The following is a 57,671-nucleotide window of genomic DNA, read 5'->3' on the forward strand; positions in this document are numbered from 1 at the left end:
CCGCTCAGCCGTTAAGTACGCTGGCCAAAATGGCTGGGAAATCACAACATCGGCATCTGGCAATTCCTTCTCAAACTCCGAATTTAGACCCTCTTTATCTGAGGTCACGACTAATTGATGACCGTGAGACTCAAGGTATTTTCGCAATCCCAATTCACCCGATACACTTCCCAATAATTCACCAGGGGTAAAATCAATCCCCTCTGGACTTGGAACCGTTGATCCATCTGGATAATGCGTAATTGCTGGAATTGAATCTCGCGCGTACTTTGGTGGGTAACCATCAATCGGATCTGGATACAAGATAGCTAAAACTTTTGCCATAATACGAACCGTCCTTTCTTACTGCGATCAACCCTCTTGTAATTAAATATAGCATTTAGGTAAGCGGTTTCAATAATTTGCATTTATTTTTTTATTCACAAATTTGATAAGAGCGGGTCGCAAAGATTGCTTCTTCTAAAAATAAACCATCCTCAGAAGTCTGAGCAAAAGAGGTTATTTGTGATAATAATAACCAGTAGTATCCCAATGCTGTGGTAAATGACTTAAATGTGCCCAAGTTTTTAAGGCTAATTTACCGTTATGATGAACCCGTTTAAGACGATAGATCACACTACGATTTGACTCTCCTAAATCCCAATAACCTGACCTAACATAACTCACCGTTAATTTTTTACCAGCAATTCTGAGTGGGTATGGGTGACGCACGCCAGTTTCAATAACATCTTGAGTTAATGAACGTTTGGTAATTTTAAGTTCCTGTTGAATATCCCACTGCCCGGTTTTAGGTGACAGCCATTTACCGCGTAAGGAAACCGGGGTGATATGACTGACAGCTGATACAGACTGCGAAGTCCCGGTAATTCCCAATCCAAATCCCCCAATCACCAAACCAACTAAACTTAGATACTTAACTTTCACTGCTAAATGCCCTCCTGTTGAATATCCTTTGATTTTCATGAATTTACCCCTCTTTAATGTTGAATGTAATGTTGATGATTCCACCAAATTGAATGACCCTTTTTAGTCAACGTGAAGTTCTCGGTTCCTGGCGTGCCACCAGATGCGGCCGGCGCATATGCCCAACTTCGGAAATGATAGGTATAATGACTGGTCTTATAATACTTCAAGTGAATCATCGTCAACATTGGCATTCCTTGATCCTGATCCGTCATTTTCTTTGAGTAAATATTTAAGATACCCCAAGTAGGCACTGTTTGTCGGTGTAAATGATACGTGTAGTGGCCTCGAAGATGTCTCGGAATCCCATGATGCCAAGTATGGGCGAACACAGGTTGAGCTGTTGTCACAGCCCCTAAGCTCAATGATAATAAACTGGTTAAAAGTATTGTTCTGATTTTCATATAGATTCCCCTTTATCGGCCAATGAAATATTCATAGTTTTTATGAGTATAACTATAATCGTGCTTAATCTTATGATGAAAATAAACCGTAAAATCAAACATTGTTATATATGTTTTTAAGACGTGATATTTATGACCAAAGAGACTTTTCTGTGACGACCAGACAAAACCAATGCGTTTGTATGTCGGTAACAGATATCCTCGGTTCAAATCATAAACAGTATTAGTGCCCCTGTGAGCGTGTTTGTATATACGAATCGATAATTTATGCGATCCACTTCTATGTGGTGTGTACACCCGATAATCCGAAATATAACCACCGGCTAATTGATTATAAGTGACTACGGAGTGAGCTCGGATTTTCTTAACCAAATAAGTTTTGTCGTATTTATCCCAAGCATACCAATTACCCCGGATACTCTTAGCAGTCGTTGCGGAATTAGCTGATGCTGGTCGGGCGTTAATAGTATTAATACCCAACCCGACAGTTAGCATTAATCCGGTTAAAATAATTAGCTTCCAAATATTTTTCATCGTCAATCACCCCTTCGCCTTAATACTGGCCGTTGGCAAAGCACCACCCCATAGGATTCCCGTATATGTCAACAAAACATGTCGTTTATGGCCAAAGATATTTTTCGTTGTCATTCGATAGTAAGTGGGATGCATGGTAGCATATTTAGAAGTGCTTAACTGCCACCAAAAAGCATATTTACCATGACCATAATAATAATTCTCATTATGAACGGGTGTTTTATCCTGAATATCGGATGACCGAGTCGCAAATTTATAGGTAATCTTATGATACTTACCGTGCGACTTTTGATAATAATACGTCGTTTTAGCCGTAAAATGGGTTTTTCCATAAGACTGACTACCATCTGACGAATAATCTTTCCAAGTGCCCCGCCAGCTTTTCGGCACTGATGATAATTGCGTAGCCGCGGAAACGTTAGTGGCCATTAAGCCACCACTGGCTAACCCCAGGCCCACCAACAGGGTCATTAATAATTTCTTCTTTTTCATATATGTAAACCTCTCCACAAATAATGTTCAATCGCCCCCGATTGACAAATTAATTATACCGCTATTAGCAAGTTGCCAGAATAAGTTTTTTCATCGCAACATCTTTGTCTCTGTTCTTCCTTATTGCCTTTGATTTTCTCGTTTATGACCAATTCACGCTAATTTTAATTTCCAATTAGCTGAATCGATGGTTTGATCATCATTGAAAATTAACGTTCAAGGGTCAGTTTCTCGTGATACGAAGTTCGTGAGTTGATTCTAAGATTGTAAAACAAAAAACTCAGCCACTTAATGACTGAGTTGACGAATTAAAGTTAATAATAATACGTTACGAAAGTAGGATGTTTTTGATTACTAAGTTATAGCTCCATGACTTCAAAACAACTTGGCCATTATATTAAACTTGTTTCAAATTCCAAATACCGTCCGAAGCATACTGGCCAATTGCCCAATAACCAGCTTTATAAGGTGGGTTATAATAATACCAAAACAGTAGAAATGAGGAATCAAAATGACACCAGCCCTGGAAAAAGTAATTTATCCAATTTATGCGACCGTTAAATCGACGAAGCTCAATGGTCATAACCTATACGACCGACACATTCAATTACCTGAAATTAATGACTGTTATCGATATTTATTACCTTTTAATATTGACCACGAAAATGTTGAGGACTGGCGAGGCTTATCAACCAAAACTTTAATTGTGTTAATGATGAATCCCAGTATTGCTAATGACCACTATGGTGATCCAACCACCCTGAAACTATTAAAAGAATATTATCTACAAAATGTTGAAAATCAGCCAAAGCTATATCAATTCTATGAACACATTGATTTAATCAACATCTTCCCCTATGTTAACAGTCAAACAACCAAGGTTAAAGAATGGTTGAATGACTCTAACCGAACTACAACCGCAACCACAAATTACTTAAAGGCTAACCAGAATATCATTCAAATTTTACTTCAACAAATAACTAAACAAGGAAAATATGATTTGTTAGTTGCGACTGGTAACCTTAATGATTATTTTGGAAAAAAAGGAACAGTCCAATATGTCAACGTAATGAATATCTTTAATGAAGAACACAATAAGCATTATTTAGACAAGATATTATATAAGCGCATCAACGGCACCGGATATGCCTGTCATCTATCGATTCCTGGTGATAAAACATTCGAATTAACTCGTTCGCCAAAACCTTTTGCTGAATTATTTGATGAAAGCTACCAACTTCACATTTAACTCAGTTTATCATTGGAACCCGCTTACGCGGAACTCAATGGAAAATCAAAAGCAATATGGAAGTAGTCGAGAATAGAAGAAATTGGATAAACATACCCCCATGGTTTGTATAATTCTCCGCCTACTTTCAGGAACTTGTTCCTCGGACACACATTTATTGTGGGGCGGGTGACATAAGGAACAGCCGATCAACTACTCATGGTTATTTTGGATCAAAAAACACCGCTCTGGCAAGCGTCGAAAATGATTTATATTTTTAGTTAATTTAAGATTTAAGCATTGGAGCCAATATATAAGTGTTTCTGAAAAGAGTTTTGAGATGCCCATCTCATGGGTAAGATAGCCCCGTTTGGATAAATTTCAAAATTAATCTGGCTGGTATGATTCAAGAGTTATATAATTAAACTATTATATACTGACATCTCCAGCTAAGAGTGGTTTGCTTTATCCTTCAAAATTTAAAGTTGCTTTTTGCCCACTTAAGCGCCGTAAACGCCCCCATCACAATCAACAGACCGCCCAAAACCGGTTTAACGTACTTGGTAAATTTTGTCGGATCTAATCGGTTGAACAAAATAGGCGTCAGAAATGATCCCATGGCCGCGCCGATCATAATCCAAACGCCAACGCCCCAGTCGACATTGCCAGCTTGTAAATGAAAACAGATGTCAACAGTGGTTAAAATTCCCAGATAATAAGCAGCCTCACCACCTAGCGTGATGACGATCGTACCAATAATAAAGCCGGCTAGGATCAGCTAGACGATAGCTATTTTTAACCTTCCATAGTTAGCTTAGTGCCAAGTAATTGGATACCAACCAGCCAAATAAAAGCCAAAGATCGTTGTCACAATAAAAACACCAATAAGCGTCCAATAAAGCCCTTTGGCGTCGGCCTTTCGATTCTTGCGGGCAAAACTCATTTCAAGCAAGGCAATGACCGCCAAGCCAAGCAACAGCTTCAGGATGCCACTCACCGGTGCCCGTGGGATTCGGTACCAGGCTAAGAAGCCGCCGGAGAGTAACATTGGAATATAGATGACTCGGGTGATCATCATGAAAATCGTTGCTAATTTGTCTTTAAATGCAAAAGCCAGAATGACCGCAATGACTAATAAAATCCACGAAATTAAATGCATACTTAACCAAAACAAAATATGGCCTCCCCGTTAATTTAGTTTACACAAAACCTATTATAGTCTTTCTCAATGGGTTTATAATCATACATTAGACATGAGGAGTTGGTTCAATGAATGATCAATTAAAAATCATTCCCTTTAAGCACGCGACCTCGGCTCATTATAAATTACTACTCGATGCGGACCCCTCCAAGAAATTGGTCGACAACTATTTAAAGCGATCATTCAACTTTGAGGCTAAAATTGGCCAGCGATTAGTCGGCGTCATCATCTTAATTGAAACTCGACCTGAAACAATCGAAATTGTGAACTTGGCCGTTGATCCTAGTGACCAAAAACAGGGAATCGGCCATCGTTTGATTCAATTTGCAACTCATTGGGCAATCGATCAAGCTTATAAAGTGATAGAAATTGGCACAGGTAGTACTGGTTTTGGTCAGTTATATTTATACCAAAAAAGCGGTTTTCGCCCTTATGCAGTTGATCAAGATTTCTTCGTTAGGAATTATTCTGAACCCATTATTGAAAATAATTTAGTGCTAAAGGACATGATTCGCCTTAGAAAATTCTTATGAAGATTTCACAACTTCACAAACACAATCATTCCCACCACTGCCGGCTTGTGCTAAATTAAAGAAGGAAGCATGAACGTGCCCTTTAAGGATATGCGCAAGACAGAAGCTTGCACCTAAATCACCTTGTCAAAAAAGCCAGGCTCGGGATTGCCGGGCAAAGGTGACTTAGGTTCCAACGGCCGTGAAACGCCTAGCCTACCCGGCAGCTTCTAAACAGTTTGTTTCACTCACTAATTGATGAGGTGATTAAAAATGAATGAAAAGCAAAAAGCCCAGAACGCCAAGCGTGCCAATGTTTTGTGGATCATGTTGACGATTATGGTTCTTGTGGTAATAGCCGGTATTGTTGGCATTATCATGAAAAGCCGACAAACTAATCAATATAAAGAAATGATTCGCCAATCCGTCACCGCTTATAACAAAACCGCTCCAGCAACGGAACAGTTATCGGCGACTAGTCGCACCAAAGTCTATCGTGTTCGCAAATCCGGTGACCAAAAGTATTTTGTTCAGCTAAGCGGTACCACCCCCAAATTTATTTTTCAAAAGAACCAAGGCAAGTGGGTTTCCGTTAAATCTAACAAGGCCGCTAATAATATTTTGAAATACCGGATTGTCTATACATCAAATCAGTCTGCAATTGATAACAGCAAATAATGACCGATTCATTTATTGAAGTCAATTTCATTTTCTAAAGCCATTGATTACCGATAATTCGGCGTTCAAACACCGATACCACGTTTAGCCAAACGCGGTATTTTTTTAAATAACACTATTCCTAGATGATTATTCAACCAGTCATAAAGCCGTTCAAAATAATTGCTAAAGCGTTTACAAATCGATAGAATAAAGCTGTTAAGATAACTGATTGGTACTTATTAGGAAAGGAAAATGTTATTATGGCTGATTTACTAAAAGGCAAAATTGCGATTGTCACTGGCGCGGGTTCTGGTATGGGGCGTCAAATTTCGGAATTATTTGTTAAAGAAGGTGCCAAAGTGATGCTGGCTGATATTAATCCTGACGGGCTAAAACAAACCGCGGCTGAAATTGACGCAAAAGGTGATGCAACCAGCACCGTGATCACTAACGTTGCCAAAGAAGCTGACATCGTTAATATGGTTAAGCAAACCATTGATACGTATTCCAAAGTCGACATTTTGGTAAATAATGCCGGGATCGTCGATAATATCAAGACAGTTGAAAACATGACGGATGACGTGTGGGATCGGGTACTAGCAATTAATCTAACTGGTCCATTTAAAGCCGCTCGAGAAGTCATCAAGTACATGCTTCAGCAAAAAGACGGTGGCAATATCATTAATATGGCTTCCGTTGGCGGGTTGTTTGGTTCCCGGGGTGGCGTTGCTTATACTGCTACCAAACACGGTATCATTGGTTTGACCAAGAATATTGCGGCAACTTACGGCATTTATCATCATATCCGTTCAAACGCGATTGCGCCAGGCAATATCGCTACAAACATCCAAAAGACCATCAACGATCCTGATGAGTTAGGAATGAAAGCCATGAGTGCCATTGGCGGCATGACCGCCCCAGGTGGCAAGCCGGAACAAATTGCTCAGGTGGCCTTATTCTTAGCTTCTGATCAATCCAAATTTGTGAATGGCGCGGTAATTACCGCTGATGGCGGCTGGACTGCTATGTAACATCATTTTGCCAAAGCATTTTTAATAAGCTTCCAAAATTTGTCTTGATCAGGTTTTGGAAGCTTATTGAGTTTGTTAGGATATTGATATTATTGAAAGTGATCTAATAAACGAGACACCAACAAGTCGCAGCACTACTCTGACTGACCATCCTGCCAAAAAGATTAGTGGAACGCGAATAACTTACCAGTAGAATTGTCATCTAGGCAAGGAGTATGATAAGAGTGAAACACAATTAAGCAAAGGAGTCTTCACATTGAAATCAACCATATTTATTAAACCTGGTAAAGTTGAAGTTCAAAACATTGAAAAACCAACACTAAAAAAAGCTGATGACGTCATTATTCACGTACTGCGAGCCTGTGTCTGTGGTTCTGATTTGTGGGCTTATCGTGATTTGGAACCCAAAGATCCCAATTCAGAGAATAGCGGCCACGAAGCCATCGGAATCGTTGAAGCGGTTGGCAAAGATATCACGACCGTTAAACCTGGCGACTTTGTCATTGCCCCATTCACCCACGGCTGCGGCCATTGTGCTGCTTGTCGAGCAGGCTATGAAGGCAGCTGTCAAAGCCACGAGGACAACTTTAGTTCCGGTTATCAAGCCGAATACATTCGTTATCAACACGCTGAATGGTCATTAGTGAAAATTCCTGGCAAACCCGAAGACTATAGTGACGGCATGCTTAATTCATTGCTCTCATTAGCTGATGTAATGGCAACTGGGTATCACGCCGCTCGCGTAGCTAACGTTAAAGTTGGCGATACTGTTGTCGTCGTTGGTGACGGCGCGGTTGGTTTGTGTGGTGTCATTGCTGCTCAAATGCGTGGTGCTAAACGGATCATTGCGATGAGCAGACACGAGGATCGTCAAAAGTTAGCGGCTGAATTTGGCGCCACTGATATTGTGCCGGAACGTGGCGACCAAGCCGTTGCCAAGGTTATGGAATTAACCAACGGGGCCGGTGCCGATGCCGTGCTTGAGTGTGTCGGTAGTGAATTGTCTACTGAGACCGCCATGCGTGTTGCCCGTCCCGGTGCAATTGTCGGTCGAGTTGGCTTGCCGCATACACCCAAAACTGATTTAACCAGTCCATTTTATCGCAATTTAGCAATCGCCGGCGGCCCAGCTTCGGTCACTACCTACGACAAGTCGGTCTTACTCAAAGCCGTTTTAGATGGTGACATTCACCCTGGTAAGGTCTTTACCCAACGATTTGACCTTGATGACATTGATGACGCTTATCAAGCAATGACAAAGCGTGAAGCGATTAAGTCCTTAGTGGTGGTTAGCTAAGCGTATCACCAAATCAATCTACAAATAAAAAAACACAGTAGGCAGAATGGGGATCAACATCCCTTTATTCTTACCTGCTGTGTTTTTGTTACGCCCAAATGATTAGAAGGGCTCCCTTAGAAACCTACCTTTCACAGTAACTAACCTCACTTTACTTATCCGAACTCGTCAACAATTCATCAATTTTATCGTAGAATTTCTTCGCGTGAACTTCTGTAACTAAGTCAATTGGTCGACCACTATCCGTTTCAAAAGTTCTGCCTGCACTGGCGCCACTGGTTAGTACATCGCCGCGAATCGCTTTTGATTCAATCATGTCAGGATATTGGCTGGCAACGGTTGTCAAAACATCCCATAAATAGTATGTCGAATTGGCTTCATATGATGACACCAGTGCGTAACCTTGCCCAATTAAATCCATCATCGGATAGCGGCGCAGTGATGCCCAATGCTGTTGGACATCGGCGTTTAGCGGCACTTGGTTAGTACTTTCTAAGCCAACCATTTGGATATCGATATCGGCATCCCAAACAGTTTTGACCGCTTCAGGATCCCAGTAGGCATTCCACTCAGCAGACCCATCGTGCTTTGGTTCAAGCACATTGCCTTCGGTTCGCATAGTTCCGCCCATCCAGTATAGCCGCTCAATTTGATCGGTAATTGTTGGATCAGCTTCGAGTGCGCGTGCCAAATCGGTTAATGGCCCAGTCATCACCAAATCAGTCTTACCATCGGCTGCTTTGAGCTTTTCAATCATATCTAAGTGAGCCGGTTTATCGGCAAGTGGCACCTCAACTGGTCCATGCTCATTAAGTAATGGAAAAGCGTCAAAAGAAAACGAACTTAATCGCCACTCCTTTGGAAATTGGTGAACTGCTCGCGAATTTGATGCAGCAACCGAAACTTTAGCACCCCGACCAAAGCGAGCGATAATCTTTTGTGAAGCTGGTACTGAACCTTCAATGAATCCATCGGCATCAATTACCGAAACCCCAGTTAAGTGAACTTCTGGCATCTGTAATAGTAAAAGTAGCGAGACCAGATCATCCACGTTACCATCGTGATTAAAATAAACATTTTTCAAGGTAGTATCCTCCTATGATTAAAAGTGAGCGAAGCCAGGCGCTTAGAAAGCGGAGCGTAAGTCTCCTCTAACATAAATTCCCGGGCTTGGAATTTGTGTTAGAGGTGCTTACGTGTAGCTTTCTGCCTGGCGTAGCTGTCCTACCAGGCGCTTAGAAAGCGACAGATAGGCTAGGCGTTTCACAACCGTCAAAACAAACCTTTCGCCCAGCATCATTATCCTATCCTTAATCATACCGGAATCCATAGTTAACGTCCATAATGGATAATAGCTCTAAGTTAAATTTTGTGGTATTATCGAATCGAAATATAACAGTTGTATTATCTTAAGGGGTGAGAACGAATTGGATACTCAACATCGTCAGTCTTTAATTAAAGTTGTGAACCACGCAAACATTGATGCACTTCGTAGGTTGATTATTAAGCGAGCAGAATACGACCCCAGTTTTCTCCAAGACGTTACCGCCCAATTTGGTGAATTAGATACCCAGACTGAACTTGCCGCTACGAAAAAGACCCTTCAAGAGATTATCAAGATTAACAAGCACCACGGGATTTTGGACGACGTCGGCTGCGATAATGTCTGCGAAGCATTAGACGATATGGTCGACAATTATATGCGCCGACTGGAGCAAGGCTATGTCAGCCACGCAATGGATGGCCTTTTGCTGGTGATTGCGGTAGCTGGCAGACTCTTTAACACTGCTGATAGTAGTGTTGGTCCACTAACGGCAACGTTTAATAACGCCCTGGATGCTATTCGCCGGCTCAGCTTAAAGGCTAGTAAACACCAACTGAGCGATGATCAAAAAAATGAGCTAATCAAAAAAATTGTCAGTGTCTTTCGTCTGAAACGTTTTGATGATTGGCCGGCAAACCGGTATCACCTCATTCTTGTGAGTTTGCCACTCATTACGAGTAAAACTATCCGAATTGTTAAAAACGCCTCAACTGCCGTCACCAACCGCGCTGAGGAAGGTTATGACCAAACACAGTCAAGAACCTATGACAAAATTTTAAATGCCAATTTACTTTACTACATGGGCAAAAAGGATCAGGCTAAACGTTACTTGGATCGCTATATGAACTCGCCAGAGATTCGCGAACAGCGGATCCGCCTTGCTCTGCATGATAAGGAGTTTAAGATGGCCGAAAGGTTGTGCCTAGACGCCTCCCAGCAAGACCCCGGCTGGCGACGCATCTGGGAGCAGTACCTTATCAAAATTTACAATGGCACCGACCAGCGGCAAAAACAGGAGGAAATTTTGAAACGTGAGCTATTCAGGGGTACCCTGTCCGCCTATGAACCGCTCAAACAACTCATCCAAGAAGACGGTTTTTGGGATGTTGAAGGGCCCAAATTAATTGCCCAAGTTGAAAAGACACTGCCACCAGTCGATTACGCTGAAATATTAGCTGAAGAGCACAAATATGCTGAATTGCTACAAGTGGTTAGGCACAACCCAAAGATTGTCACTACCTATGGCAAAACGCTATATGCCCGTTTTCCAAAACAAATTGATACGTTGTACTATCACCAAATTATTTTAAATAACCACGCTGTAAGTCGAAAGGCCGACCAGCGGCTTGCTCACCAAATCCAAGACTATGCCGCTTATGGAAAAAAGCAACTTGCCATTGCTTGGATCGATCAGCTTCTTGCCGCCCATCCTAAACGAGCTGCCTTAGCGGAAGCTTTAACCCCGTTAGAAATGGCTTTGAAGCATCAATGATAAATGGCGGCCAGCGGCACACTCATTTATTCAGTTCCTACAAAAACCCGTTTGCCGATACAAAAAACAAGCCTCATCGACGAAATGGCTTTGATAAAGTTTGCCAGTGAGTCGTCGACAAGAGCTTGCCAAGTGACCGTTCCTAATTTGGGTTCAGTTGAGAACCAGTTATTATTTTGGTTAGACGCTCTTAATAATTAACGGCGCCGATGTTTGACCACGGTGAAGAAATGCAGGATGCAAGCTAATAAGACATAAAAAATCAAAACAAACGAAACATACCGCAGCCAAAATGCTTGAGCAGGAACCAACTTAAAGCCCAACTGAATCCCCATGGTGAGCAGGGCCATGAACGCAATCATAAAAAATAATTCAATATACCGTTTCAATGTATTGTCATCTCGCTTTTTCACAGAATTCAGACGTTGACCCCACTTTAGGCACGTCTGTTTTTTATTTTCCGGCAGTTCGACAAGCCCCCAGGTATTTGTGAGGACCAGTTCATGGAGTTTGATGACTCCAGCTGCAGTCATCACTTTATCAATGGTTCGAAAGCTTTGGTCGGTTACCCCCGTCACCCAATTTTCAAAGGTACCGGTGTAACAATCGGTAATGCTTAAATAATGTTTGTTTTTGAATCGATCTGGATGAGTCCCCCCAGTATGATCAAAGCGAACCAGGCGCTGGCGCATACAGTCAAAAAAGTCTTTCATTTGACCAGCCAAGCCACCCCAATAAGTTGGGGCAGCAATCACCCAAACGTCACTTTCAAGCATCTTTTGTTCCAATTCATCTAACACCGGATCCTTTTGATCACCTCGATCCGGCTTGAACGGATAATCTTCTAAATAAATCGTTTCAGCTTCATTTGGCTTTTGAACGCCAGCCATCACGGCAGCAAGCATTTTTGCTGTCACCCCATCATTTCGATGAGCCCCCAAGATCCCAAGTATTTTCAATAGATAATCCCCCTTAAAATAGTGAGCAAAGCAATTAGGAACTGGCATATAACTTTCTTCAACCCAAAATTTCCGAGTTAGAATTTTTGGCTGAGGTGCTTACGCGCAGTTTTCTGCTTTGTGCACTAAAATGACACAACAATAAACTGCAAATTCAAAACTGTAATAATTGCTGTTAACAGATAACCAATCACGGTTGTCGTCCAGTTGTTGGCATGCTTTTTCATTAAATCAGGGCTACTTGTCAAAGCAATCATCGGAAATAAAGTGAACGGCAGCGCAATCGACAACGCGATTTGTGCAAAGACAATCATATTTTCAAACGTCTGATCGTTAAAGCCAACAATAAACCCAATCATCAAGATTGGAATCAGGGTCACAAACCGGGTTAGCAGCCGTCGTTCCCACAATGGCAATCGAATATGTAGATAGCCTTCCATCACAATCTGCCCAGCCAGTGTGCTGGTAATCGATGAAATCAGCCCCGTAATCAACAGCGCAAAAGCAAACAAAGTGCTCATTAGTGAGCTTGCTAAATTGCCAACCACCGTAGAACTTTGTAAGCCGTTATACACGTCTTGAAAGGCCGAAAAATTCGTATGTTGATTAAAAAATAGGGTGCCACCGAGAATCAATAGCAACGCATTGATTAAAAATGCCGCCACCAGATGAACGTTTGAGTCCCAATTACCAAAGCGCAAAGCCTCATTCACTTGTCTAGGATCATGATAATCGTAACGCCGACTTTGTGCCAGTGATGAATGCAAATAAACGTTGTGTGGCATAATCGTCGCCCCGATAATTCCCAAGCTCATCACTAACTTACCATGATTGGTAATAATTGAAGGCGTTGGTAAAAGCCCTTTACAGATTTTTAAGATTGGCGGGTTAGCTCGAAAGACCTCCATGCCAAAAATAACGCCGACTGCCAGAATAGCAGCTAAAACAATAAACTCAATCCGGCGAATACCAAATCTCAGGAATAATAGCACTATCAAAACGTCAAGAATCGTGAGAAAAATGCCAAATGCAAGTGGCAGTCCGAACAACAGGTTAAGGGCAATTGAGGTCCCCACCACACCGGTCATATCCGTCGCCATCATGGCCAGCTCATTAATCAGCCACAGCCCATAACGAACTGGCCGTGACACCCTTTCGGCAATTGCTTGAGCCAAATCAAGGCGTGATACCACTCCCAATTTAATCGCTAGGCGCTGCATAAACATAGCAACTAGAATTGAAATCAACAAAACAGACAACAATTCATAGCGATACTGGCTGCCGCCCGCTAAAGAAGTTAACCAATTGCCAGGATCCATATAGCCAACCGCAACCAAGGCACCCGGGCCGCTGTAAGCCAGGAACTTTTGGAGAAATGAGGTTTCATAAACACTGGGGACCTTGACGCTGCGGTTAATTTCATCAAGGCTCTTATTTTGCTGGTCGCTCATCTGCATGCCCCCCAGTTAACTGCTAATTTTTGCCGGCTCAACTCAGCAATAAATTCACAAAAATCATCGCTAGCATTCATTGGCGGCACGGCATCAAAGACCTTGCCGCCGCTGGAGCGAAAGGTCTGGTAATTTTGGACGTCATTTTCTTCAAGGGTCTCCAAACAATCTTCCACAAAGGAAGGTGTGACGATGAGCACATTTCGTTTACCCATTGCTGCTAATTCCATTAAAGTGTTTTTTAAATAAGGCTTTAACCACGGCATTGGACCAAACTTAGATTGAAAAACGGTCATAATTTTATTTCTGGGAACTTGTTGGAGATACTTTGCGGTCGCCTCGGTAGTTGCTTTACATTCTTTTTCATAAGGATCACCGTTATGAATCATCGACATTGGAATCCCATGATAGCTGAAAATAACCGCATCATAATCACCCTTTACATAGCATTCATCAACTTGGCGCGCCAATAGTTTTTGATAAGTTGGCTGATCATAAAAGTTCTTAATAATCCGCGCTGGCACACCAGTCACCTTAACCTTTTCAATAATTGTATCGTGCGTACTTTGCGTATAGTTGGGAAATAGTGGCAAGACTAAAATCTGTCGATCACCCTTTTGATGCATCGATTTAAGCTTTTCGGCAATCGTTGGGCCACCATAGTTCATCGCATATTGGACATCCCAAGTGGTTAAACGTTGTTGAACTTTTTGTGTCATCATTTTTGTATAAACCGTCAGAGGCGAGCCAGCTTGTGTCCACATGTGCTGATAAAACGTGGCTGACCGCCATGTCCGCATCGGCAAAATAATCCCCCGCAGTAATGGCTGCCAAAACCATTTAGGTAAGGTGACAACGTTTTGATCACTCAAAAATTCCTTCAAATATGCCTTCACATCTTTTGGCCGTGGAGATGCCGGTGATCCCAGATTGACCAGTAATAATCCGTTTTGCGACATGCTAACCCCCCTTTTTTGTGGTTTGGCGTAAGTGCTTTTGTAGGACAGCTGTGCAAAGCAGAAACCTCCATGTAAGCACCTCAGCCAAAAATTCCAAGCCCGGGAATTTCCTGCAAAGGAGACTTACACTCCGACGGCCGTGAAACGCCTAGCCTACCTGGCGATCCCTAACCACTTTGCTCCGCTCACTTTATTTTAAAGTTTTTAAGTTTGAAAAACAATTCGTTGGAAAACAATTTGACCTTAACAATGAAATCGGTTCGCTTATTGAGTACAATAGACACTAGGAAGGACGTGATTAACCCGTGAACAATGCCAAAGAATACTTGGACTTCTTTAACCAAGAATACGAAGATCCAAGTAAGCACAGCAATTACAGCACGAATAGCAACTTCCGTTTTGATACCCGGGCTGATGCGCTTGAAATTAAAAATATGCTTCTTGAAAAAAGCCCCAGTGCCAAGCAATATCTGTTGAGCGTTGAGTACATTAATCCAAACCGCTCAATGCAGGTTGGCTGGTACATTACCGTTAGAAAATTGGCTGACCAATCCAATCGCTCAACCGAACACCCTGATAAGGGTACCAAACCGGATAATGCTCAGCGTCCAACCGATCATCATTCTGATAAATGAATTTACTGGAGGTCATGTCTATGTCTGCAAAAGTGCCTGAAATCACAATGAACGACGGCTTTAAAATGCCAGAAATCGAATTAGGAACTTACCAAATTCGCGGTGGCAATGGGCTGCAGCAAGTTCTCGCCGCTATTAACGATGGGTATCGCGGCCTTGATACCGCCACCAATTACGATAATGAAGGAATGGTTGGTGAAGCCATTCGCCGATCAGGATTGCCCAGAGCCGACTTCTTTGTCACTTCAAAGCTTCCAGGCAAATATCATCAATATCATGAAGCGACTAAAGCCATCCAAGAAAGTCTTTACCGGCTGGGATTAGACTATTTTGATCTTTACTTGATTCACTGGCCGCTGCCTAAACGTGATCATTATGTTGAAGCTTTTCAAGCAATGATCGATGCTCAAGAACGTGGCTTAATTCGTTCGGTCGGCGTTTCGAATTTTGAACCGGAACACTTGGACCGCTTGATTCATGAAACTGGCGTTACCCCGGCCGTCAACCAAATCGAAGTTCATCCCTACTGGAACAACGAGCGAATGCTTCAAGCTGATCAAAAGCGCGGCATTGTGACTGAAGCTTGGAGTCCATTAGGCCGAGGTAGTGCAGCTCTTAAAGAACCAATTATTCAAGAGTTAGCTGAAAAGTATCATAAAAATACCGGCCAAATCATTCTCCGCTGGCACAATCAGCGCGGTATTGTCCCGATTCCAAGATCAGCTAACTTAAATCATCAACACGACAACCTTAATATCTTCGATTTTAAATTGACCGCCGATGAAATTCAGTCAATCAACAGTTTGACCAAACCAGATGGCCGAGTTGATGGTCAAGATCCTAATGAGTATGAGGAATTTGAATAGGGGATTAATCTTAGGACAGCTCCGCAAAGCAGAAACCTCCGTGTAAGCACCTCAGCCAAAAATTCCAAGCCCGGGAATTTCTGGCTGAGGAGCCTTACACTCCGGTTTCTAGGCGCTTTGCTCCGCTCACTATAGTAGGACAGCTGTGCCAGGCAGAAAGCTACACGTAAGCACCTCTAACAAAAATTCCAGAACCGGGAATTTCTGTTAGAGGAGACTTACGCTCCGACGGCCGTGAAACGCCTAGCCTACTTGGCGCTTTCAAAACGCTTGGCTCCGCTCACTTTATATTTAGAGGCGATAATTATGGAAACACAAAAAATGATTAGTTCACGTAAGGCCGTTCGCGAATACCACGGCCAGATTACCGATTATCAACTGCACGAAATTTTAACTGCTGCTAACGCGGCTCCGGTCGCAATGGGTCAATATGACAATTACCAATTAACCGTGATTCAAGACCCCAAGACATTGGCGAAGATGAGTGGCATTTATGATGCCCCCACCGTTATTGTTTTGTCGGCCAAAGAGCCAGATGCTGGCAAAGACATCTCGGCTGGCGCAATCGTTCATAACATGGAACTGGCAGCAGAAGATCAGGGCTTAGGGGCTAACTATAATATGGCCGGCCTTGGGTCCATTCCAAATGGCGTTATTCCAAACGGCTTTACCCCAATATTTGCATTGACCATTGGCCAAACTAACGAGAAATTTACCCCAAGAGAGGTCCCACTAGATCGAATTCACACCAACTTTGTGAAGTAAATAGTCGACAACCCAACCGACTAGTAGTTAAATTCATTTGTTTTTCACTAACTAACCCCCACCTGATCGGCAAAGAATTGCCAATCCAGATGGGGGTTAGTTAGTGATTTTTGTCTTCAAATGAGCGATGGACCGAGTTTGATAATGCAACTTCTGGTTAGTTCCACTTTAAAGCTAGGTTAATCAGTTGATTCTTAGATACCGCACCACTTTTTCAATTAAGCTCCGGCGTGTCCTGTTGACATCGACATTGTCGCCATCATCCCGCTATTCTTTATTCGTTCAGCCGCCTCAAAATTATCTGTGATAATGCCCGCGACGTGATTGGCTAACAATTTAGCCTGACGCTTGGGATCATCGACAGTCCAAATCCGCTCTTCAATGTTGCCCAATGGCTGGTAATGACTCAAATGCAAGCCTGCTAAGTGTTCTTTTAGGATTAATTCCTTGGCGTGGCGAATGACATGATTGGACAACAGACAATATTGCTGATTTGGATCAATTCGGTTAGCAATTTCTAACGATTCTAAGTTAAACGACGAGTAAATAACTGGGTACTCAAGATCATATTGCCGAACCATCTCCAAGACAATTTGTTCGATGTGAGGGTAATGAATCTTATTCGTTTTAAACTCCAGATTCAGATGAACTGGCTGTTGATTGGCAACCGTCAATAAATCTCTTAACGTTGGGATTTTTTGGCCATCCTTTAATCGATACTGCCGCAATTCTTCTAAGGTATAGTCGCGAATCCTGCCAGTACCATTAGTTGTTCGGTTAATCCGTTCATCATGCATAATCACCGGGACGTTATCCTTGGTTAGATGAACGTCAAATTCCAACCCTTCAACACCATGATCAATTGCGTAAATAAAACCATCAAGTGAATTTTCCATAAAGCGCTCCGGGTAACCACGATGCCCAAAAATCAATGTGTTGGTTGTCATTTAGCTTAACTTCCTTTCAATTCTCTCTTGTCTAGCGACCGTTGGCTTTATTCGTTGTTTGGAGATTGGCATTCATCGCTTTATCGGCAGTTGTCAGGGCACTATTAATATTACCGCCGTTATATACCGTCTCCATTGCGGTTTCTTCTAATTCTCTTGTTAGTTGCATCCCCTCCATCAAAATACCTGAGTTGGCATTATTTGGTTTGGCACTCGCAAGCTGCTCACCAGGAACTCGGGCTGCCGGGATCTTTTTATAAAGATCCTGGAGGACTTTTTCCTTTTGTGAGTTCTTATTAAGTGCCAAGTAGCCGGTTGCGACCTGCCAATTAGCCTGGTTCTTAGCATTTTCGGCGTACTTGATGAATTCAAAAGCACCCTTTTGAACTTTTTCGGGCTTATCATTTGAAATCCAAAGCGCAGCACCGCCAATACCGACCCCATTGGCTTTGGTGCCATCGGGATGTGGGAAGTAGCTGATTCCCAGCTCGTTCTTATTGCCCGTGGTCAACTGGCCAATGTAGGCAGAGGATTGAACGAAAATCCCTAACTTGCCGGCTAAGAAAGCCGCAATTTCATTAGTTTCGGCACTGGCACCGGAACCATAATTGACAAAGTCGCCAGATTTAATGTTTGTCCGAATCCACTTTAAAAACTTAACCGTGTTGGGATTGTTGACACTAATCTTGGTGGGGTTGCCAGTATGGCCATCCCCATGATTAATCAATGACGTCTTATCATTGGCAAGCGCTTCTTCTAATAGCCAACCATAAATCTCCATCGTCATCCCCTTAACTTGGTGATGTGACTTTTCATACAATTGTTTGGCAATCCGCGTAATTTCACTATAACTTGGTGACTTAGACGGCGGCGTAATCCCGTATTTCTTCAACAACGTTGCGTTATAGTACAAGACAGGCTGTGACGTGTTGAATGGCAATGCTAACTGCTGGCCCTTATTTGAGTAAAATGAACGGGCAACCGGTGAAATATCGCTGGTATCATAGTGTTCCTCGTCAATGAACTTTTGAACCGGCGTAGTGTACTTGCTATGCATCATTTGCGCCGTTGAAATATCAAACGACTGGAATAACGCTGGCGAAGCACTCGTGCCGTGACTTTGAATAATTTTTTGAACCGCTTCATCATAGGAGCCCTCGTACTGGGGAATCACCTCATACTTATCTTGAGATTGATTAAAGCTTTTCACCATTTTATCCAATGCCTGTTCGGCTGGGCCGCCCATTTCATGCCAAAAAACAATTGGTGTGCGCCCGGCTTTAGCAGTTGTTTCATGATGGGAGGCGTTAACGAATACGACCCCAATGGCAATGACGATGACCCCCAAGATTGGCAAAAAGTGCTTTTTTAGAAAAGTTCCGAACTTTGCTATCATTTAACTGCACCTTCATTCGCACCAGATTTAAAGTAATGTTGGCCAACGAAAAGGACGACCAGCGTTGGAATCACCACAATTGCTGCCGTGGCCTGAATCATGCCCCAATCGTTAAAAGTTTCTTCTGACTGTAGTTGGCGCAACCCATTTTGAACCGGCCGATAAGCATTACTAAAGGTGGTCAGCATCGGCCACAAGTACTGGTTCCAAGCCCCTAAGAAACTATATGCCCCCAAAGTAATCAGTGGAATTCGATTGTACGGCATCACAATTTTCCAATAAAACTGCAGATGACCCAACCCCTCGATATCAGCAGCTTCCTTCAATTCAACTGGCATTTGCTTAAATGATTGACGTAACATAAAAATCCCAAAGGCAGATGTCAGAAACGGTACCACCAAAGCAGAATAACTGTTCAATAAGCCCATTGCTTTAACGGTTGAAAAGTTAGGGATAATTTCAGCTTCAAATGGCAACATCATTGTCGCTAATACCAGGACGAACAAAGCACGTTTATACTTGAAGTCCAAGAATACAAATGCGTAAGCACTCATTGAACAAAATAGCAATTGGGCAAACATCGTCACCGTTGAAATGACTAAACTATTTCCCAAATAATGAAGGATCGGTGTTTGGGTAAAGGCATCAATATAATTTTGAAATGATAAATCCGTGCTCAAAAAGTTTCCCTTGGCAATCTGCATCGTTGGCAAGAAACTCGTCCAAAGACCGATAAAAAACGGTGCCAAGACAATTAGCGCCAAGATGGTCAATAAAACATAACTGCCAAAGTTTTTGCCGAATTTTGGTTTTGCCACAACGTCCATTAGTAATTCACCCGCTTTTCCAAAACCTTAAACTGCAACAGCGTAAACAATGCAATAATCACGGTTAAAATTAGCGACTCCGCACTTGCCTGGGAAAAGTTGCCGCTATAAAAGGCATCCTTATAAATTCGATAGACCAGCATATTAGTGGCATTAGTCGGTCCCCCTTTGGTCATCAAATCAATTAAGCCAAAACTTTTGAAACCCTCGATCAACGTGACGATTGAAACAAAGAATAGGGTTGGCGAAATTGATGGGATCGTAATGTGAAAGAACTGAAAACGAGAAGAGGCACCTTCAATACTGGCAGCTTCGTAAAGTGTCCTAGGAACTGATTGGATTGCCCCAAAGAGGATCAGAAACGTGAAGCCTAAATTCATCCAAACAGTCGTGATGATAACGGCAATCATTGCCCAAGTTGAATTGGTCAGCCATGGGATGACTGGTAAATGCAGCCAAGTACTCATTAACGCTAAAAAGCCGGTCGATGGGTTAAAAATAAACAACCAAAAGATTGCAGCGACCGAAACAGATACGCCCATCGTAGCCGAAAATAATGTTCGAAAGATGCCAATTCCAGCTAATTGTTTGCTTGCCAAGTTGGCAAGCAACAGCCCTAAAACAATCGTGGCGGCTGTGACTCCCAATACATAAACCATCGTAACTAACAAGCTATTTAAGTAATCAGCTGACGTCAATAAGTTAACGTAATTTTGAAGGCCGACAAAGACAGTGGGCTTGCCAACAGTATTAGTCAAAAATAGGCTTAGATATAACGTTCTAAACATGGGGTAGAAAATAAAGACCCCTAGAATTAGCAGCGATGGTCCCAGAAACAACCAAGCATAATATTTATCCTTAGCATTAAGTGAAAACGTCTTTTCAGACGCTTCGATTTTTGCTTGGGTATCGGCAGAATGAACGCCCGCCGTTGGGTTTGATGCAGGTGACTTAAGCATGAACATAGGCCTCCTTTGAAAGATCAATTCGTTTGCCATCAGGATCAAAGAACATGAGATTGGCATTTGCCGTCACTCTAATGGGTTCATAGCTTCTAAAATCAGCTTTGCCGGGTAATACAACATGGATGTCACTACCGCTATTAAGCGTGGCATAAACGATCGTTTCATCCCCCAAAAACTCAGTATTTTTAACCACCGCGTTTGACTCAACTCCGTCTGCACGTTTAACTTGCATATCATCCGGCCGAATGCCAATTTGAAGATTTGCTGATGGGGCTTCTTCGTCCAAAACAATTTGTAGGTCAGAAGAAACGTTGACAATATGACTATTTTCTTCGGAACGTTTGGCAGGCAAAATGTTAATTTGGGGAGTGCCAAAGAATTTGGCCACAAAGGCGTTCCTTGGATTTTGATAGATATCGCTAGGGGTGCCGATTTGTTGAACATGGCGATCATTTAAGACCATGATGTGATCAGCCATGGTCATCGCTTCAACTTGATCATGTGTAACATAGATAAGTGTTAGCCCCAATTTGCGCTGCAGAGCATAAATTTCTTGGCGCATTTTGATTCGTAATTGGGCATCCAAGTTAGACAGTGGCTCATCCATCAAGCAAATCTTCGCATCGCTGGCAACCGCTCTAGCCAAGGCAACCCGCTGGCGCTGGCCGCCGGACAATTCCCGGGGCTTACGTTTTGCCAGCTTCGTCAAGTTCACCATCTTCAACGCCTCTTTAACCCGGGCATTAATATCATCCGTGGCAAGCTTGCGGGCTTTGAGCCCAAAAGCCACGTTATCCCAAACACTTAAAAACGGAAACAGAGCATAGTTTTGAAAGACCATTGTCAACTTTCGCGCCTTTGGTGGCAAATCATTGACCACCGTATCATCAATTTTAATTTCGCCGGCCGTAATGGGGGTTAGGCCAGCGATCATCCGCAACAGCGTACTTTTCCCGCAGCCGGAGGGACCGACAATGACGAAGAATTCGCCAGTTTCAATCTTTGCTGACACATTTTTTAAGACTGCCGTTTGGCTATCGTAATCTTTTCGAACATCGTTTAACGTAATTGACAAAATTCTCACCTCAACTTCTTTTATTTCGCTACAAATCCATTGTGAGGGTTGAATGTAAAAGTGACGTTTAGGCGATGTAAAAGTGACGTAAATTTTTGATAATGATTATGTTTTAGTTATCGTTTCCTCACAAAAATAAGCTGGTAAGTCTCCAGACAGATCGTCTGAATGCTTACCAGCTTATTTTTGTAATTAATCGACTACGTTTTCTGGCTTCCCAGCTAAATAGGCTTTCAAATTATGAACCGCGATGCCCATTAAGCGATCACGAATTGCCGTTGCCGCCCACGCAATGTGCGGCGTTAAAAAGGTGTTCTTGGCGGTGATTAACGGATTATCATCATTAATTGGTTCTTTTGAAGCAACATCAGCGCCCAACGCCTTAATTTTGCCATCGTTCAGTGCCTCAGCCACGTCGGCCTCGTTCAATAATCCGCCTCGCGCGGTATTAATTAAGATAACCCCGTCCTTCATCTTTGCAATTGATTGTTGATTAATGATCTCTTCCGTTTCAGGTGTCTGAGGTGTATGCAGCGTAATGATATCAGCTTGAGCATACAATTGTTCCAAAGTCACCTGCTTAGCCCAATTTTCATCAACCTTTTTGACGTGATGGTTATAAAAGATGACCGCCATGCCAAATGAATGGGCAATCTGGGCAACCGCTTGACCAATTCGGCCAAATCCAATAATCCCCAGCACCTTACCAGTTAATGAAATCAACGGCGTCTTCCAAAACGTAAAGTCTTTGGCGCTTGTCCATTCACCATTTCTAACAGCGGCACTATGTAACCCCACTTGGTTAGTAATTTCTAGGAGCAAGGCAAAGGTATGTTGAGCAACTGCATCGGTGCCATAGCTTGGAATATTGGTAACGATGACGTTGTTATCTTTGGCGGCATTCGTATCAACAACGTTATAGCCAGTCGCCAAAACACCAATGTACTGTAATTTGGGGGCTTGGTCAATCACCCGCTTGTCCAATCGGGTTTTATTGGTAAGAACAATTTCAGCATCACCAATTCGCTCCAAGATTTCCGCATCGTCGTCTGCAGTCCGATCGTAATTAGTAAAGTCGCCGAACTGTTTAAAGCCCGCCCAACTTAAATCACCAGGGTTCAATGCATAGCCGTCTAAATCTACAATTTTCATTTGTTGGCCTCCATGATTTATTTAGTCATATAGTACCGCAAACATTTGTTAGTTTCACTGATCATTTTTCATAGTCAGTCGGGAACACTTACGAAACGTGTTATAATTATCACTGTTAAGAAGTACCATTAATCGGAAAAAGGTGAAAAGCCTTTACAGCCCCTTAGCTACTGTAAGATAAACGAAGCGGTCAAATCTCACTGGATCAATCTGGGAAGAGGATCGTCGAGGACGATATCAAGTCAGGAGACGTTAATGGTGCCGATTGCAAAGTGTCTTAGGGTCGGCTTTGTCAATTAATATCTCATGTCAGGTACCTGATTTATTTCAAATCGGTACCCGTATTTAAGCTGTTAATGATTAATTCGGCCCACTAGAAGACTAGTTGGGCTTTTTTTATGGGGTTAAATCGTACAAGGAGGGTTTTCATGGAAAAGAAACATTTTGTTTACTGGCTAGCACTCATCATGGGTGTCTTCTTATTTATCGCCGGCGGTCACAATTCTGTTAAAGCTGATCTAACGACCGATGTGGACCAGGCAATCACAACCGGCGTTACGACTATTGCCAACAAGGAAAACACAATTGACGCTTGGGATGCAACAGCATTAGCAATGAGTGAAAACGGCATTTCTGATACGCAAATTCAAGCTGCCTACCATACCATCACTACTAATAATGACTACCTAAGCGGCGGTGACGAAGGCCTCAACGGCGTTTCGAACGTTGCCGCAATTAATGGCTTAAAGGCAATTGGCAAGGATCCCACTAACGTAGCGAATAAGAATCTCGTCACGCAAGTCATTAACGACGCCAATGATCCGGCAAGTCCTTATTCGCTTGTTAACGATCCTGAAGCTTTAAGCACTGACAATTATGGTCAAGCAAGCGAAGCCGCTAAAACAACTTTGATTGCCAAATTAATTGCCAACCAGGATCCCAAAACCGGGATATGGAACCAATTTGATAAGGTGGATTATACTGGCCGAGCAATTTTGGCACTAGCTATGAATCCCAATCAACCAGGGGCTTCGACCGCAATGCAAAAAGCCATTACTGGCGTCATTGATAACTTCTACCAAAAAAACGGTGGCTTTGCTGATAAGAGTGGTACATTTGGCGCCGAAAACGCCTATAACGACGCCACAATGACTGACGCGCTTGCCGCTGCGGGGGTTGACGTTTATTCACCCTTAAATGATCAGGCTGATTACAAATCACCTGTTCAGCGATTGCTTGACCAAAATGTCACTGCCGCTAATCAGTCGGCAATGTTAATTCAACAGGCAACCTATACGTTTGAACAAGCTCGATTTACCAAGGACGGCGGTCAAGGCTCAATCTTTTCATATGCCCAAAACCAACCATTCAAACCCGGAGAACTTGCCCGCCTCAATACCGCGGCAACCAATAAAAAACAGGCTATTAATAATGATTCTCAAGCAACTGCTGATTCGAAGTCGGCAGCCATTCAAACAGTCAACCAAATCTTAGCAACTTATATTGGTAAGATTAATGCTGATACGACTAATAGTGCCGCTACTGCTGATCGCCAGGCCGGAATTTCTGCCATTAATGCAGTTGTCGTTCCGCAGCCAACGACTAATAATACACCAACGGGAACGATCACCAGCACCACCTCTAATGCCATTAGCGCTACAAGTTCGTCGACGCCTTCAGCTTCAAAAGCGGCCACCTCAGTCAGTCAACCGACCGCCACACCAGTCAAAAAGCCGGTTAGTGCCAAGGGAACGGTTGTCTATGCTTTAACCACCGTCAAACTTTACAAAAGCACTCACTTTACCAAGGCCGCTCTGATCAAAACATATCCAAAGAGGACCCGTGTCAATCGCCCAATGTTCTTGGTGATCGGTCAGGCAACTAATCAACAAAACAAGCCAATTTATAAAGTGAAGGATTTAAAGACCGGTCGAACCGGGTATGCCCTTTCTGGCGCCAAATACTTTAAAAAGGCTTACTATTCAGCTAACGTGACCAAGGTTAAAGTGATTAGTCCAAAGGGCATCAATGAATATGGCAAAGTAAGGTTAACTAACAACAAGCAGCATGTAAAAAAGCATGTTCAACTGGCTGTTAAAAAAGTTGTCAACTATGGCCGAACAACCCGTCTGCTGCTAACAAATGGCAATTACATTTCTGGCAACAAGAAACTGGTTTTTGCAACTAGAATCAGTACCAAGAAAGCTAGTGGTCAACCAGCACCGGCGGCCACATCGTCGTCGACTCCTACAGCACCTACTTCAACATCAACTTCGACCTCGACGCCGGCAACGACCAACCCAACTTCGACCACAACCACTAATTCAACAGCTCCAGCGACCCCAACAGCACCAATAACCCCCGTTGTCCCAGTCGTTCCAACGAACACTGAAACAGTTACCGTCAGCGTGAGTGCAAACGGCACAACGCTTGCTAATGGCAGCGTAACGGTTTCTAAAGGGGCAACTGCTTTGGACGCGCTAGAAGCTTTAGCTGCTAAAAATGGTTTAAATGTCACCACTACGGGATCCGGCAGCACGGCCTACGTCACTGGCATCAACGGTTACAACGCTGGCAAGCCCGGAACGATGACCGGCTGGCTGTACGCCGTTAATGGCGGTGAACCAGGTGTTTCAATGGGTGTCTACATCGTTAAGGATGGTGACACGATTTCGTTACTTTATAATAAGTAATCCCGTCTGATTATCTGAATCTTAAAAAGATCTGAATTTATCCAATCCAGATCTTTTTATTGCTTATTAATGCTACCTTAGTTTAAAAGGAGGTTGTCTAACATGCATCCATCACTAAAAAAGTTATTAACATCGGTAACACTAGTCCTTGCCTCATTAACATTCGCAACCAGTACCAGTGCCGCCTCAATCAAAAAAGCAAGCCAGTCAACCATCCATCGACGGACCGCTTTAACATATTCATATGCTAAAAAGATGATTACGCATAATAAGAGCGGCCTTTCAGGGAATGCCGGCCCAATTTTCAGTAAAAAAGCCAATCCAGAAACCGGTGCTTCCTCTGGTTATTCAGACTTTTTACTTGGCTTGAAGGGCAACGGGTATCGCTTTACTGCCAAAGAAAAGACGTTACTGAAAAAGAACTTGGTAATTAAGCAAAACAGCACGGCTGCTTCACTGGCAAATGCCGTTATGGCCGTTCAAGCAATGGGACTCAATGCCAGAAATTATAAGCCTTATGGTCATCAAAAGGGCATTAACTTAGTCTCACGTCTCTATCGATCCAAAATTACCAATCAAACGGCAAGCGCCCAAGCTCAAGTCTTAATTGCCATTTCAATGAGTTCCAAGTTTAAGCAACCTCAAAAAGCTAAGTTCAGTAAGACGAGCTTGAGTACTCGGCTTGCCAAAGAGCAGTTAAATAACAACGGTTGGACTTATAATGATCGCCAAGGGACGATTGACGCAGATACCACCAGCATGGTATTGACCGCCCTAGTCAGGGGAAATTCAACTGCTGCCAGCGTGAAAACCAGTATTCAAACAGGGCAGCAATTTTTAGCCAAGATTGTTCAAAGAAATGGCGCCTTTGGCTATGTCTTTAACGGCAAAACCTCGCCAAACGCTAATTCAACTGCCGAAGCAATTATTGCCCTGTCTGCTAACCCAACCACCCACAAATATGTAAATAGTGCCAAAATGACGGCCTCCCAAACAACCACACCACTTTATGCAATGCTGACTTATGTTAATAAAACGGGTTCAATCAAAAAAGCCGCCACTCAACTTTACGGCGTCGGCCAGGTAAACTTAGCTATCGCCGCATACAAGGCCGCACTTAATAATCGATCCGTCTATGCGATTAATTAAGCTATCATTTGCTCAGTAAAAAGTACAAATGAGAGGTGACAATATGAAAAAAGTGATGGGATTCATTCTTGCCTTCGTATTGGTGATTGGGCTTGCGTTCGGGATTCAGCAGGTGGTTTCTTCAAGAAGTCACGCGCCGACTACTTCCCGACAAGCAGCCAGTTCGAGTCGAGCAAGTTCCCAAAAACAACCTGAAAAAAAGAAAGCTAACCCCAAGGCCAAACAGCATCGTTCCAAGCAAAAAACTGCCAAAAAAGCCAGTAATCATGGCAATACTAACCATCAAGCTACTGGCAAGTCGACTAATAAAAATCAGTCAGGTTCACCAAAGGCAACCAAGGCTGTCTCAAAGTCAGCCAATTCAAACAAGCCAGCAGCAACTAAACAGACAGCCAAGACACCAAAGGATGACAAGCTTGGCAAGATTAACCACCAAAACGAAACTAAAGTTGTTAAGAGCCACGCTAAGCCGACCAGTAAATCGGCCAACCCAGCTGATACCATCCGAATTCATTTAAGAGTTGATGGCTATAAAAAAGTCTTTTATGCTAAAACCATGCGAGTCAAAAAGCATGCCAATGCGTTTTCAATTCTCAAGCAAACTAATTTGAAGATTAGCTATATTCCGGGACATTCCGTTTACGTCAATGGCATCAATGGCCTTCGTGAAAATGACATCAAAGCCGGATCGGGTTGGATGTTTAGTGTAAACCACAAATTCATTGACCATGCTGCTAACCTCACTCCACTGAAAAATGGTGATCAGGTTCATTGGTACTTTACGACCCAAGGATATTGACCAATTAGTTATTCACCCAATTGATAGTCATTTTGACTTCGGTTAAATATGAAAAAATCGCACAACTACTCCCCAAATTATTGGGAATCGTTGTGCGATTTTTTCACTCTTTGGGATTGTTTAACTGACCAATGAGCATCCCTTTACCAAGAGATGATGATCAGACTAAACGTTACTCACCTAATTCTTTGTAATCAAAGTAATCAAAGGTTGCCACCTCATCATAGCCGGAATAATCAACGGCTGCCAAGCCCACAAACGCACCAGTGAAGAAGCCACCATAAGTTTGGAGAACGTAATCATCCGACAAAACGGCCGCGTCTAAGGTTACCGGCACTTCATGCCAAGTTTCCCCATCAAAGGAATATTCATAGGTATAACTTTGTTTGCGAACCTTGGTCTTGAACCAAACGTAGTCAACGCCGGCTGGAATCTTAATGGCGTCATCTTTGAGATAAGAAGTGTAATTACCACGGTTATTTTCAGCCACTTCAATAACGTGACCTTTCTTTTCATCCCAAGTGATGAAGATCCATGACCAGTGCTTATCGTTATAGAAGTTCGTCAGCCCAGCCATTTGCTGGTACGTAAACGGATCAAATTTCACCTTGGTCTCGGCATCGAAATTAAACGCCTGCCAACGACTGGCAATCATGGAGACGTCGAAGTTACTGGTCAACGACAAGTGGCCGATTAACTTCAACTGCCCATCGCCGAACGAGCCTGTGTGGGGGGTAAATGGCACCCGCAACGTATTCCAGTCAGTATCCAAGGTATCTTGATCAAACTCATCGTGACGGGAATGCGTCAATGGCGCGTCAGTTTCAATGGCATCTTTTGGTGCTTCGACTTCTACTTGACCGCCGTGGCCACCAACTACTCTCGGCCAGCCTTGATCGTCCCATTCAACCTTTTGAATGGATGTTTCTCGGCCTAACGTGCTCCAGCCACGGGGATCATAAGCAGACTCCGTGTCATGGTTCCAAGGGCGCGCCATCAACGAAGCATAGTACCACTCACCACCCGGGGTTTCGACCAAGGCGCCATGACCCTGTTTTTGAATTTCAAAGTCAGGCGTGTCAAAGTTGGTGATAAATGGGCCATCTGGTTCCGTTTCAAACGAGTCTGCGGCCAGTGTCTTGGATCTGGCAACGACCTCTTGATGGGTAAAGACCGTGCCGCCCTGGGCAGCAAACAAATAATAGTAACCATCTTTTTGATAAAGGTGCGGGCCTTCAACTAATTTGACATCAGTGCCTCGATAGATGGTTCTAGCCGTTTTCGGATCCAATTTCATTGTATCCGTGTCAAACTCAGTTAATGTAATGCCATCAAATGGATGGCGATATTCTCGATGATCCCAAGTTTGCTGAACTAAGTATTTGCGGCCGTTTTGGTCGTGGAACAGCGAAGCGTCAAAGCCAACGCCATTCAATCGAATCGGATCACTCCATGGACCGGTGATCTCTTCAGCAGTCGTCAAATAGTTAGTCATATCCTTGAAGGCACCTTCAGTGACTTTCACATCAGTATAGACAAGCCAAAACTTACCGTCCGCATACGACAAATCTGGAGCCCAAATGCCACCTGAAGCCGGGTTGCCGTTCATATCCAACAAGGTCGTCGTTGAGAGTGGTGATGGTAATAGTTTCCAGTGAACAAGGTCCTTGGATTCATGAAGGCGAACACCCGGGAACCATTCAAAAGTTGAATTAGCAATGTAGTAAGTGTCACCTACCCGAATCATGCTGGGATCAGCATTAAATCCTGGTAATACTGGGTTTGTCAATTTCATGATAATTAATTCCTTTCCGTTATCTAAATTTGGTCCACAATGATTAAAGTAGGCCTTCACTCTTACGCTTATCAATTTCCAAGTTAATTCGTTCAACATCTTTATCACTCAATGGGTAGCGGCTCATGATCCACATTGCGACCAGGGCCAAAACTATTGGCGCCCAAATCATTGAGAACTGAATGCCCATTAATGCTGAAGCACTTTGGTGGGCTTTAGCACCGTCAAATTTGAAGAAGGCGTTGATGTAACCTGGGATAATACCGCCTAAAGCCAAGCCAATCTTGAAGAATAGGCCCATAATGGCGTTAATAATCCCGGCCACCCGTTTTTTGGATTGATACTCACCGTAAGATACGACTTCTGGAACCAGTGACCACATGTAACCAGTAGCGGCAGTAATTCCCCACTGCATCAAGAATCGACCAATGTAGCCGAGTAATGGAGAGTCTTTAAACGCTGGCATCTGCCATACCCACAAGATCAATTGACCAATAATGAATAGGGCTAAGAAAATGTAGAAGAATTGTTTCTTACCAATTTTTCGTCGAACAATTGGCCACAGGAATACTAAGAAAATACCCGGAATCGAGCCAATTAGGTTAATGGAAGCAACCCATTCTGGATGGCCAACGTTATACTGCATATAAAATGGCCAAACGGTGTTGCCAAAGAACATGAACGTAAAACCGATTAAGAAGAACATGCCCAAAACTTGAAGCGGCTTGTTACGCTTGATTTCTGCAAACAGATCTGAATACTTAACGGCATCGGTTTCTTCTTCGGTTGGCAAAACCCGTTCCTTAACGCCGAAATAAGTTACCATCAATAGTGCAAATCCGATCACCATATAGATCGACATAACTAAGAAGTATGCCCCGCCGGCATGGGGTGAGGCGTAGTTCCCCAGGTGCAGCTTAATGCCGAAGAAACCAATATCTTTGAGCTGTTTGTCTGGAGAAGCTAGCTGAACAAATAATGGGAGGAACGTGTAAACCATCAAATTGCCAATATTTGCTTCAGTCATTCGAACCGTTGTGAGTGTTGAAACTTCATCGTTGTCCCGAGTCAGTGATGCATTTAAGGCACCATAAGGAATGTTTACGAACGAATAAATCATTGCGGTTGCCATGTATGAAATGAACGCATAAATAACGTTGCCCCGAACAGCTTCCATTGGGAAGAACAACAAGGCTGCGCAGACGGTTAGCGGGATACCAAAATACAGAATGAACGGCCGATATTTCCCTCGCTTAAACTTACTCTTATCAACAACGGCACCAACCCATGGATCCCAAAAGACATTGATCCAACGAACAATTAAGAAGATAGTTGCCCCAACGGCAGCAGAGATTCCAAAAACGGTGGTTAAATAGAACAAAAGCATTGACCCGACTGTCCCAAAGATTAGGTTCTGGGCCAAGTCTCCGGCGCCGTAACTAATTCGCTCACCCCAAGAGAGTTTGGCAAATTCTTTTTCGGCAACGTGGGTGCTAGCAGAAGCATCATTAACATTACTTGCCATGTTTCATTCTCCTTTGCTTATAGCATATATAATGACAGGTTAGAGAATCTTTAGTATTCACCGGTCTCACCGTTTTATTAAAACAGAACCGATTAATCGGCTTTTCATTTGCTGATGGGTTGAATATAAACAAATTGCAGGTGTAAGTTGGTTAGAATGTTAGCAAATGATCAATTGATACAAACTGTTTAAATCACGGTTCTTCCTAAATGAAACCAAGGATTCACTTAACTACAGGGATTATTGTATCCGCTTCCACAAGATGATATTAACTTACTTTTTAACTAGATTTTGTCAATTTGTGACCAGATAAATCCCACATAATTCTTAAGAATTTAAGGCTTGTGCTAAAAATTTGTAGCCAAAGTTGACACAAATGATATAAAAATAGCATCAGTTTTAACCAAAAGTTTATTGGCTGAAACTGATGCTTGATTAAGAAAAAGATTAACAAATCACTTTTTCGCTTGTTAGTGATTGCTGAATTTCATGGTTGGCTTGCTTTGGCAAAATGTCTCATTCGGCACAACGGATTTGGCCTAATTGGTGCTCCAGGCAGAAACTTCCGTACAAGCACCTCTAGCAAAAATCCCAGGCCCGGGGATTTCCTGGGACTTGGCTACTGAGCCGAAACGTGCTCCACAAAGCAGAAGTCTGCACATAAGTCACTTCCACCAAAAATCCCAAGCCCGGGGATTTCCTGGGACTTGGCTACTGAGCCGAAACGTGCTCCGCCAGGCAGAAACTTCCGTATAAGCACCTCTAGCAAAAATCCCAGGCCCGGGGATTTTCTTGAGGCTGGGCTACTGCGCCGAAACGTGCTCCACAAAGCAGAAACTTCCGCATAAGCACCCCTAACGCAAATTCCAAAACCGGGAATTTACGTTAGGGGACCTTATGCTCCAGTTTCTAACCGCTTTGTTCCGCACTCTCTCTCACTCGAAATGCCCACTCTGCGACACTGACCTTACCGTTCTTTTTGGGTTGATCTGCTTTCGATACTCGCTTGGGGTAATCCCCGACCACTTTTTGAATTGCTTGCTAAAGTTTGAAATACTGCTTGCGCCCATCATATAGGCCACGTCTTCAATCGAATATTCCATATAACCCAGCAATAACTTTGCCTTGCGGTACTTTTTTTCATCAATGAATCGTAATGGCGTCATTCCATACACCTTTCTAAAGGTTCGATGTCCATAACCACTACTAATATCGACGCGTTTACAGATATCACCAAATGAAAATTGTTGGTGGTCTTCCTTGTCAATTCCCTCCACAATTAACGTGGCGATCTTACGGGCAACTCTTGCTTCCCGTTCAGTAAAATGTACCTGATCATTTCGAGAAAATTCAGATAGTTTTTCGGTCAACTCATACAAATAGCTCAACAACCTAATCTGGATTTTCAAGTTAACCTGTTCTTCGGTTAGCTTATCGCCCTTACTGTACTTGACAATATCGAGTGCTGCGGCCATCGAAGCTTTGGCCACTGGGTTGTCCGCCGGGATCACCGTATTCGCAATATCGCTAATAATCGTTGACTTAAGGCCGAGACTTTCAAAATTAAAATGGAAACAAATATACGTCATTTCTTGATCTTTGCTTGTATTTCGATTGTTGTGAAGCGTTCCAGGGGCAATAATCAACGCGCTTCCCGGGCCGTACGTCATCGGCTCCAGTCCCTTTAGCGTCGTTGTTTGGGTTCCCTTTAACACACACATCAATTCAAAAGCCTGATGCTTCTGCTCAAAAAAGCTCCAGCCTCCCGGCACCGTATGCATATGCCCACCAAAGATATACAAACCAGACTCGACAACTGGAATTGAAATAAAGTTTTTCATCAAAAATCACCCTCAGAATTAACCTTGAAATCGCTATCACTGATATCATAATGGGATTTAGCTAGTTAGTCAACTAAACGAACTTACTGGATTTATTCAAAACTGAACTTTAATTTATCAATTTATGAACCTGAATCCCCCAAAAATAAATTTATTTTTCTGAACATTTTAATTGTTTTTATGATAGCTTTCGATTATCGTGTTATCTGTTCACCAAAATCATTTGGAGCAGCTACGCAAAGTAAAAAAGCTTCTCATAAGTACTTTTAATAAAGCCTTCAGATCGAGGATTCTCGTTCGAATAAGCTTATGTCATTCAAGTCTCTAATTACTTTGTCTTGCTTACCAGAGAGGAGTGCCTACATATGGATCAATTGTCCTTAGTTATCATCTTATTGGCCGCATTGTTTGTTCCCCTGGCAATGGCTCGATTCAAAATTACGTTTTTGCCGACAGCCGTTGTCGAAATTATTGTTGGGGTCATTTTGGGGCCTTCCCTCTTTAACTGGATCGATTCATCGCCGACCCTGGATATTTTACAAAACGTCGGGGTCATCTTTTTGCTGTTTTTAAGTGGGATGGAAATTGACTTCAGCCTATTTAAGCGAAGACCCACCAAGCTATCGCCACTAGAAGAAAAAGGCAAACAACAGCAGCCAAAATACTCTGTCCTAAAAGTGGCCGTGTTGAGTTACCTTTCAATTGTGATCATGTCCATTATGATGGGATATGGCTTAAAAGCAGTTGGCCTGTTTGCTGACGTTTGGCTGGCGGCCATCTTGTTCATGACCATTTCGTTAGGAATCGTGATCGCCAGCCTCAAAGAACAAGAGCTACTAAGCAAACCCTTTGGTCAGGCCATTCTGCTCATTGCAGCTCTCGGTGAAGTCGTTCCAATGGTTGGCCTAACCTTTTACGCTTCAGCTTACAGCCCCAGTTCCAAATCCCTATGGCTGATTTTACTGATCTTAGTCGCTGCAGCCCTACTTTTCTGGCGGTTCAAAGCTTTCTTTAAAATTTTTGATACCATCAACAAATCAACGACCCAATTAGACGTCCGCCTGGCTTTCTTCATGATCGTTACGTTGGTTACCGTTGCCGAAACGGTTGGCGCCGAAGGCATCTTGGGCGCCTTTCTAGCTGGGATTGTTATTAAGTTATTGGAACCCCATGAAGAAACCAAAGTACGACTGGATTCAATTGGTTACGGCTTTTTCATCCCAATTTTCTTCATTATGAGCGGCGTCAACCTCAACCTACGGCAATTAGTGGCTAACCCACACACCCTATTAATGATCCCCGTTATCTTTATTGGTTACTTGTTAGCAAAAATCTTGATTTACTTCGTTCTCAGAAAACGATTTAAGCGCAGCAACGCTATTGCCGGGACTGCCATGTCAGCCACAACCATTACCGTTGTTTTGGCGGCCTTACAAGTTGCTCAGCACCTTCATCGCATTACCAATCAGCAATCTGGTGCTTTTCTTTTGGCAGCCGTGATTACTTGTATCATTGGTCCACTCATATTTAACAAGCTGTATTCCGCTGAAGCTGAGGACCTCAAGAAAACAACTGTTCACTTTATCGGCACTAATTTAACAACTGTTCCAGTCGCTCAACAGCTGGCTAAAGGCTGGTACGACGTCACGATGTACACAAATAATCAGCATAACTACCGGGCGTTCAATAGTGAGGTCTCAATTGAGCTGTTGGATAATATGGAACCCGGCTTCATGGTCAACAATGGCGTCTTTGATGCCGACATCGTTGTCTTGGGCCAAGTGAATTCCAAGAAAAATTACGAACTGGCCAAAATTGCCAAGAAGTATGGTGTTCGCCGAGTAATTGTCCGCTTTGAAGACCGGAATATCCTCAACGAAAAACAAGAAGAACTCGAACGATTGGGGGTCGAACTTTACAACACCCCAGATGTTAATATCAGCATGCTGCGAGCCTTGATCGAGGCCCCATCAACCATGAAACTGATGACGTCCACTGAATCCAGTGTCTACGAAGTGGCTTTAAGAAACCATCGATACGCTGATATCCAAGTTCGTAACCTACCATTTATCGACAAAATCACCGTCACCCAAATTTATCGAGATAAACGCTTCATCCGGCCAACCGGTGGCACGCCGCTTAAAATCAACGATCGTATTATCTTCACTAGCAGCAAGCAGGAAGCCCCGGCAGTTCGAAAGGAACTTGGTAAATTGAATTAGTATGAATAGCTTCCCATACAGGTATCCATTAATGGTCATTATATTCAATGACAAAAAAGTGATCAGAAACGACATCCCCACGGAAAAGCTGAAGTAACAGCTTTAACTTTGGGCCTTTTTCAAAGTTTCTGATCACTCTTTTTATAATAGCTATTTGAACAATTCTCGATTCACCACGCGATACCTAGCCGTCACGGAATTGTGATTGAAGAAGCGGTCAACGATTCGTACGTCTTCTGGTTCACCAACCCAACAATAGTGGCAGAGATGATTGATTTGAATTTGCTTAGCTAACATTTTGAATCCCGGAATTTCAAATGTTTTCACCATTTCATTCATCTTTTCTGGGAAGGTCAGCGTGTAGCCGGCATGAGTGACGATGCACGTTAAGTCCCAATCAGGCTTAGAATAAATAGTCGCCCCGCCCAGCTCTTTAAAGACGTGAAAACCCAAGCGCTTCAAAACCGGAACAATGTCGATTGCTAACCGATTGCCATCAGCTGGCGCGACCGCCGCTTCTTTAATGAGGGGAATGACGTCGTTTTCTGTTCGACCTTGAAATAAATGAATTAGTTTTTGTTCTGATGCATGAGCCATTTGCATTACTTCCATTTCTACGTGATTACGGTGAACGCTTCGATTGAGTTACCGCTTTCATTATATAACGTCTGCCCCGGCTTTTCGAATCGGATTAGATTTTTAAGTGCGCCTCTCTAAAACCAAGCCACTTAATCGCTAATAATGCAATGCTCATATAACCATTTAATTAACGGCTCACCATTCCCAGTACTATAGTAGGCCATTGCCAAGCGATGAAAAGTAGGCAATGCGCTATCAGTGATCGTTATTAAACCGGCTCCCCCATGAACCAGTAAATAATTAGCAAATAAAAAGGCCGTTACCGTATTCTCAGCTGCATAAAGCTGCTGCCCCATCACATACAAAATCACTTTCAATGCCTTAAAGGTCGATGAATCGTTAGCTGCCAAAATTGTTTGAAGCTCTTGGTCAACGCGCGCTTCATCAGGGGCTGAAATCACGTGGTCCGTGCCAACAATTTTAGTGGGCATTTTCCGCAACCCACTCGATTTCAGTGGCCCACCGCTTACAATTAACCCATTCATCTTGGCTAATAGTTCACCAGAAGGTTGCTGGTCACTGCGAATGACCAGCTCAACGGCTCGTTGAAGGCGTCGAATCAGTTGCGTGTCGGCAACTGAAAGGCCGTAAACATCCGACCCCAAAACAATGGTTTCCGTTTCTTGCCGAGTTGCCCGACCGCCCGCCAGTTGAGACATTGAATAAACGAGATTGATCATTTCCTTGATAGCTAATTTTTGATTATCCTTATGGGTCATTGTCACTTTATCTAGAAAATCCATGACTTAAACGCCAACCTTTTATTAATTTGAAAACACCACTTTTGATGATAGCCAATTCTTTACTGAAAAGCTACTTTTATCGCTACTATTTATAAATCATTAGTCAAATAAGGCTTTGGAAGTGATTGCGTTGTGCGCCTTCCAAAGCCCTTGTTTTAACCTGCAATATTTACTGGTTTTCTGTTCTTAAGTCAGTATCGGCCTGACGCCTCAGTAGTAAATTAAACACGACTGCCCAAATGATGGCCCCAATTGCTGGGAATAATGATTCGTGACTGAAAAATAAACTCACAAAGATTGCAACGAAAAATCCAATGGTTAATGGATTGGACCAGCGATACTCAGGCATTTTAAAACCGTCGCTTTGAAAATCGGCTGACTTTCGGTAGCGATAATGAGCCAGCATCGTCAGCATACATACCAGGATATAAATATCGCTGGAAACCGATGCGATAAACGTAAAGGCCGTGCTCAGCGTGTTAAATGCACTAATAATCGGCGCAAATAACATGCAAGCCGCCGAAAATAAAACAGCTACAATTGGAATACCATTTTTAGAAACCTTGGTGAATGGCCGCATTTCTTTGGTATTAGATTCTTTGGCTAACTGATACAAATGGCGGCCAGTTGAAAAAATCGAACTGTTTAAAGTCGACATTGCCGCCGCAATCACGACTACGTTAACCACTTGAGAAGCTGCCGGCAAGCCAGCCAAATTAAAGATTTGGACAAATGGGCTTTGAGCAGGATCTAGTGTACGCCAAGGCGTAATTGCCATGATAATGATGAGCGACCCAATATAAAACAATAAGATTCTAAAGATAATTTGGTTAACCGCCTTAGGCAATACCTGCTTTGGATTCTTGGTCTCTGCTGTTGTAATACCAACAAACTCCATCCCTTGAAACGCAAAGAATACCATTGGAAAAGCCATTATAAATTGATGAAACCCATTTGGAAACATCGTAAAGTGATCAGAAAGATTTCCCCAAGCAGCATGGGTGCCTTCCGGGTTTTGATGATGAACGGCCACGAGATAAACCCCGACAACAATTAACGCCAAAATCGCAATAATTTTAATTCCAGATAAAAACGTTTCTGATCGCCCAAATGAACTGACCATCAAAATATTAATTCCAGTTAAGACTGCCCAAAATCCCAGCTGAACCAAGCCGGCTGAAATATGCGGGAACCAAAATTTAACGTATGTTGAGAGGGCAATTAATTCCGCGTTCGCCACTAATATCAGTTCCAGCCAGTAGCTCCATTCAGCAAATTTTCCCAGCCGCCGGTTAACATATTTACCGATAAACGCGACAAACGTGTGCTGGTCAGGATCGGCATACATCATTTCGCCAATCGCCCGCATCATCAAAAAGAAGAAACCGCCGATAATCAAATAAACCAGTAAAATTGACGGCCCGGTTCTATGGATCGTGCTACCAGCACCCAAAAATAACCCGGTGCCAATTGAGCCACCAAAGGCAATCATTTGAACTGCCAAATTCGTTAGCCCCCGGTGAGTGCCATCCCGATTAACTTCAACTTTTTCCGTTTCTATCATGCTACTGCCTCCAATCGCAATTCTGAGCATAGAAAAACGCCCCTACAGTTTTCAAAAACTGCAGGGACGTTCACACGCGGTGCCACCCAACTTTATAGTCGATTTCACAACCGACTATCTTAACAACTCGTTAATCAAGGATGATTAATTAAGTCTGAGAGGGTAACGTGTCTTAACGTAGGCATCGCTTTCACGTGCCTAAAGCTCTGAGCTCATCTTCACAAACGCATATCCGATCGCCTCTCACCTAACGCGACTCTCTTTTTCGAAAATTGTTTGCTACTCTTCTCATCATTGCTTAATATTTTAATTTAACTCTTATACTAGCACCGTTCACAGAGAATGCAAGCTATTTTCCATTAGTTAAGCAGGACCTCGGCTACTAGCAAGCCGCCGCCAAAGACCAACACAAACACGACTACCGGCCAAACGAATCGTAGCCAATGTGAATATCGCATATTAAGCATCTGCAGCGTCGCCATCACGAGTCCAGTTGGCGCTAAGAATAACATCGCGTATTGCCCAAATTGGTAGGCCGTCACAACCACATAACGTGGTATGTGAACCGTATCTGCCAACGGTGCCATAATTGGCATTGCCAAAACAGCCAAGCCGGATGATGACGGCACGACAAACCCCAAAAAGAAGAAAATAATGAGCATCATGATAATAAACATTGGCCCGTTCATATTAGCAACTAAATTAGATGATACCTGCAACAAGGTATCAGAAATTTTGCCATTATTCAAAACCAAGTTAATCCCTCGGGCCAAGCCAATAATCAAGGACACGCCAACTAAGCTGGAAGCGCCGCTAACAAACGCGTTGACGACGCCTGTTTCGCCAAGCCCATTTTGCCCAGTAGCTGTTAGGAACATGATTAAAATTGCAAACGACAAAAATGACGCGGCCATCGTCGGGAACCACCAGCCTTGAGACATCACGCCCCACACCATTAATGGGAACGTGATGACAAATAAGATCAAAATGATTTTTTTACGGATCGTGAATTGAGATTTTCCGGTATCACTGCCAGTGGCAGCAATTTCCCACATGCCGTTAAATTCTTCCCGGTCGTCGTAGGAATAAGAAAACTTAGGATCGGCTTTGACTTTCTTACTGTACCAATGTAAGTAGGCAATGACAAAGGCCGCCGCGACAATGCATCCAATGACCCGTTCCATTAAGCCTTGGGTGAAGTTAATCCCGGCAGCGTTAGAAGCAATGACCACCGAAAACGGGTTAATCGTTGAAAAACACGTCCCAATGGAACTTGCCAAAAAGATCGCGCCCACGGATACAATCGAGTCATACCCCATCGCAATAAAAATCGGCACTAGGATTGGATAAAAGGCCACGGCCTCCTCTTCAATGCCACACAAAGTCCCGCCTAACACCATCAAAATTGAAACAAAGAAAATCAGTAAAAATTCATGCCCTTTAGTTTTCTTGGTAAGTGCCAGCAGTCCCGATTCAAACGCCCCACTGGCCTTAACGACGCCAATCAGGCCCCCTAAAACCAGAATAAAGACCATAATATCAACCGCTTCAATCGTTCCACTCACCATACTATTCGGAACCGCCAAAATACTAGCTGGCTTTTGCTTCAGCCTCTCGTATGTATTCGGAATTGAAACTGGTGCAGTAATGCCACCAGACGTGAATTCTTTAATGTTAATTTTAACCCCCAGTTGATCTAATTCACGTTGCGTGCTCGGCACTGTTCGACTTTTACCATGCGGATCGGTCACCTGAAGCGCGGCATGCTCTTGGTTATATGACAGTTTGGAGTAACTGCCAGCTGGCACCAACCACGTCGCAATAACGGCAACAATCGTCAATACAAACAAGATTGTAAACGCGCCCGGCATCTTTAATCTAACCCTTTTCTTTGGTCGTTGCGCTTGTGCATCCATCTATTCCACCTCAAAATTATCCAAAATTGTGTGGTTACTTTCAATAACAATAATTTCAGTTACCTCTTGTCCCATAATAATTAAAATAACCCACAAAGCTAATTTATCGGTAATGAAAGCGCTTGTCAACCAAGCATAAAAGAAAGAAAAGGGCAACTTTTTTGCAGGGAAGTCGATTAGTGAAAATGCCCACTCTCTTATGATTTAGGGTTTAATCGAAATAGCAGAATTACGCTTCGAATTAACCAGCCACAGTTGATTAAACAATTTGTTGAGATGTTGTTGACTACGGTGAGTCGATTGTAGGTAAGAAGTGGTTAAATAGGCTATTGCATTTCATCAAATACCTCCTATACAAATAGGTACTTATCTGATGGTCGTGTTAGCTCTAACTAGATTCAAAATAGTTTAGCTCGATTGTTGAAACCTAGATTACCTGGCATAATGAATGTAGCACGATGGTAAACTTGGAGGCAATTAAAATGACTAATTCAGTTTTAAAAAATAAAACCATTTCAACTCGTGTAACTGAAGAAATTGGGGATCGAGCTAAGGCTAATTTAGCTAAACAGGGAATTACTGTTTCAGAATATATCCGATTATCTTTGATCAAGGCAGCTAATAACGAAGTTGAACTAGTAAACTTCTTAGACAGCCCAGAAGCATTAGCCGCTAAAAAAGAAGTCGAGAACGGCCAAGTAGAAAAGATTGGCGATCTTAACGATTTGAAAGCGTGGGTAAGTCACCTTGATGCAGATACTCAGAAGTAAGCGCTTTGAGCGCGAATTAAAAAGATTAGGCAAACAACGTTATCCAATTGAATTAGTGGTTGACTGTATCCAGGCAATTATTAATAAAGATCAAACAACATTAAGTCAAATTAAAGATCATAGCTGAAAGGGCAAGTGGCAAGGTTATCGTGAGTTCCATCCAGGCCGCCTAGCTACTAGAAGCTCAAGCTTTGATCAATGGGTTGTTATCTACTATATCGATAATAACCGAATCACATTAACATTGGTTGCAACCGGCTCTCATGATATTTTGTCTTAAATAAGATTAATAGCGTTGCGCACAAAAAGCATGATGATCATGCTGTTTTGGCTTATATTTCAATTGTCGTTGTGACCTCGCCATCTCGTAACAAAAGTGATGACTATCACGCCAACTTGACGCCATTACTTATATTTCATATGATCGAAACTTGCCCAATTGTTTAATTATCAATCGCAAAACACTTTGGCTTTCCTCGTAAGGTTTAATCGAAATAGCGGAATTACGCTTTGAATTAACCAGCCACAGTTGATTAAACAATTTGTTGAGATGTTGTCGACTACGGTGAAGCAGTTGACAAGCGAGTGATATAAGACTCATCGATACCTTTGATGGCTACTTTGTTTTATTTAAGGCCTCTCCTTTGATTTGAATGTATCGACAGCGTTAAAAAGGAGGTATTTAAGATGGCAACCATTCAAATCACACTTTCTGATCAAGAAAAGCAACAAGTTGACCAGTTGTTTAAGCAGCTTGGCATGACAACAAGTGGCGCTATCAAAATATTTTTAAGTCAATCTATTCAAAATCAAGGATTACCATTTATTCCACAACTTAAGGATGCTTCCCGTAAACCAAGCGCTGTTTATCCAACCGTTGGGAAAAATGGCGAACTCATTATCCCTGACGATGCACCTAAAGAAGTTAAAGATTGGGTAACTCATGGATAATAAAGCTCTTTATAGCATCTATTTATTTAGAGTCGTGTTTCGAGATAAATCTGGTAGTAAGAAACGCCCTGTCGTGACAGCTTACTATGATTAAACTCACCTTTCTTTCGAACTTTTAGGCATCTATTCTGACCGACCAAAGTATTCTGAAAACACTTACTATCATGATTTTATGTATCGAATCAAAGATTATCGGGCAGCTGGGTTACAGAAGCCTAGCTGGATTAACGTTAAATCACCTTTGATTGTTCCTTTTACAGCTCTAATGGCTAAGCAGATGTTAGGCAAACTTTCTAAACAGGATGCTAAGGACTTAATGAACCTCTATAATCAGTACTGGCATATCCATTAAACTAAGATGCGGCTTAGAGCCAACAAATTATTTGCTACCAACATAATGATCACTCGAATTCATGAACAAAAATTTAGACCCAAAAAGCTCCTCTTCTAAAGTCGTTTCGGCAACTGCCAAAGTGATATTAGAAGAGAAGCTTTATTTTTAAAAGTAAAAGTCATTTATTGAAAAACTACCTAGTTGATGATTTCACCAAGCGTCGCTCATGATCACGCCAGCACATTCGCCTTAATCTTCTCAGCACCCTCAAAGTTGTTGGTAAAAATCCCAGCAACGTTTTGCGCAAACAAATGCTTTTGAGCTTTAGGATCATCAACGGTCCAGATCCGTTCCTTGATATGCCGCATCGGAACGTAATGGCTTAAATGCAGGCCCACCAAGTGCTCTTTTGCCATCAATTCCCTTGGATTCTTGATGTCATGTTCTGACAAGAAGCAATATTGTTGGGTAGGGTCGAGTTGATAAGCCATCTTGAGTGAATCCAGATTAAATGATGAATAGATCACCGGATAAACCAGATGATACTGTTTGACCATCTTCAGGACAATTTCTTCAATGTGTGGGTAATGAATTTCATTCGTTTTAAATTCTAGGTTTAAGTGAACTGGCTGGCTATCAGCTAAGGCTAAAAGTTCCTTTAGCATCGGCACTTTCTCACCATCACTTAACTGGAAGTCTCTTAATTCGTTCAAAGTGTACGAGCGAATTTCGCCGACTCCATTGGTTGTTCGATCAATTTTTTCGTCATGCATGATAACTGGAACGTTATCTTTAGTCAAATGAACATCGAATTCCAAACCGTCGATGCCATGGGCAATTGCATAGGCAAATCCCTTTAAAGAATTCTCTGGGAACTTATGCGGATAACCGCGGTGACCAAAGATCAATGTTTTGCTTACCATTATGTGTCATTTGCTTCCTTCCAAAATAACCGACTACGTGCGATCAACAATAATTTGACATCACACTCGCACTAATGTGTATCCATAATAACATGATAAAAGAGACTTTCAAGGCATTTTCACTTATTAGCCAAAAAGGTCATTTTTTACCAATTGAGGAAGGCAAGCCGTCGCTAACAAATGGCTGGTTCAAATCAAACGGTACCGGTTGATCCAAAGTTAATAATTGCGGCGTCACTTGGCAGTCGTAGGCCAAAACGTGGACGCCGTTTTTTTGTGCTTGGCCGATGGCACTTGCTAAGGGTTCAAAAATTTCTCGGTCAATTGTGACCACCCGGTTTCCTCTCATTTGAATCACAAACAATAGGTAAGCCAAGTAGCCGGCTTTAGCTGCGCTAGTCAACGTTTTAACATGCTTTAATCCTCGAACAGTCGGTGCATCTGGAAACGCCGCCACCCCTTGATTAGCCAGCGTGACACCCTTAACCTCCAAGAAAAATGGTCGCTTGCGGCTATCTTCGCCGGCAAAGTCCAGCCGCGAGTCTAAATAGGTTACTTCCGGGATAACTTGAGCAATGCTGGAAATACCAGGCAATTTAATAAAATTCTGAGTCAGCCCCGCCTTCACTAATTGGTTGGGCGCCTGTGAATCAATATTAATCCATTGGTGATTGTATTTCTTTGCGGCCACCAAATCATAACGCGTTTTTCTTGCCGGATTATCATTTCGAACCAATGATGTCGTCACATCCGGCTGCAAGATGGTCGTTCGCCCCGTGTTTTTCACGTGAGCGACCACGACTTCATTTGTTGCTATTAATCGACAATGGGCAATAAAGCGGTTAGGGCGGTCGATGAACTTCGCTAGGTGACTATTAGGATATTGCATTAGTGTTGACTCCTCATTGATAGGTCATTTTCTTTAGCGCTTTTAATAATGTATGAGCAACTTCTTCTGGTGAATCCGGCTGCTCTTTGACCAACCACATATTTAAGATGTTCCAAAAACCGCCGAACGAAAAGCTCATGACGTAAGCAACTTCTTGCTTGCTCCCCTTAATATGCCAAGGCGCCTGAAAGACATCATATAGTTTAGGTGCTTGAGGACTTAGCTTGGCAAGTAACACCATGAATAGATTTTGTTTAATCAGTAATCGAATTTCGTTTCGTTGATCATACCAAAAGGCAAAAAAAGTGATTAGCACTTGTTCAAACGTCATTTTTTGCGCTGAAAGGTTTGTTAGTCGTTGCAAATAATTGTGAACCATCTCATTGCCATAATAATCCAAAAGGGCTTCTTTATCCTTAAACGTTCGATAAAACGTTCGCCGTGATAGTTGAGCTTGCGCTGAAATATCCTTAACCGTTATTTGATGATAATCATGATGCTTCAATAATTCAAAAAAAGCTTCAACCAACCACTGTCTGGATTGGGCTGCCATTCGCTGCTTACCATTCATTTAACCGCTCCCTGTCACAAATTTAAAATTATGTAGCACTTGTTGGAAAGCCCTAGTGTTTCTGATTCAATCCAAGTATACTAAAAACCAGGTTGAATGTCACACGTGTGAATAAGCGTCACGCGTGAGACAAATTATATTTGCGCAAATATAATTGCCCATTTAACCAAAGGAGGCAATTATGTTAAATAAAATAAAATATATCTTACCTGTATTACTGATTGGCAACCTTTTATGTATGATGGACGTTTCAATTATGACCATCGTGCTGCCAGAGATTCAAACGGCGTTTAATGAAAGTCTAACGAATTTATCTTGGGCGTTAAACGTTTATACAATCGTCTTCGCATCATTTATTATTCCATTTGGTAGATTGGCAGAAAAAATTGGTCGGAACAAATTTGTGTTTGCCGGTTTAATAATTTTTGCTGCTGGTTCACTACTTTCAGGAATGGCCCCAACCCTTTCATTTATGCTAGTCGCTCGAGGCATCCAAAGTCTTGGCGCCGCAATCATCATTCCAACTAGTATGGTGATTGGTTTAGAAATTAGCAATCAACAGAATCGTAATAAGATCGTTGCCGCTTTAGCTGGTGTCCAAGGATTAGCAGTTGCATTAGGCCCAAGTATTGGTGGTTTGGTTGCTCAATATTGGGGCTGGCGCTGGGTTTTCTTCATTAACGTTCCGTTGATTATTCTTGACCTCATTATTTTTCCAGCCGTGCTTCCCCTCAAGAATGAATCAACTCAATCAGCCCCTGTTGATTGGGGTGGTGCTTTCTTAAGCATCACCATGTTATTTTCACTTTCCCTTGGATTAATTAAAGGCAACGCTTGGGGATGGCACTCACCAATTATCCTAAGTTTATTTGCCGCCTCTTTCGTATCATTTATTGGCTTTATCCTCCTAGAACGCCACTTGAAATTACCAATGATCAATCTACGCTTGTTCCATAGCCGTAACTTTGACGGTGCCAGTATTTCGCTAGTACTGTGTAATTTCTTCTTAGGTGGAATGGCTGTACTGATTCCCACCTTCTTAACAAGGGTTCACGGGCAAAGCGAGTTGGGTGCCGCCTTATTAATCACGCCGTATTCAGTCGCTGTAATGTTTTCAGTTATTTTCACCTCTCTTTTGGTCAAAAAGATTAATAATAAATTACTAATTGGTCTAGGGTTTACGTTGATTGGCACCAGTTATTATCTACTAGCGACAATGAATTTAGATCACGGCTATCAGCCTTTAATCCTTGCAGCAATTGTGTTGGGCATCGGCTACGGTTTAGTTGCCGCAACCGCCAATATTTTAGCTGTCGCTGATTTTCACGGCTCAATCCTAACTGCTTCGCAAAGTGTCGCTAATGTTTTACGGCAAGTAGGGATGGTGCTTTCGATTGCAATCTTTATGACCGTTCTATCAAGTAATATTAATAGCGCCAAGAAAAACACGCTTGCGTATGGATCCCAACAAATTACCAGCCTTCATTTAGCCAATTCCGCCAAAGAAAAAATGAGCCGCAAGCTTCACAAGCGATTAAATCCCAACAGTAATAACATCACAAAAGTGAAAGGCAGTTTGAAGTTTAAAGGAATCAAAATATCAAAAGAAAAACAATTAACTTTAATCAACCGCGCTTATCATCGACAATTAGCCTTAGTTGCTGCTAAAGAAAATTTGCCCACAAAATTGGTACCGCAAAGACTCAAACTAGAAATTAGCCGTGGCGTTTCAAGCCAAGTTAAACAGTTATTGGTTAAAAAAGTTAGTCAAACAAATCATCAATTAAAGAAATGGATCCAACACGTTAAAAATCATTTGAAAAAACGCCTCAATGTTGCCTTTCTGAGTGTTTATGGGAGTTTGGCTTGGTTACCATTCGTTTCATTGCTAATAATTCCTATCTTTAAATTTAAGAGCCCCGATACCGTTGATTAAAATGCTCCACTAACAGCTGTTATTTTTAGTTTATTTCTCGTATGATAAAGATAACAAACAGCTTGGAGGAATAAACTTGTATTCATTTGTTAACCGCTTTAGAAATTACGTTTGGCTAAAAAGCCTTGCTTACATTATCTTTGGCCTCATGTTCCTGTTTGAACCGCACGAAACGTTGAATGCTTTTATTGGTATTTTAGCCGTCTTCTTTGCCATTTTTGGTATCATTAACCTGCTTTCAGCTTGGCGGCAGCGGGCTCGCGCCGAAATTACCAGCTATAGTTTATCGATTGGGATCTCCCAGTTAGTCATCGCCGTCATTATCTGGATCTTCGCTAAACCACTGCTGGCCTTTTTGCCATTTGTTGTTGGCCTGACATTAGTTATCATGGGCATTTCTAAAACCATCGACGGTCTCCAGCAACACCGTGAATACGTTAATGTATCACCATTTCCAAATAGCTTATATGGCATGATCCTCACTTTGCTAGGGATTATGTTAATGTTTAACCCATTTGGAACCGTCTTGGTTGTTCTGCAATTTTTTGGCGCGATTCTTGTGATTATGTCAGTAATGGATATCGTATTGGCGTGGAGATGGCGTTAGTCACCAAATTATTTTTAAAAAGTAGCCCGATTGAGACGCTTCTCAATCGAGCTTACTTTTTTATCCTTATAATCCACCGTTATGCTTGGGCTAAGGCCGCCAACAGTTGCGCCCGATTAGCCCGTAGCGTATATGCCGAGGTACCATACTATATTGCCGGGTGATAATCACAAATAATATTGTTTACCATTTCACAATAGTTTATAATATAAGTGTGGAGTTTTAAGCATCTCTGCTAATCGCGCTTGATTTTACCAAACTACTAATTAGAAATAAATGAATTACCAAGCGGGGATCTTATATAGTCTACGAATTCTGAGGGGAATTCGACAGGCGGTTGCCATAATTAAATTTGAAATCAGTTGATTGACCAATTACCAGTTGACGAATTGACTTAATTCGCGTCAGTTTGATCGGGATCTCCCAATTGATCTACCACCTAATTGGCTTATTTTATATCATAACTTGTTGCCAAACTGACTTGCCGTCAACCTCGATTTCATTTTAACCGTATCAACTGTATGGGAACGGACAAATTGATTAAAAATCAGTAGATAAAGTCCCTCGGTTGAAAATCACCGGCTCTGGAATTTCTGGCCAAGGGACACATATGGAGATTTCTACCTTGCATTGCCGAGTGTTAAGCCCACAAGCTCTGGGTAGTTGACTTATAAACCATGATGCGATAAACGTGATTAGCCCAACATCCACGCAAAAAGACGACCTTTTGAGAGATCGTCTTTTTTATTAAGCATTAGTAATGAAAATTAACGCCGAATGATGTTCAATTTCACTTTTATAATCACTATTCAACGATGATTCCAAGTAACAAGTTTCGAGTAACCTGTTTAATGTGAGTTTTGGAAACAATCAGACCGTTCTCACCACTGAATGTTTCACGTGTAACATTTAGTGCCTGTTTAAAGTAAGCCCATCAACAAATTAACAACCATTATCCTTTTACTTCACTTGTCAGATCAACTTTCCAACCACCTTAACTCGTACCTTGGTAGTTTTACCGGGTGCATAAGCTAAGGGGGTCTCGTTAACATCCACCAACTCAAGCGTCTCTTGGCTGGCACCAGCTAAAACAGCTTGCTTCTCAGCAAATTGCTGTGCGTCTTTTAAGGCTACCTCACGCTTAATCTTTTCATAAGAATATAACTTTTCAAAGTCACCACTCACTTGAGCAATGGAAGCCCCAATCGCGTTCGCTACCGGGCCTTTAGGGTTTTGAATAATCGATCGAACCCCTGCCAGTCGTTCGGGCGCAATGATTGAGCCGCCACCCACTAAAATCAAATCAACATCATCCCCGCTGGTTTTCATTTGATCAATAGCGGTTTCAATCATTTCTTTGATTTTACTTTCAACTTTTTTTGCAAATTCCAAGCTAATTCCAGCCACATTCTTTGAATTACCAACTTTTGCTTGACCCAAGCGAACTGCAATATCGGTGGTTGTTAGGGTATCGCCGCCAAACACTAACGCCTTTTCTTCAATTTGATAGCCAACACTTTCCGGCCCAATTGTGATCTTCCCATCTTTGTCTTCCTTAACAAGGCTGCCGCCGCCTAATCCAATGGAAATAATGTCTGGCATTCGAAAATTTGTTCGAATACCCCCCACGTCAACTGCAATCGAAGACTCTCGTGGGAATCCATTAACTAAAACGCCTAAATCTGCCGTTGTTCCACCAATATCCAGTACAACAGCATTCTTTGCACCTGCAAGGTAAGCAGCTCCGCGAATGCTATTAGTTGGCCCGCTACCAATTGTCAGAATCGGATATTGTCTTGCATATTCAATCGACATCAGTGTCCCATCATTTTGACATAAATAAGTTTTGGCGTTTTTGACGCCTTCGTGAATCAATGATTGAGCAAAACCATTGGCAGTCTTTTGGATAACTTTATGAAGTGCCGCATTTAAAATAGTCGCATTTTCCCGTTCAATCAGGCCGATTGAACCAATTGTCGACGATAAAGAAACCGGAAAAGTTTGCCCATATAACTGCTTAATAATTACTTCAGTTCGCTGCTCTTGTTCTGGTTTAATCGATGAAAAAATTCCAACGACGGCAATCGCGTCAACCTCTCCTTGCCACTTTTTAAGCAGATCCCGCAATTCGTCTTCATTAAAGGGCGTAATCGATTCGCCGTTATATTCAGAACCGCCATGCAAAATACGGTATTTTCCAGATAAAATTCCAACCATATCTTGAGGCCAAGCCGTGTACGGCAGAATAGAGACAGACGCTGGATATCCCAACCGAATAACGCCGACTCTGGCAAGGTTTTTCCGTTCCACGATTGCATTGGTACATTGGGTTGTCCCAAGCATTGCATGCGTAATTTTGGCTGGATCAATTCCAGATTGGTCAATAACTGTTTTCATCGAGCGATAAATGCCAGTTTCAATATCTTTGGTTGTATGCGACTTGGTACTCTCAATGACATTCAGCTGATCATCTAAGATAACTGCGTCTGTATTTGTCCCACCAACATCAATTCCTAATCGGTATTTCATACTTTAACCTCCCTATGAACCATCGATTCGATTGGTTCATAATCAAAATGATAGCCAAAATACTTCGGTCCAACTGTCTCCAGCCCCTTTTTAGTCCGCCATTTTTCATCTGCCGGCAAGCCTAATACCGTGATTCGCTTGCCGTATTTAATCGATTCTGATGTACTTGGCACCAAACTATCCATATCTGTTAAACAAATTAGATCAGGAACGCTCGTGACAATTTGGCCGTTTCTTTTAGCAATTAAATTTTCATTTTGAAATTCAATGGTCATTTGCTGACCTTCATCATCATTTAGCCCCTGAACCGTCATCTCACCATAGTTAAAGCCGCCACGAGTTTCTCGAGAAATATCGACAATTTTACCGTCAAATAGATGAAAGCCTTGGGTTAAATTGAGTAATTGCGCCAACTGCCATTTTTTTCCTTTGGTGTGCTGCTTAACAATTTTGCCAACCTCTTCACAACGGGTCACAATCCCTTTAATACCGTTTTGTTTCATTTGCCGGCCAGTTGAAGGGTAGAGTGAAACTGAAGCACTGGCCCCCATTTCAACCACTTGATCTCTTGCTAGTCGCTCAGACCATTTGTCAGTTACCGTTTCAAGGATGCTTAAATTCCCTTTTTCATCCGTTACCACCATTGGCGTCGCCGAAACGCCGCCCAAATGAAAAGTCGTCATTTGAAGTTCTGGAAAGGCTCGGCCCATTCCATCACAGTCAACCAAGGGAATGCCCGCCTGAGCAGCCACAACGATTGGAATCATCGAGTTAACGCCACCAGCTTCCATTGGAAACGTCCCCGCAATCGACTTGCCCAGATATTTTCCCAAGCGATTAAATGCTCTGGTGAACTCATCGCCCTTTGGAAATTTTTCTGTCATCACTAACGGCGCGCCCATTGATGCAGCCGGCATGTACATATCCTCGTCATCGACTTCATCAACTGACAATAATTTTACTGGTCCATTTTTTTCGATCGCAGAAATTGCCATCATCTTTCCAACGTATGGATCACCGCCACCACCCGCGCCAAATAACGATGCGCCGGTAGCAATATTTTCAATATTTTCTTTATCTAAGTACCGCATAATCACTATCGCTCCTTCATTTCAGCCGTTTGCTTGATTTGTTGATGCGCTTCTATTTTTTGTAGGATCAAATAAGTCACAAAGGACAAGATAATTCCCGTTAGTGGATTAATCTGTGGATGAGCAATATTGGGAATTAATCCCATAATGACTGGTGTCGATGCAACAATCCCGCCAAGCAACCAAGCAACAATGCCAGACCACTTAAAACCTGGAGTAGATTCCCACAGGCTGGCATTGCCATGATGGGTTACCCAATAGGCTGCAGACATCACACCAGCCACTGGCGGAATCATCGCTCCTAAGATATTCATCACCGGTGTAAAGTAATTCATAATGCCAACGATAGCTAATCCAGTCCCAGACAGCCCTACCAGAAAAACGGTTATTTTTTGATAACGATCTGGAATTTTAAACGCATTGATAACCGCAATGCCACCTGAAAATGCATTAATGACATTCACTTTCCAAGTCGCTAAAACCAACGCCAAGCCGCCAACTAATGGTGAGCCAATTTTCATGAAAACGCCGTTTAAATCAGCGTTATGATAAACAATCGTTAGAATAGCTCCTACACCAATCATTAAGACACCGGCAGGAATGACGCCAAATATGGCCGCTTTAACAACGTCACGTCGTTTTGGTGAATACTGTGAATAATCACCTGCAATAACGGCTCCAATCGCAAACGAACCCAAAGTAATGGTCAACCCCGTGCCAATCGGTAGGCTGGTAGCAGGATGATAGGCACTTATTTGAGTAAAGTTTGTGGTCGTGAGTGCTTGATAAAGCCCATATAAGCAAACTGCAATTAGATACGGAACCGCAACGTATGTCAGTAATCTAATAACCCTAATGCCATAAATCGCCGTGACAACCATGATCATTCCCCAAATGAGTGATGATAATGGCGTTGGAATTGTTACTCCAAGAGCCTTTAAAAGACTCGCAAAGGCTTCTCCACATACATTGGCCTGAATGCCAAACCACCCTAAACAACCAATTGCAATCAAAATTGAGATGATGCTTCTTGAACCCTGTTTGCCAAAAACCTGTTCTGCAACTTTAACGGTTGGCTTTCCTAAGTCAGCGCTTTGCATGCCTTGAAAAATCATAATGAAAACAACCAGCGCATACCCAATCAAGGCAGTTATCAATGTTTTGCTAAGAGACATGCCCGCAACTAATGTCCCTCCCAAAAGTAGGCTTGGGATTGACACTAATGCGCCAGCCCATACAAACGCCAAACTAATCCAATTTTGATTTCGTTGATTATGATTCATAAAAAGGCCTCCTCATATTATTTAGTCGTTGGGTTTTGGCTGCCAGTTTGCTTTGCTGGAGGTGTCATGTATGTTTGCCGGCTAGGATGAATGCCCATTCGCGCATATAACTCAGTTAGTAGCATTGCACACTGCCCTGCTTCCAGCACCGGGACATCATACCCATCCGAATTGAGTCGGGATGTCATTTCTTCAACAATTCCAGCAATTCCGGTGCATCCCATGACTAGAACACTCACCTGATCATCTTCAATCGCACGTTTGCATTGCTCGTATAAGCTTGTCATTAAAAGATGGCGATCCTTCAACTGAAGAACGGGGATCCCAAGTGTCCGAATTGACGTCGCCCGTGACTGCAAACCGGCCCTGGCAACCGCTCCCTTTAACATCGGCACAACGTTTTCTAATACAGTGACAATGCCAACTGTATCGCCTAAACCAAGCGCCAAATAAACGGCCGGTTCAAAGCCGCCAAAAACCGTGATGGGTAGTTTTTCACGAGTTGCTCGCACACCAGGATCACCAAAACAATTGACAAAAATACCGTCATAGGGCCTTTTCTTTGTTGCCTCAACTGCTGTTTGTACAACTTCTGGTGCCGCAAATGCTTCATCATACTCACTTTCAATCGTGATTGGCCCCTTGCCACCAATTTGAACATGATCAACTTTAGTTGTTGCCATCAAATATTTCTCCATGTCTGCTTTCATGTCGTTACTAAGAATATCTTTTGCGACAACCGGCAGTATATCTAAAAGCCGTAAATCATTTTCCATTAGCAATTACCTCACTTTATAAGATAAACAATCATTTATTTAATTGTTTTCTCATTTATTGATTGTTAATGATGTTACGTTCTTTTTGCCAGTCTGTCATTGTCCTTTACAACAAAAATAAACGCCCCATTTTGTCTAATAAGACAAAATGAGACGTCAGGCAGGATCACCGTTAACAATTCGATAGATTGCCGCAGCTTGATAAACTACCAGTGATTCAGGCATAATGCCAATTTTAAATCCAAAATAGTTACTAATCTTTTTGAGTCGATATTTCGCGGTATTTCGATGAATAAATAAAATGTTTGCAGCATCTTCAACGCTTCCTCGAGCATCTAGTAAGAATACCAATAACGTCTTAATCATACTGGCTGGCAGCTGATTAATTAGTCTTATTCTTGACTCAATCGGCTCGCCGCATTGATTAATGAGTTCCTGACACGATCTGGCAAACTGCAAATCTTGTTCAGAAAACGTCGTCTTGGTAGGAAAAATAATTTCGGTTGTTGGCAAATACTTGTAATGGTTAATGTATGCATCCCTAATTGTCGCTTCACCATGCAAATCATTAAACTTCGTTAAAGTTAACTGCAGATGCTGTTGGCGGGCATAATGAAGAATTGCGGATTGCCAGTCATCCCAATCTTGCAAAGTTGCCGGTCGAGTTACTGGCAAAATTAAAATTTCATCCCGATAAGCTTCACAAATGATCACATTAGCGAGTGAACTGGAAATTCGCTTAATATCCGCCTTAATGCGATTGATATTATCAGCTTTTTCTAAATTACTAATGATTAACAGCATTGACAAAGCGTTAATCGAAATATGATTTTGCTTAGCTAATTGACTAATCTTTTGGGGGCGATTTTGAATAATCGCATCCAGTAAATCAACCAAATTATGATCAGCATCGTCGTTGTCCCACAAATTAAGTGAAATTCGAATTGTTTCAATTGCCTGCTTCTGTAATGTGTGGCTCAGCTCACCATGCTCTTTATAAATAACCAACTGTCTGTTTTTATCATTAACTTTATCAATATAAATATGATTACCAGTTTGATGATTACCACTTTGGCGATTGTTTAGAATCTTACGCCAAATGACATGGTTCGTTTGTGGCCACTGCTGGCTGCTGATCAACGACATTTCTTCGTTCGTAATTGCGACAGATGCTCGTAGCCGATCACTCAACAACCGCAAAACCATGTCGATATTTTGCTGATAGGTCGGCATCGAAGATACTTTTTCAACTAATTCGGCAGAAAAATTTGGATTTTCAATCTGATCATTAAACACTGCAAACATGATTTCAGTAATGACACTACTGTACGTTAACTCAGGTTCATTTTTGGGCATTAGTATCACTAGAAAATCACACTGATTAGCTGTTTCAATCAATTTTGGATCAACTTTTGGGACAACTAGGCCAACATAGAATAAAATGATGCCAAGTTCCCCAGCTTCTGCCAGCGCTCTAATATTTTCACATTGCGCTTCAACATCATCACGAACACTTGCAAAAGCCGTTAGCACCAGTTCATCATTATTAAAGTTAATATGTTTATAAATTTCAGCCTGAGTAGTGGTGATCTGTGAGTATTCCAATACTGAAACTGACGCAACCACCTTGTTAATTGCCGAATCGCCTGCAATCACCTTTGCTCGCTTTAAAGAAGGTAACTGAAGAACGTCTTTTACTGTCACACTGATAGGCATCACCTTCGATAAGATTATTTTTAATAATCCTATCACAATGTGAGAGAAAAATAAAAATCACGACTTGGCCAATGTCTTCGCGACTAATCGCCCAATATTTTCCGCTACTTGAGCAACATCGTGAGGGGCTGTATCTAGCGCTTCTTGGAGCGTCTTCACGCCTGCAACACTGGTAAAAATGGCATCAATTGATTTTTCAGAATACAGCTCATTAATGCCATCACCAACGCTGCCAGCAATCACAATAACCGGTGCGTTCGGGGCCACTTGTTTGGTTGCTAAGGCAACCCCATAAGGAGTTTTGCCAAATTTGGTTTGAAAATCAATTCCGCCTTCTCCAGTAAAGACAAAGTCTGCTCCCTGTGCTTTTTTCTTTAAGCCACTGTATTCAACGACAATCTCTACACCCTTTTCCATCGTCGAATTGGTAAAGGCAAGCAGTCCAGCACCAAGGCCACCAGCGGCCCCGGCTCCCGGATAATCTGCCAAGTCGGCGTGAAGGTCTCGCTTAATAATCTCTGCGTAATGGCGCAAATTATCATCCAAGACCTTTACCATCTCCGGTGTCGCCCCCTTTTGTGGACCAAAGACCGCCGAGGCGCCATCTGGGCCAACTAATGGGTTAGTCACATCAGAAGCAATTAAGATTTCTAAGTCTTTAATTCGCGGATCAACTTTAGAAATGTCAATTTTTTCAAGCTGATCTAACTGGCCGCCACCAACTTCAATCTGGTTACCAGCTTGGTCCAATAACTGAGCCCCAATTGCTTGGGCCATGCCAGCCCCACCATCGTTAGTTGCACTGCCGCCAATGCCTAAAATCAATTTAGATATGCCTTGATCCAACGCTTTAAGAATCAGCTCTCCGGTGCCATAAGTGGTGGTGATCAGCGGATTTCGCGTCTGTTCATTAACAAACTGAATGCCACTTGCTTGAGACATTTCAATCACACCAGTCTGGCCATCCCCAAGGATCCCAAACTTAGCTGCAACCTGGGTTCCAAGCGGGCCAGTTACTTGTTCGGTATAAAAATGGCCACGAGTCGCATCAACTAACGATTGTACGGTACCTTCGCCGCCATCAGCCATTGGAACTAACGTATAATCGGCATCCGGATACACACGGGCGAGCCCGGTTTTCATTGCTTCGGCGGCTTGCTTAGCGGTCAAGCCGCCTTTAAATGAATCGGGCGCAATAACAAATTTCATCACGACACACCTCCTATTTCTTTAGAAGAATCCATACATAACAGTTGCAACAATAGTCATCGAAAGGCCGACCATTGATTCGTAAACAATTGAGCGAGAACGCTCTTTGATTTCCATATGCATGGCGTTTGCCGTCACATGGAAATAATTTCCATGAGGTAAGTGATCAATCACCGTTGCCCCCGTGTGGACCATCGCTGCCGCAGCTAACGGGCTGACGCCAAACCCTAAGATGGCCTTACTAAACGAACCGGTGGCTAAAATAACCCCGGTCGAAGTCGACGCTGCGGCTGCCGCCATCAAGATTCCAGAAATCGGTGCCAAGAAGACGCCGGAAACGTGGCTGACCTTGATCAAACTAATAATTTCAGTCGGCAAGCTGGATGACGTAATCAACGCTCCAATCATACCAGCTCCCAACAGAATCATCACAACATCGGTCATTCGCGTAATTCCTGATTGTGCGTATGATTTCAAATGGCCGCCCTTCTTCATGGCAATTGCGCCGACAATCGCGGCAATTGGCAACACATACATCGCGTCCAAGTTTAATTTAGTCAAAAGACCAATGTGAAAGATTGAGCCAATTGGATTTAATAAAAGTAAAAAGATAGCAAGAATCGGTGTTACCAATGATGATCCCAACGAAGGCAAATCAGCGACATTGGTTTCTTGAGTTAAATTGGCCAAATCGGTATCTAAAACTTTCGACCCTTTGTTTCTTAACAGTGATGCCACTAAAACCGCTACAACTAATCCAATAACTGCCGGAATAAAGTCCGCGATCATCACTTGGCTTAATTCAAGGCCAAACCCTTTAGCAGCAGCAATTGTATTGGGGTTTGGTGAAATAACGTTACCGGCCTTGCCACCACCGGACAAAGCGACTAGCAGGGCTAACTTAGAAATGTGCATCCGTTCGCCAACTTCCAGTGCGATCGGTGCCACAATCAAAACAGCTACCGGAATAAAAACCCCCACACCGGTGATGACCATTGTCGCAAATGCCAAGCTAAATAGTGCCAAGCGGTCACCAAGCTTATTGACAATCGCCCTGGCAATCGTATCGGCGGCACCCGATTCCATCATGACCCCCGCCAGCATCCCCGCGGCAATAACCCGCAAAATTGTGCCAATCACGCTTTGGGATCCTTGAATGAGTACGTTAATCGTTTGAACAAGATTGGCGCCCCCAATTAAGCAACCAATGATCGCCCCTAACATCAACGAATAAACTGGATTTAGCTTCCATAAAATTAAAATAATTGCAAGGGCCAAGCCTAAAAGCGCTGCCCACCAAGGTAAAATTAATGCTCCCATATGTGTCCTCCTTAGAATAATACGCATTTAATAGACCAATCAAATTAATCTCGCTGAATCACCCCCTAACAGACTGATTTATAGCAATTTGCCACTGCGTTTTAAAACCATACCAAAAGTATACACGATTATGTAACCGGATTCATATTACTTTTTGCTCATATTTTTGCTTTTTTGCATATTAAAAGCAAGCAAAGTGGCGATTAAAGATTGCTCACATTTTCTCATTTTAGCATATGAAAAGATTCCGTGAAAAGAAAATTTTTTTCATGTTGCCCCAGTAAAAATGGCCACTCAAAAAGACTGCCATCAATCATCATCGATAGCAGTCCACTACAACCTTCATTTCAATTATGATTCAGTTAATGGTGTCGTCGAAATCTTAGTGCGGTTCAACATAACCGAACTGGTCACAACCGACAACGAGCTAAACGCCATTGCTAACCCTGCCAATTCTGGGCTTAAGGTTAAGCCAACAAAGTACAGGGCCCCAGCAGCAACCGGGATGCCAAGTACATTGTAGATAAACGCCCAAAACAGGTTTAATTTAATTCGGTTAAAGGTCTTTTGACTCAACGCCAACGCCCGGTCGACATCTCGCAGGTCATTTTTTACTAACACGATACCGCCGGATTCAATCGCAATATCCGTACCAGAACCCATGGCAATGCCAACATCAGCGGTACTCAATGCGGGCGCATCATTAATGCCGTCACCGACAAATGCAACTTTGCCACCAGCCTGA

General features: G+C 42.6%; 51 protein-coding genes, 1 pseudogene, 1 riboswitch and 1 other annotated feature (2 of these 54 running past the window's edge). Of the genes and pseudogenes, 18 read left to right on the top strand and 34 right to left on the bottom strand.

Annotated features, from left to right (window positions below; translation table 11 throughout):
- From YK48G_RS06220 to YK48G_RS06240, 5 genes are all read right to left on the bottom strand, one after another.
- Positions 1 to 324, bottom strand: the 5' portion of a protein-coding gene (locus YK48G_RS06220; protein ID WP_203629853.1) for an NAD-dependent formate dehydrogenase. Its footprint begins 873 nt before the window's first position; only the first 324 of its 1,197 coding nucleotides appear in the window; it begins with the start codon at positions 322 to 324; its stop codon lies beyond the left edge, outside the window.
- Positions 325 to 498: 174 nt separating this feature from the next.
- Complete coding sequence (locus YK48G_RS06225; protein ID WP_203629854.1) at positions 499 to 963, bottom strand: hypothetical protein; 465 nt, start codon at positions 961 to 963, stop codon at positions 499 to 501.
- Positions 964 to 977: 14 nt separating this feature from the next.
- Positions 978 to 1,367: a hypothetical protein gene (locus YK48G_RS06230; protein WP_203629855.1), complete on the bottom strand. Its 390-nt coding sequence runs from the start codon at positions 1,365 to 1,367 to the stop codon at positions 978 to 980.
- 12 nt (positions 1,368 to 1,379) lie between these two features.
- Positions 1,380 to 1,901, bottom strand: a complete 522-nt coding sequence (locus YK48G_RS06235; protein WP_203629856.1) for a hypothetical protein — start codon at positions 1,899 to 1,901, stop codon at positions 1,380 to 1,382.
- A gap of 6 nt (positions 1,902 to 1,907) precedes the next feature.
- Positions 1,908 to 2,393: a hypothetical protein gene (locus YK48G_RS06240; RefSeq protein ID WP_203629857.1), complete on the bottom strand. Its 486-nt coding sequence runs from the start codon at positions 2,391 to 2,393 to the stop codon at positions 1,908 to 1,910.
- Between the two features lie 511 nt (positions 2,394 to 2,904).
- On the opposite strand from YK48G_RS06240, the gene YK48G_RS06245 reads away from it, so the two are divergent.
- Positions 2,905 to 3,642 (top strand): DUF1643 domain-containing protein, encoded by a 738-nt coding sequence (locus tag YK48G_RS06245; RefSeq protein WP_203629858.1) that lies wholly within the window; start codon positions 2,905 to 2,907, stop codon positions 3,640 to 3,642.
- Positions 3,643 to 4,435: 793 nt separating this feature from the next.
- Here YK48G_RS06245 and YK48G_RS06250 read toward each other — a convergent pair.
- Positions 4,436 to 4,795 carry a YisL family protein gene (locus YK48G_RS06250; protein ID WP_232365300.1) on the bottom strand — a complete coding sequence of 120 codons (360 nt, stop codon included), beginning with the start codon at positions 4,793 to 4,795 and terminating at the stop codon, positions 4,436 to 4,438.
- 95 nt (positions 4,796 to 4,890) lie between these two features.
- Between YK48G_RS06250 and YK48G_RS06255 the strand changes: the two genes are divergently transcribed.
- The 4 genes from YK48G_RS06255 (at position 4,891) to YK48G_RS06270 (ending at position 8,322) form a co-directional block, all read left to right on the top strand.
- Positions 4,891 to 5,355: a GNAT family N-acetyltransferase gene (locus YK48G_RS06255; RefSeq protein WP_203629859.1), complete on the top strand. Its 465-nt coding sequence runs from the start codon at positions 4,891 to 4,893 to the stop codon at positions 5,353 to 5,355.
- Positions 5,356 to 5,607: 252 nt separating this feature from the next.
- Positions 5,608 to 6,012 (top strand): hypothetical protein, encoded by a 405-nt coding sequence (locus YK48G_RS06260; protein WP_203629860.1) that lies wholly within the window; start codon positions 5,608 to 5,610, stop codon positions 6,010 to 6,012.
- 242 nt (positions 6,013 to 6,254) lie between these two features.
- Entirely contained in the window at positions 6,255 to 7,025 is a 771-nt protein-coding gene (locus tag YK48G_RS06265) for an SDR family oxidoreductase (protein WP_203629861.1), read from the top strand.
- A gap of 256 nt (positions 7,026 to 7,281) precedes the next feature.
- Positions 7,282 to 8,322 carry a zinc-binding dehydrogenase gene (locus YK48G_RS06270; RefSeq protein WP_203629862.1) on the top strand — a complete coding sequence of 347 codons (1,041 nt, stop codon included), beginning with the start codon at positions 7,282 to 7,284 and terminating at the stop codon, positions 8,320 to 8,322.
- Positions 8,323 to 8,473: 151 nt separating this feature from the next.
- Here YK48G_RS06270 and YK48G_RS06275 read toward each other — a convergent pair whose 3' ends face one another.
- A complete protein-coding gene (locus tag YK48G_RS06275; RefSeq protein WP_203629863.1) occupies positions 8,474 to 9,406 on the bottom strand; it encodes a nucleoside hydrolase in 933 nt (310 codons plus the stop codon).
- A 343-nt stretch (positions 9,407 to 9,749) separates the two neighbouring features.
- On the opposite strand from YK48G_RS06275, the gene YK48G_RS06280 reads away from it, so the two are divergent.
- The gene (locus tag YK48G_RS06280; protein ID WP_203629864.1) at positions 9,750 to 11,138 is read left to right on the top strand and encodes a hypothetical protein; all 1,389 of its coding nucleotides are present in this window, start codon (positions 9,750 to 9,752) and stop codon (positions 11,136 to 11,138) included.
- 197 nt (positions 11,139 to 11,335) lie between these two features.
- Here YK48G_RS06280 and YK48G_RS06285 read toward each other — a convergent pair whose 3' ends face one another.
- The 3 genes from YK48G_RS06285 to hemH form a co-directional block, all read right to left on the bottom strand.
- On the bottom strand, positions 11,336 to 12,145 hold the full coding sequence (locus YK48G_RS06285) for a flavodoxin family protein (RefSeq protein ID WP_203629865.1): 810 nt from the start codon (positions 12,143 to 12,145) through the stop codon (positions 11,336 to 11,338).
- A 77-nt stretch (positions 12,146 to 12,222) separates the two neighbouring features.
- Entirely contained in the window at positions 12,223 to 13,548 is a 1,326-nt protein-coding gene (locus tag YK48G_RS06290) for an Nramp family divalent metal transporter (protein WP_203629866.1), read from the bottom strand.
- A complete protein-coding gene (gene hemH, locus YK48G_RS06295; RefSeq protein ID WP_203629867.1) occupies positions 13,545 to 14,507 on the bottom strand; it encodes a ferrochelatase in 963 nt (320 codons plus the stop codon). Before hemH ends, YK48G_RS06290 begins: the two co-directional genes overlap by 4 nt.
- A 305-nt stretch (positions 14,508 to 14,812) precedes the next feature.
- Between hemH and YK48G_RS06300 the strand changes: the two genes are divergently transcribed.
- The 3 genes from YK48G_RS06300 (at position 14,813) to YK48G_RS06310 (ending at position 16,773) form a co-directional block, all read left to right on the top strand.
- Complete coding sequence (locus YK48G_RS06300; protein WP_203629868.1) at positions 14,813 to 15,142, top strand: hypothetical protein; 330 nt, start codon at positions 14,813 to 14,815, stop codon at positions 15,140 to 15,142.
- A gap of 20 nt (positions 15,143 to 15,162) precedes the next feature.
- Positions 15,163 to 16,008 (top strand): aldo/keto reductase, encoded by an 846-nt coding sequence (locus YK48G_RS06305; RefSeq protein ID WP_203629869.1) that lies wholly within the window; start codon positions 15,163 to 15,165, stop codon positions 16,006 to 16,008.
- A 306-nt stretch (positions 16,009 to 16,314) separates the two neighbouring features.
- Positions 16,315 to 16,773, top strand: a complete 459-nt coding sequence (locus YK48G_RS06310; RefSeq protein WP_203629870.1) for a nitroreductase family protein — start codon at positions 16,315 to 16,317, stop codon at positions 16,771 to 16,773.
- Between the two features lie 218 nt (positions 16,774 to 16,991).
- Here YK48G_RS06310 and YK48G_RS06315 read toward each other — a convergent pair whose 3' ends face one another.
- From YK48G_RS06315 to YK48G_RS06340, 6 genes are all read right to left on the bottom strand, one after another.
- Positions 16,992 to 17,720 carry a glycerophosphodiester phosphodiesterase gene (locus tag YK48G_RS06315; protein ID WP_203629871.1) on the bottom strand — a complete coding sequence of 243 codons (729 nt, stop codon included), beginning with the start codon at positions 17,718 to 17,720 and terminating at the stop codon, positions 16,992 to 16,994.
- A 31-nt stretch (positions 17,721 to 17,751) separates the two neighbouring features.
- Positions 17,752 to 19,116 carry an ABC transporter substrate-binding protein gene (locus YK48G_RS06320; RefSeq protein WP_203629872.1) on the bottom strand — a complete coding sequence of 455 codons (1,365 nt, stop codon included), beginning with the start codon at positions 19,114 to 19,116 and terminating at the stop codon, positions 17,752 to 17,754.
- On the bottom strand, positions 19,113 to 19,943 hold the full coding sequence (locus YK48G_RS06325) for a carbohydrate ABC transporter permease (RefSeq protein ID WP_203629873.1): 831 nt from the start codon (positions 19,941 to 19,943) through the stop codon (positions 19,113 to 19,115). Before YK48G_RS06325 ends, YK48G_RS06320 begins: the two co-directional genes overlap by 4 nt.
- Positions 19,943 to 20,902, bottom strand: coding sequence for a carbohydrate ABC transporter permease (locus tag YK48G_RS06330; protein ID WP_203629874.1), 960 nt, complete (start codon positions 20,900 to 20,902; stop codon positions 19,943 to 19,945). Before YK48G_RS06330 ends, YK48G_RS06325 begins: the two co-directional genes overlap by 1 nt.
- Positions 20,895 to 21,983: an ABC transporter ATP-binding protein gene (locus YK48G_RS06335; RefSeq protein WP_203629875.1), complete on the bottom strand. Its 1,089-nt coding sequence runs from the start codon at positions 21,981 to 21,983 to the stop codon at positions 20,895 to 20,897. The genes YK48G_RS06330 and YK48G_RS06335 overlap by 8 nt, the downstream gene beginning before the upstream one ends.
- 192 nt (positions 21,984 to 22,175) lie before the next feature.
- A complete protein-coding gene (locus YK48G_RS06340) occupies positions 22,176 to 23,135 on the bottom strand; it encodes a D-2-hydroxyacid dehydrogenase (protein WP_203629876.1) in 960 nt (319 codons plus the stop codon).
- Between the two features lie 101 nt (positions 23,136 to 23,236).
- A riboswitch (cobalamin riboswitch) is annotated at positions 23,237 to 23,404 on the top strand.
- A gap of 159 nt (positions 23,405 to 23,563) precedes the next feature.
- Between YK48G_RS06340 and YK48G_RS06345 the strand changes: the two genes are divergently transcribed.
- The 3 genes from YK48G_RS06345 to YK48G_RS06355 all read left to right on the top strand — a co-directional run bounded on the left by YK48G_RS06345 (position 23,564) and on the right by YK48G_RS06355 (position 27,776).
- Positions 23,564 to 25,828 (top strand): DUF5776 domain-containing protein, encoded by a 2,265-nt coding sequence (locus tag YK48G_RS06345; protein WP_203629877.1) that lies wholly within the window; start codon positions 23,564 to 23,566, stop codon positions 25,826 to 25,828.
- A gap of 102 nt (positions 25,829 to 25,930) precedes the next feature.
- On the top strand, positions 25,931 to 26,977 hold the full coding sequence (locus YK48G_RS06350) for a prenyltransferase/squalene oxidase repeat-containing protein (RefSeq protein WP_203629878.1): 1,047 nt from the start codon (positions 25,931 to 25,933) through the stop codon (positions 26,975 to 26,977).
- Positions 26,978 to 27,020: 43 nt separating this feature from the next.
- Entirely contained in the window at positions 27,021 to 27,776 is a 756-nt protein-coding gene (locus YK48G_RS06355) for a DUF4430 domain-containing protein (protein ID WP_203629879.1), read from the top strand.
- Positions 27,777 to 27,948: 172 nt separating this feature from the next.
- On the opposite strand, the gene YK48G_RS06360 is transcribed toward YK48G_RS06355, so the two are convergent.
- From YK48G_RS06360 to YK48G_RS06370, 3 genes are all read right to left on the bottom strand, one after another.
- Positions 27,949 to 29,571, bottom strand: a complete 1,623-nt coding sequence (locus tag YK48G_RS06360; protein WP_203629880.1) for a glycoside hydrolase family 43 protein — start codon at positions 29,569 to 29,571, stop codon at positions 27,949 to 27,951.
- Between the two features lie 43 nt (positions 29,572 to 29,614).
- The gene (locus YK48G_RS06365) at positions 29,615 to 31,096 is read right to left on the bottom strand and encodes an MFS transporter (protein ID WP_203629881.1); all 1,482 of its coding nucleotides are present in this window, start codon (positions 31,094 to 31,096) and stop codon (positions 29,615 to 29,617) included.
- Between the two features lie 935 nt (positions 31,097 to 32,031).
- On the bottom strand, positions 32,032 to 32,937 hold the full coding sequence (locus tag YK48G_RS06370) for a helix-turn-helix domain-containing protein (protein WP_203629882.1): 906 nt from the start codon (positions 32,935 to 32,937) through the stop codon (positions 32,032 to 32,034).
- A gap of 365 nt (positions 32,938 to 33,302) precedes the next feature.
- On the opposite strand from YK48G_RS06370, the gene YK48G_RS06375 reads away from it, so the two are divergent.
- The gene (locus YK48G_RS06375; RefSeq protein WP_203629883.1) at positions 33,303 to 35,159 is read left to right on the top strand and encodes a cation:proton antiporter family protein; all 1,857 of its coding nucleotides are present in this window, start codon (positions 33,303 to 33,305) and stop codon (positions 35,157 to 35,159) included.
- Between the two features lie 150 nt (positions 35,160 to 35,309).
- Here YK48G_RS06375 and YK48G_RS06380 read toward each other — a convergent pair whose 3' ends face one another.
- From YK48G_RS06380 to YK48G_RS06395, 4 genes are all read right to left on the bottom strand, one after another.
- On the bottom strand, positions 35,310 to 35,756 hold the full coding sequence (locus YK48G_RS06380; protein ID WP_203629884.1) for a hypothetical protein: 447 nt from the start codon (positions 35,754 to 35,756) through the stop codon (positions 35,310 to 35,312).
- A gap of 131 nt (positions 35,757 to 35,887) precedes the next feature.
- On the bottom strand, positions 35,888 to 36,541 hold the full coding sequence (locus YK48G_RS06385; protein WP_203629885.1) for a cell filamentation protein Fic: 654 nt from the start codon (positions 36,539 to 36,541) through the stop codon (positions 35,888 to 35,890).
- Positions 36,542 to 36,710: 169 nt separating this feature from the next.
- Complete coding sequence (locus YK48G_RS06390; RefSeq protein ID WP_203629886.1) at positions 36,711 to 38,105, bottom strand: amino acid permease; 1,395 nt, start codon at positions 38,103 to 38,105, stop codon at positions 36,711 to 36,713.
- A 59-nt stretch (positions 38,106 to 38,164) separates the two neighbouring features.
- Positions 38,165 to 38,409 (bottom strand) — a binding site (T-box leader).
- Positions 38,410 to 38,464: 55 nt separating this feature from the next.
- The gene (locus YK48G_RS06395) at positions 38,465 to 40,021 is read right to left on the bottom strand and encodes a YfcC family protein (protein WP_203629887.1); all 1,557 of its coding nucleotides are present in this window, start codon (positions 40,019 to 40,021) and stop codon (positions 38,465 to 38,467) included.
- Between the two features lie 482 nt (positions 40,022 to 40,503).
- Here YK48G_RS06395 and YK48G_RS06400 point away from each other — a divergent pair, with 482 nt between their 5' ends.
- From YK48G_RS06400 to YK48G_RS06410, 3 genes and pseudogenes are all read left to right on the top strand, one after another.
- Complete coding sequence (locus YK48G_RS06400) at positions 40,504 to 40,791, top strand: plasmid mobilization protein (protein ID WP_203629888.1); 288 nt, start codon at positions 40,504 to 40,506, stop codon at positions 40,789 to 40,791.
- Between the two features lie 139 nt (positions 40,792 to 40,930).
- Positions 40,931 to 41,071: pseudogene (locus YK48G_RS13520) on the top strand (type II toxin-antitoxin system mRNA interferase toxin, RelE/StbE family); the annotation flags it as partial.
- 407 nt (positions 41,072 to 41,478) lie between these two features.
- Positions 41,479 to 41,742, top strand: a complete 264-nt coding sequence (locus tag YK48G_RS06410; RefSeq protein WP_203629889.1) for a type II toxin-antitoxin system RelB/DinJ family antitoxin — start codon at positions 41,479 to 41,481, stop codon at positions 41,740 to 41,742.
- 564 nt (positions 41,743 to 42,306) lie between these two features.
- On the opposite strand, the gene YK48G_RS06415 is transcribed toward YK48G_RS06410, so the two are convergent.
- The 3 genes from YK48G_RS06415 to YK48G_RS06425 form a co-directional block, all read right to left on the bottom strand.
- Positions 42,307 to 42,999: a glycerophosphodiester phosphodiesterase gene (locus YK48G_RS06415; RefSeq protein WP_203629890.1), complete on the bottom strand. Its 693-nt coding sequence runs from the start codon at positions 42,997 to 42,999 to the stop codon at positions 42,307 to 42,309.
- A gap of 139 nt (positions 43,000 to 43,138) precedes the next feature.
- Positions 43,139 to 43,888: a DNA/RNA nuclease SfsA gene (sfsA, locus tag YK48G_RS06420; protein WP_203629891.1), complete on the bottom strand. Its 750-nt coding sequence runs from the start codon at positions 43,886 to 43,888 to the stop codon at positions 43,139 to 43,141.
- A 13-nt stretch (positions 43,889 to 43,901) separates the two neighbouring features.
- On the bottom strand, positions 43,902 to 44,459 hold the full coding sequence (locus YK48G_RS06425; protein WP_203629892.1) for a TetR/AcrR family transcriptional regulator: 558 nt from the start codon (positions 44,457 to 44,459) through the stop codon (positions 43,902 to 43,904).
- A gap of 181 nt (positions 44,460 to 44,640) precedes the next feature.
- Here YK48G_RS06425 and YK48G_RS06430 point away from each other — a divergent pair, with 181 nt between their 5' ends.
- On the top strand, positions 44,641 to 46,395 hold the full coding sequence (locus YK48G_RS06430; protein ID WP_203629893.1) for an MFS transporter: 1,755 nt from the start codon (positions 44,641 to 44,643) through the stop codon (positions 46,393 to 46,395).
- 76 nt (positions 46,396 to 46,471) lie between these two features.
- Positions 46,472 to 47,002 (top strand): HdeD family acid-resistance protein, encoded by a 531-nt coding sequence (locus tag YK48G_RS06435; protein WP_203629894.1) that lies wholly within the window; start codon positions 46,472 to 46,474, stop codon positions 47,000 to 47,002.
- Between the two features lie 972 nt (positions 47,003 to 47,974).
- Here the strand turns inward: YK48G_RS06435 and YK48G_RS06440 are convergent.
- The 8 genes from YK48G_RS06440 to YK48G_RS06475 form a co-directional block, all read right to left on the bottom strand.
- Positions 47,975 to 49,531 (bottom strand): hydantoinase/oxoprolinase N-terminal domain-containing protein, encoded by a 1,557-nt coding sequence (locus YK48G_RS06440; RefSeq protein WP_203629895.1) that lies wholly within the window; start codon positions 49,529 to 49,531, stop codon positions 47,975 to 47,977.
- Complete coding sequence (locus YK48G_RS06445) at positions 49,528 to 50,622, bottom strand: S-methyl thiohydantoin desulfurase family protein (protein ID WP_203629896.1); 1,095 nt, start codon at positions 50,620 to 50,622, stop codon at positions 49,528 to 49,530. The genes YK48G_RS06440 and YK48G_RS06445 overlap by 4 nt, the downstream gene beginning before the upstream one ends.
- Before the next feature lie 5 nt (positions 50,623 to 50,627).
- Positions 50,628 to 51,905: a cytosine permease gene (locus YK48G_RS06450; RefSeq protein ID WP_203629897.1), complete on the bottom strand. Its 1,278-nt coding sequence runs from the start codon at positions 51,903 to 51,905 to the stop codon at positions 50,628 to 50,630.
- A 17-nt stretch (positions 51,906 to 51,922) separates the two neighbouring features.
- Entirely contained in the window at positions 51,923 to 52,681 is a 759-nt protein-coding gene (locus YK48G_RS06455) for an aspartate/glutamate racemase family protein (protein ID WP_203629898.1), read from the bottom strand.
- 156 nt (positions 52,682 to 52,837) lie between these two features.
- Positions 52,838 to 54,385 (bottom strand): PucR family transcriptional regulator, encoded by a 1,548-nt coding sequence (locus YK48G_RS06460; protein WP_203629899.1) that lies wholly within the window; start codon positions 54,383 to 54,385, stop codon positions 52,838 to 52,840.
- A 69-nt stretch (positions 54,386 to 54,454) separates the two neighbouring features.
- Entirely contained in the window at positions 54,455 to 55,606 is a 1,152-nt protein-coding gene (locus tag YK48G_RS06465; protein ID WP_203629900.1) for a glycerate kinase family protein, read from the bottom strand.
- Between the two features lie 21 nt (positions 55,607 to 55,627).
- A complete protein-coding gene (locus tag YK48G_RS06470; protein WP_203629901.1) occupies positions 55,628 to 56,926 on the bottom strand; it encodes a GntP family permease in 1,299 nt (432 codons plus the stop codon).
- A 351-nt stretch (positions 56,927 to 57,277) separates the two neighbouring features.
- Positions 57,278 to 57,671, bottom strand: the final stretch of a protein-coding gene (locus YK48G_RS06475) for a copper-translocating P-type ATPase (protein ID WP_203629902.1). The gene runs 1,535 nt beyond the window's last position; the window shows 394 of its 1,929 coding nt (coding positions 1,536-1,929); its start codon lies beyond the right edge, outside the window; its stop codon occupies positions 57,278 to 57,280.

This window comes from Lentilactobacillus fungorum (assembly GCF_016860605.1).
GTDB classification, from domain to species: Bacteria; Bacillota; Bacilli; order Lactobacillales; family Lactobacillaceae; genus Lentilactobacillus; species Lentilactobacillus fungorum.

Coding starts and splice junctions, on each gene's coding strand:
- YK48G_RS06470 (WP_203629901.1), bottom strand. CDS start 56,926: ATGGGAGCATTAATTTTACCTTGGTGGGCAGCGCTTTTAGGCTTGGCC.
- YK48G_RS06290 (WP_203629866.1), bottom strand. CDS start 13,548: ATGAGCGACCAGCAAAATAAGAGCCTTGATGAAATTAACCGCAGCGTC.
- YK48G_RS06350 (WP_203629878.1), top strand. CDS start 25,931: ATGCATCCATCACTAAAAAAGTTATTAACATCGGTAACACTAGTCCTT.
- YK48G_RS06355 (WP_203629879.1), top strand. CDS start 27,021: ATGAAAAAAGTGATGGGATTCATTCTTGCCTTCGTATTGGTGATTGGG.
- hemH (WP_203629867.1), bottom strand. CDS start 14,507: ATGTCGCAAAACGGATTATTACTGGTCAATCTGGGATCACCGGCATCT.
- YK48G_RS06370 (WP_203629882.1), bottom strand. CDS start 32,937: ATGAAAAACTTTATTTCAATTCCAGTTGTCGAGTCTGGTTTGTATATC.
- YK48G_RS06240 (WP_203629857.1), bottom strand. CDS start 2,393: ATGAAAAAGAAGAAATTATTAATGACCCTGTTGGTGGGCCTGGGGTTA.
- YK48G_RS06360 (WP_203629880.1), bottom strand. CDS start 29,571: ATGAAATTGACAAACCCAGTATTACCAGGATTTAATGCTGATCCCAGC.
- YK48G_RS06400 (WP_203629888.1), top strand. CDS start 40,504: ATGACTAATTCAGTTTTAAAAAATAAAACCATTTCAACTCGTGTAACT.
- YK48G_RS06230 (WP_203629855.1), bottom strand. CDS start 1,367: ATGAAAATCAGAACAATACTTTTAACCAGTTTATTATCATTGAGCTTA.
- YK48G_RS06235 (WP_203629856.1), bottom strand. CDS start 1,901: ATGAAAAATATTTGGAAGCTAATTATTTTAACCGGATTAATGCTAACT.
- YK48G_RS06410 (WP_203629889.1), top strand. CDS start 41,479: ATGGCAACCATTCAAATCACACTTTCTGATCAAGAAAAGCAACAAGTT.
- YK48G_RS06445 (WP_203629896.1), bottom strand. CDS start 50,622: ATGCGGTACTTAGATAAAGAAAATATTGAAAATATTGCTACCGGCGCA.
- YK48G_RS06315 (WP_203629871.1), bottom strand. CDS start 17,720: ATGACAACCAACACATTGATTTTTGGGCATCGTGGTTACCCGGAGCGC.
- sfsA (WP_203629891.1), bottom strand. CDS start 43,888: ATGCAATATCCTAATAGTCACCTAGCGAAGTTCATCGACCGCCCTAAC.
- YK48G_RS06395 (WP_203629887.1), bottom strand. CDS start 40,021: ATGGATGCACAAGCGCAACGACCAAAGAAAAGGGTTAGATTAAAGATG.
- YK48G_RS06310 (WP_203629870.1), top strand. CDS start 16,315: ATGGAAACACAAAAAATGATTAGTTCACGTAAGGCCGTTCGCGAATAC.
- YK48G_RS06365 (WP_203629881.1), bottom strand. CDS start 31,096: ATGGCAAGTAATGTTAATGATGCTTCTGCTAGCACCCACGTTGCCGAA.
- YK48G_RS06415 (WP_203629890.1), bottom strand. CDS start 42,999: ATGGTAAGCAAAACATTGATCTTTGGTCACCGCGGTTATCCGCATAAG.
- YK48G_RS06430 (WP_203629893.1), top strand. CDS start 44,641: ATGTTAAATAAAATAAAATATATCTTACCTGTATTACTGATTGGCAAC.
- YK48G_RS06305 (WP_203629869.1), top strand. CDS start 15,163: ATGTCTGCAAAAGTGCCTGAAATCACAATGAACGACGGCTTTAAAATG.
- YK48G_RS06340 (WP_203629876.1), bottom strand. CDS start 23,135: ATGAAAATTGTAGATTTAGACGGCTATGCATTGAACCCTGGTGATTTA.
- YK48G_RS06320 (WP_203629872.1), bottom strand. CDS start 19,116: ATGATAGCAAAGTTCGGAACTTTTCTAAAAAAGCACTTTTTGCCAATC.
- YK48G_RS06225 (WP_203629854.1), bottom strand. CDS start 963: ATGAAAATCAAAGGATATTCAACAGGAGGGCATTTAGCAGTGAAAGTT.
- YK48G_RS06345 (WP_203629877.1), top strand. CDS start 23,564: ATGGAAAAGAAACATTTTGTTTACTGGCTAGCACTCATCATGGGTGTC.
- YK48G_RS06450 (WP_203629897.1), bottom strand. CDS start 51,905: ATGAATCATAATCAACGAAATCAAAATTGGATTAGTTTGGCGTTTGTA.
- YK48G_RS06260 (WP_203629860.1), top strand. CDS start 5,608: ATGAATGAAAAGCAAAAAGCCCAGAACGCCAAGCGTGCCAATGTTTTG.
- YK48G_RS06440 (WP_203629895.1), bottom strand. CDS start 49,531: ATGAAATACCGATTAGGAATTGATGTTGGTGGGACAAATACAGACGCA.
- YK48G_RS06265 (WP_203629861.1), top strand. CDS start 6,255: ATGGCTGATTTACTAAAAGGCAAAATTGCGATTGTCACTGGCGCGGGT.
- YK48G_RS06330 (WP_203629874.1), bottom strand. CDS start 20,902: ATGCTTAAGTCACCTGCATCAAACCCAACGGCGGGCGTTCATTCTGCC.
- YK48G_RS06285 (WP_203629865.1), bottom strand. CDS start 12,145: ATGCCAGTTCCTAATTGCTTTGCTCACTATTTTAAGGGGGATTATCTA.
- YK48G_RS06455 (WP_203629898.1), bottom strand. CDS start 52,681: ATGGAAAATGATTTACGGCTTTTAGATATACTGCCGGTTGTCGCAAAA.
- YK48G_RS06325 (WP_203629873.1), bottom strand. CDS start 19,943: ATGGACGTTGTGGCAAAACCAAAATTCGGCAAAAACTTTGGCAGTTAT.
- YK48G_RS06465 (WP_203629900.1), bottom strand. CDS start 55,606: ATGAAATTTGTTATTGCGCCCGATTCATTTAAAGGCGGCTTGACCGCT.
- YK48G_RS06255 (WP_203629859.1), top strand. CDS start 4,891: ATGAATGATCAATTAAAAATCATTCCCTTTAAGCACGCGACCTCGGCT.
- YK48G_RS06425 (WP_203629892.1), bottom strand. CDS start 44,459: ATGAATGGTAAGCAGCGAATGGCAGCCCAATCCAGACAGTGGTTGGTT.
- YK48G_RS06245 (WP_203629858.1), top strand. CDS start 2,905: ATGACACCAGCCCTGGAAAAAGTAATTTATCCAATTTATGCGACCGTT.
- YK48G_RS06375 (WP_203629883.1), top strand. CDS start 33,303: ATGGATCAATTGTCCTTAGTTATCATCTTATTGGCCGCATTGTTTGTT.
- YK48G_RS06385 (WP_203629885.1), bottom strand. CDS start 36,541: ATGGATTTTCTAGATAAAGTGACAATGACCCATAAGGATAATCAAAAA.
- YK48G_RS06380 (WP_203629884.1), bottom strand. CDS start 35,756: ATGGCTCATGCATCAGAACAAAAACTAATTCATTTATTTCAAGGTCGA.
- YK48G_RS06390 (WP_203629886.1), bottom strand. CDS start 38,105: ATGATAGAAACGGAAAAAGTTGAAGTTAATCGGGATGGCACTCACCGG.